Annotated in this window: 37 protein-coding genes, 2 tRNA genes and 3 pseudogenes; 24 read left to right on the top strand and 18 right to left on the bottom strand. The window is 66.4% G+C overall.

Annotated elements, in window-relative coordinates:
* On the bottom strand, nucleotides 1–1,681 hold a 1,681-nt coding region (locus tag QZ609_RS06480), incomplete at its 3' end, for a mechanosensitive ion channel (protein ID WP_295492385.1).
* 95 nt (nucleotides 1,682–1,776) lie between these two features.
* A pseudogene (locus QZ609_RS06475) lies at nucleotides 1,777–2,999 on the bottom strand (MFS transporter).
* Nucleotides 3,000–3,169: 170 nt separating this feature from the next.
* Here QZ609_RS06475 and QZ609_RS06470 point away from each other — a divergent pair.
* Entirely contained in the window at nucleotides 3,170–3,886 is a 717-nt protein-coding gene (locus QZ609_RS06470; RefSeq protein WP_295492383.1) for a glutathione S-transferase, read from the top strand.
* 70 nt (nucleotides 3,887–3,956) lie between these two features.
* Here the strand turns inward: QZ609_RS06470 and QZ609_RS06465 are convergent, their stop codons facing one another.
* From QZ609_RS06465 to QZ609_RS06455, 3 genes are all read right to left on the bottom strand, one after another.
* Complete coding sequence (locus QZ609_RS06465; protein WP_295492381.1) at nucleotides 3,957–4,184, bottom strand: hypothetical protein; 228 nt, start codon at nucleotides 4,182–4,184, stop codon at nucleotides 3,957–3,959.
* A gap of 56 nt (nucleotides 4,185–4,240) precedes the next feature.
* On the bottom strand, nucleotides 4,241–4,465 hold the full coding sequence (locus tag QZ609_RS06460) for a hypothetical protein (protein ID WP_295492379.1): 225 nt from the start codon (nucleotides 4,463–4,465) through the stop codon (nucleotides 4,241–4,243).
* A 286-nt stretch (nucleotides 4,466–4,751) separates the two neighbouring features.
* Nucleotides 4,752–5,900, bottom strand: a complete 1,149-nt coding sequence (locus QZ609_RS06455) for a cation diffusion facilitator family transporter (RefSeq protein WP_295492377.1) — start codon at nucleotides 5,898–5,900, stop codon at nucleotides 4,752–4,754.
* Nucleotides 5,901–6,129: 229 nt separating this feature from the next.
* Here QZ609_RS06455 and QZ609_RS06450 point away from each other — a divergent pair, with 229 nt between their 5' ends.
* The 6 genes and pseudogenes from QZ609_RS06450 (at nucleotide 6,130) to QZ609_RS06425 (ending at nucleotide 15,922) form a co-directional block, all read left to right on the top strand.
* Complete coding sequence (locus QZ609_RS06450; protein WP_295492375.1) at nucleotides 6,130–6,798, top strand: response regulator transcription factor; 669 nt, start codon at nucleotides 6,130–6,132, stop codon at nucleotides 6,796–6,798.
* A 184-nt stretch (nucleotides 6,799–6,982) separates the two neighbouring features.
* Nucleotides 6,983–11,182, top strand: a pseudogene (locus QZ609_RS06445) (transporter substrate-binding domain-containing protein); the annotation flags it as partial.
* Between the two features lie 180 nt (nucleotides 11,183–11,362).
* Nucleotides 11,363–12,982, top strand: coding sequence for an NAD(P)/FAD-dependent oxidoreductase (locus QZ609_RS06440; RefSeq protein WP_295492373.1), 1,620 nt, complete (start codon nucleotides 11,363–11,365; stop codon nucleotides 12,980–12,982).
* A gap of 81 nt (nucleotides 12,983–13,063) precedes the next feature.
* Entirely contained in the window at nucleotides 13,064–13,954 is an 891-nt protein-coding gene (locus QZ609_RS06435) for an SDR family NAD(P)-dependent oxidoreductase (protein WP_295492371.1), read from the top strand.
* Between the two features lie 10 nt (nucleotides 13,955–13,964).
* The gene (locus QZ609_RS06430) at nucleotides 13,965–15,029 is read left to right on the top strand and encodes an alpha/beta hydrolase (protein ID WP_295492369.1); all 1,065 of its coding nucleotides are present in this window, start codon (nucleotides 13,965–13,967) and stop codon (nucleotides 15,027–15,029) included.
* On the top strand, nucleotides 15,026–15,922 hold the full coding sequence (locus QZ609_RS06425) for a metal-dependent hydrolase (protein ID WP_295492367.1): 897 nt from the start codon (nucleotides 15,026–15,028) through the stop codon (nucleotides 15,920–15,922). The genes QZ609_RS06430 and QZ609_RS06425 overlap by 4 nt, the downstream gene beginning before the upstream one ends.
* A gap of 67 nt (nucleotides 15,923–15,989) precedes the next feature.
* On the opposite strand, the gene QZ609_RS06420 is transcribed toward QZ609_RS06425, so the two are convergent.
* Complete coding sequence (locus QZ609_RS06420; RefSeq protein WP_295492365.1) at nucleotides 15,990–16,841, bottom strand: MerR family transcriptional regulator; 852 nt, start codon at nucleotides 16,839–16,841, stop codon at nucleotides 15,990–15,992.
* Between the two features lie 85 nt (nucleotides 16,842–16,926).
* On the opposite strand from QZ609_RS06420, the gene QZ609_RS06415 reads away from it, so the two are divergent.
* Nucleotides 16,927–18,057 (top strand): hypothetical protein, encoded by a 1,131-nt coding sequence (locus tag QZ609_RS06415; RefSeq protein WP_295492363.1) that lies wholly within the window; start codon nucleotides 16,927–16,929, stop codon nucleotides 18,055–18,057.
* On the top strand, nucleotides 18,054–19,133 hold the full coding sequence (locus QZ609_RS06410) for a DUF2993 domain-containing protein (protein ID WP_295492361.1): 1,080 nt from the start codon (nucleotides 18,054–18,056) through the stop codon (nucleotides 19,131–19,133). The genes QZ609_RS06415 and QZ609_RS06410 overlap by 4 nt, the downstream gene beginning before the upstream one ends.
* 13 nt (nucleotides 19,134–19,146) lie before the next feature.
* Here QZ609_RS06410 and QZ609_RS06405 read toward each other — a convergent pair whose 3' ends face one another.
* Together QZ609_RS06405 and QZ609_RS06400 are read right to left on the bottom strand one after the other, a co-directional pair.
* Complete coding sequence (locus tag QZ609_RS06405) at nucleotides 19,147–19,560, bottom strand: surface-adhesin E family protein (RefSeq protein ID WP_295492359.1); 414 nt, start codon at nucleotides 19,558–19,560, stop codon at nucleotides 19,147–19,149.
* Nucleotides 19,561–19,718: 158 nt separating this feature from the next.
* Nucleotides 19,719–20,594, bottom strand: coding sequence for a c-type cytochrome (locus tag QZ609_RS06400; protein ID WP_295492357.1), 876 nt, complete (start codon nucleotides 20,592–20,594; stop codon nucleotides 19,719–19,721).
* Nucleotides 20,595–20,938: 344 nt separating this feature from the next.
* On the opposite strand from QZ609_RS06400, the gene QZ609_RS06395 reads away from it, so the two are divergent.
* Nucleotides 20,939–21,014, top strand: a tRNA-Arg gene (locus QZ609_RS06395).
* Between the two features lie 489 nt (nucleotides 21,015–21,503).
* Nucleotides 21,504–21,842, top strand: a complete 339-nt coding sequence (locus QZ609_RS06390; RefSeq protein ID WP_295492355.1) for a hypothetical protein — start codon at nucleotides 21,504–21,506, stop codon at nucleotides 21,840–21,842.
* Between the two features lie 30 nt (nucleotides 21,843–21,872).
* On the opposite strand, the gene QZ609_RS06385 is transcribed toward QZ609_RS06390, so the two are convergent.
* The gene (locus tag QZ609_RS06385) at nucleotides 21,873–22,031 is read right to left on the bottom strand and encodes a hypothetical protein (protein ID WP_295492353.1); all 159 of its coding nucleotides are present in this window, start codon (nucleotides 22,029–22,031) and stop codon (nucleotides 21,873–21,875) included.
* A gap of 243 nt (nucleotides 22,032–22,274) precedes the next feature.
* On the opposite strand from QZ609_RS06385, the gene QZ609_RS06380 reads away from it, so the two are divergent.
* The 5 genes from QZ609_RS06380 (at nucleotide 22,275) to QZ609_RS06360 (ending at nucleotide 25,596) form a co-directional block, all read left to right on the top strand.
* Nucleotides 22,275–22,460, top strand: coding sequence for a major capsid protein (locus QZ609_RS06380; RefSeq protein WP_295492351.1), 186 nt, complete (start codon nucleotides 22,275–22,277; stop codon nucleotides 22,458–22,460).
* A gap of 92 nt (nucleotides 22,461–22,552) precedes the next feature.
* Entirely contained in the window at nucleotides 22,553–22,792 is a 240-nt protein-coding gene (locus QZ609_RS06375) for a hypothetical protein (RefSeq protein WP_295492349.1), read from the top strand.
* A 91-nt stretch (nucleotides 22,793–22,883) separates the two neighbouring features.
* A complete protein-coding gene (locus QZ609_RS06370) occupies nucleotides 22,884–24,146 on the top strand; it encodes a virulence factor TspB C-terminal domain-related protein (RefSeq protein WP_295492347.1) in 1,263 nt (420 codons plus the stop codon).
* Complete coding sequence (locus QZ609_RS06365) at nucleotides 24,146–24,421, top strand: DUF2523 family protein (RefSeq protein ID WP_295492345.1); 276 nt, start codon at nucleotides 24,146–24,148, stop codon at nucleotides 24,419–24,421. Before QZ609_RS06370 ends, QZ609_RS06365 begins: the two co-directional genes overlap by 1 nt.
* Nucleotides 24,418–25,596, top strand: a complete 1,179-nt coding sequence (locus QZ609_RS06360; protein WP_295492343.1) for a zonular occludens toxin domain-containing protein — start codon at nucleotides 24,418–24,420, stop codon at nucleotides 25,594–25,596. The genes QZ609_RS06365 and QZ609_RS06360 overlap by 4 nt, the downstream gene beginning before the upstream one ends.
* On the opposite strand, the gene QZ609_RS06355 is transcribed toward QZ609_RS06360, so the two are convergent.
* Nucleotides 25,593–25,889 carry a hypothetical protein gene (locus QZ609_RS06355; RefSeq protein WP_295492341.1) on the bottom strand — a complete coding sequence of 99 codons (297 nt, stop codon included), beginning with the start codon at nucleotides 25,887–25,889 and terminating at the stop codon, nucleotides 25,593–25,595. The genes QZ609_RS06360 and QZ609_RS06355 overlap by 4 nt on opposite strands.
* A 616-nt stretch (nucleotides 25,890–26,505) precedes the next feature.
* Between QZ609_RS06355 and QZ609_RS06350 the strand changes: the two genes are divergently transcribed.
* Nucleotides 26,506–27,531 carry a hypothetical protein gene (locus tag QZ609_RS06350; RefSeq protein ID WP_295492339.1) on the top strand — a complete coding sequence of 342 codons (1,026 nt, stop codon included), beginning with the start codon at nucleotides 26,506–26,508 and terminating at the stop codon, nucleotides 27,529–27,531.
* On the opposite strand, the gene QZ609_RS06345 is transcribed toward QZ609_RS06350, so the two are convergent.
* A complete protein-coding gene (locus tag QZ609_RS06345) occupies nucleotides 27,528–28,199 on the bottom strand; it encodes a DUF4124 domain-containing protein (protein ID WP_295492337.1) in 672 nt (223 codons plus the stop codon). The genes QZ609_RS06350 and QZ609_RS06345 overlap by 4 nt on opposite strands.
* 74 nt (nucleotides 28,200–28,273) lie before the next feature.
* Here QZ609_RS06345 and QZ609_RS06340 point away from each other — a divergent pair, with 74 nt between their 5' ends.
* Both QZ609_RS06340 and QZ609_RS06335 read left to right on the top strand, forming a co-directional pair.
* Nucleotides 28,274–29,128, top strand: coding sequence for a site-specific integrase (locus tag QZ609_RS06340; RefSeq protein WP_295492335.1), 855 nt, complete (start codon nucleotides 28,274–28,276; stop codon nucleotides 29,126–29,128).
* Nucleotides 29,097–29,200 (top strand) — tRNA-Arg (locus QZ609_RS06335). The genes QZ609_RS06340 and QZ609_RS06335 overlap by 32 nt, the downstream gene beginning before the upstream one ends.
* A gap of 11 nt (nucleotides 29,201–29,211) precedes the next feature.
* On the opposite strand, the gene QZ609_RS06330 is transcribed toward QZ609_RS06335, so the two are convergent.
* Both QZ609_RS06330 and QZ609_RS06325 read right to left on the bottom strand, forming a co-directional pair.
* Nucleotides 29,212–30,297 carry a VOC family protein gene (locus QZ609_RS06330; RefSeq protein ID WP_295492333.1) on the bottom strand — a complete coding sequence of 362 codons (1,086 nt, stop codon included), beginning with the start codon at nucleotides 30,295–30,297 and terminating at the stop codon, nucleotides 29,212–29,214.
* Between the two features lie 460 nt (nucleotides 30,298–30,757).
* The gene (locus tag QZ609_RS06325; protein ID WP_295492331.1) at nucleotides 30,758–31,345 is read right to left on the bottom strand and encodes a nuclear transport factor 2 family protein; all 588 of its coding nucleotides are present in this window, start codon (nucleotides 31,343–31,345) and stop codon (nucleotides 30,758–30,760) included.
* Between the two features lie 288 nt (nucleotides 31,346–31,633).
* On the opposite strand from QZ609_RS06325, the gene QZ609_RS06320 reads away from it, so the two are divergent.
* Both QZ609_RS06320 and kdpE read left to right on the top strand, forming a co-directional pair.
* Nucleotides 31,634–31,945 carry a high-potential iron-sulfur protein gene (locus QZ609_RS06320; RefSeq protein ID WP_295492329.1) on the top strand — a complete coding sequence of 104 codons (312 nt, stop codon included), beginning with the start codon at nucleotides 31,634–31,636 and terminating at the stop codon, nucleotides 31,943–31,945.
* Between the two features lie 94 nt (nucleotides 31,946–32,039).
* The gene (gene kdpE / locus QZ609_RS06315) at nucleotides 32,040–32,744 is read left to right on the top strand and encodes a two-component system response regulator KdpE (RefSeq protein ID WP_295492327.1); all 705 of its coding nucleotides are present in this window, start codon (nucleotides 32,040–32,042) and stop codon (nucleotides 32,742–32,744) included.
* 165 nt (nucleotides 32,745–32,909) lie between these two features.
* On the opposite strand, the gene QZ609_RS06310 is transcribed toward kdpE, so the two are convergent.
* Complete coding sequence (locus QZ609_RS06310; RefSeq protein ID WP_295492325.1) at nucleotides 32,910–34,073, bottom strand: porin; 1,164 nt, start codon at nucleotides 34,071–34,073, stop codon at nucleotides 32,910–32,912.
* A gap of 490 nt (nucleotides 34,074–34,563) precedes the next feature.
* On the opposite strand from QZ609_RS06310, the gene QZ609_RS06305 reads away from it, so the two are divergent.
* Nucleotides 34,564–34,848, top strand: a complete 285-nt coding sequence (locus tag QZ609_RS06305) for a hypothetical protein (RefSeq protein ID WP_295492323.1) — start codon at nucleotides 34,564–34,566, stop codon at nucleotides 34,846–34,848.
* A gap of 162 nt (nucleotides 34,849–35,010) precedes the next feature.
* On the opposite strand, the gene QZ609_RS06300 is transcribed toward QZ609_RS06305, so the two are convergent.
* The 3 genes and pseudogenes from QZ609_RS06300 to QZ609_RS06295 all read right to left on the bottom strand — a co-directional run bounded on the left by QZ609_RS06300 (nucleotide 35,011) and on the right by QZ609_RS06295 (nucleotide 37,498).
* Entirely contained in the window at nucleotides 35,011–35,895 is an 885-nt protein-coding gene (locus QZ609_RS06300; RefSeq protein WP_295492321.1) for a porin, read from the bottom strand.
* A 52-nt stretch (nucleotides 35,896–35,947) separates the two neighbouring features.
* Nucleotides 35,948–36,007: pseudogene (locus QZ609_RS26740) on the bottom strand (hypothetical protein); the annotation flags it as partial.
* A gap of 180 nt (nucleotides 36,008–36,187) precedes the next feature.
* Nucleotides 36,188–37,498 carry a M20/M25/M40 family metallo-hydrolase gene (locus QZ609_RS06295; protein ID WP_295492319.1) on the bottom strand — a complete coding sequence of 437 codons (1,311 nt, stop codon included), beginning with the start codon at nucleotides 37,496–37,498 and terminating at the stop codon, nucleotides 36,188–36,190.
* A 192-nt stretch (nucleotides 37,499–37,690) separates the two neighbouring features.
* Between QZ609_RS06295 and QZ609_RS06290 the strand changes: the two genes are divergently transcribed.
* Complete coding sequence (locus tag QZ609_RS06290; protein WP_295492317.1) at nucleotides 37,691–38,485, top strand: DUF1835 domain-containing protein; 795 nt, start codon at nucleotides 37,691–37,693, stop codon at nucleotides 38,483–38,485.
* A 158-nt stretch (nucleotides 38,486–38,643) separates the two neighbouring features.
* Nucleotides 38,644–39,435, top strand: coding sequence for a cellulose 1,4-beta-cellobiosidase (locus QZ609_RS06285; protein ID WP_295492315.1), 792 nt, complete (start codon nucleotides 38,644–38,646; stop codon nucleotides 39,433–39,435).
* 21 nt (nucleotides 39,436–39,456) lie between these two features.
* Here the strand turns inward: QZ609_RS06285 and QZ609_RS06280 are convergent.
* Nucleotides 39,457–40,735 (bottom strand): NAD-binding protein (locus tag QZ609_RS06280; RefSeq protein WP_295492313.1); only part of this gene is annotated, 1,279 nt, incomplete at its 5' end.

Raw genomic sequence — 40,735 nt, 5'->3', positions numbered from 1 at the left:
ACTGCGCGCCAAAGCCCACCGCCAGGCCGATCACCCCGGCGCCGGCCACCAGCGGTGTCACGTTCACGCCCAGGTTGGCCAGCACGCCAATGCCGGCGGTCACCACCAGCGTCACCTTCAAGCCGTTGCGCAGCAGCGGCAGGATGGTGCGCGCGCGCGTGCTGGGCGCCTGCCGCGCCGTGGCGGGCGAAAGCGCCTGCAGGATGGCCGTATCGAGCAGGATCCACACCAGCCAGGTGGAGAACACCGTGCCGACCAGCCCGGCCATGGCATCGGCGATGCGCCGGCCGTTGACCGAGTGGTGCAGCAGCTCCGCCAGGGTGTGGCCCCACACGCGTGTCACCAGTTCCAGGAAGGCGATCCAGATCGCCAGCTGCACCAGCGCCGTCAGGAAATGCTTGAGCCGCTCCAGATACGGCGAGGTGCGGCCGAGTTGGACACGCACATGCACGCGCAGGTGCCCGCGCCAGTGCGCGCGCGGCCCCACCACGGCGGCGAGGAAGAACGCCGCCACCAGCAGCAGCGAGGTCATCACCGCGCGCCGCGACACGGCGTCGACGTTGTCGGGCATGGCCAGCGTCGCCAGCACGGTGGCGCCGGCCAGCACCACCACCGGCACCGGCCACAGCACGGCAACGGCCCGGCGCAGCTGGTTGCCGGCATGCTGGCCGCTGCGCACCTCATACGGGCGGTTGGCGATCAGCTGGCCGATCGGGCGGCGGAACCACAGCGCGCCCACCGCCAGCATCAGCGACGACACCGCGTTGCACAGCGTGGCCACCAGCAGGCTCAGCGCGCCACCCAGCACCAGCGCCACGCGCGGATCGATCAGCGCGTCGCCGCAGGCGCCCACAGCGGCGGTGATGAAGATCGGTAGCGTGGCGCGACGCAGCAGGATGCCCACCGCCACTCGCCGGTGTGCACTGCCGGCGAACAGCGAGAACAGCATCGCCGTGGCCGCCGCCACGATCGCGCCCCACACCATGGCATAGGCCAGCACCGCCGCCAGCACGAAGCCCGGCGTGGCGTCGTGCGGCAGGCGCAACAGCACCGCAAACGACACCGCCCACGGGCCGATCTTGCGCAGCGCATCGACAAACAACGCGCGCGTGGTCGGATGCGGCCCGAGACCCGCCTGCACGCCGACCACGCGGCGGATCAGCCAGCCCAGCCCCAGCAGGCTGCCCGCGATGGCCGCCCAGATGCCGACGGTGCCGGCAAAGTCGCCCAGCAGGTGCAGGCGCTTGCCGGGCGCGGCCAGCAGGTTGGCATCGCCGTCGGCGGCGTCGAGGCGGCGCAGCCAGTAGCGCGGTGCGCCGGCTTCCATGTCGGGCTCGAGCGAACCGTTCTCGATCAGCGAGGCGACGGCGCCCAGCAGGCCGGGCGCCTGCTGGGCCTGCGCCGTCTGCTGCGCGGTCATGCCCGCGCGCAGCTGCTTGAGCTGGCTGACGAGCGCGGCACGCTGCTGGTCGTTGTCGAGCAGCGTGATGACGGCATCGAGTGATTCGCGCGTCTGCGCCGGCGTGGCGGCAGGCGCGGATGCGCTGTTGGTGGAAGACGTGAGCGCCGACAGCTTGGCGAACGACACCGGTGCGGCCTGGGCACCGCCGGCCAGGGCCAGCAGCGCCAGCAACCACGCGAGCCAGCCGCGTCGCGTCAACAACAGAGAGAGTGTGTGCATGGTGAGGAACGGGATCGTGCAGACACGGACCACGGCACGATACGCGAATTCCCCGTGTGGTCGTCAATCTCGGTGACGCACGAGCCACGCAGCGCTCAGCGCTTCGCCCCGGGCGGCAGCGGCGCGCGCCGCCACAGCCACGTGGCATTGAGCACGGCGCAGGCCAGCATCGCCCCGACCATCGCCACCACGCCCGGCCAGCCCCACCGTGCATAGAGCTTGCCGCCCGCCGTGCCGGCGATGCTGGAGCCGAGGTAGTACGCCAGCAGGTACAGCGCGGCGGCCTGCCCCTTGGCGCGCTTGGCACGGCGCCCGACCCAGCCGCTGGCCACCGCGTGCGCGCCAAAGAAGCCGAACGTGAGCAGCGCGATGCCACCGATCACCCACGCCAGCGGCGCGGCCAGCGTCATCAGCACGCCCGCCGACATCAGCGCCGTGCCGGTCAGCAGCATGCGGCCGCGGCCGTGGCGATCGGCCAGCCGCCCGAACCAGGTGGAGGCGCCGATGCCGAGCAGGTCACCATGAAGATCGCCCCGACCGCCGTGTGGCTGAGCGCATACGGCGCGCCCAGCAGCCGGAAGCTGGCGTAGTTGTAGATCGTGACGAAGCCGCCCATCAGCAGGAAGGCCATGGCGAACAGCGCGCGCAGGCCGGGCTCGCGCAGGTGTTCGCCCAGGGAGTCGAACAGATCGCCCAGCGCCACGCCCCGGCGCGGCACGAAACGGCGCGACGGCGGCAGCAGCCACAGGAAGGCCAGCGCCACCAGCAAACCCAGTGCGCCGGTGAAACCCATTGCGACGCGCCAACCGGCATGATCGGCCACCGCGCCGGTCAGCACCCGCCCGGCCATGCCGCCGAAGGCGGTGCCGCCCACGTACAGGCCCATCGCCATGCCCAGGCCTTGCGGGTGGACTTCCTCGGCGAGGTAGGCCATCGCCACCGCGGGCACGCCGCCGAGCAGCACGCCAAGCACCGCGCGCGAGGCCAGCAGGCCATCCCAGCCCGGCAGTACGGCCGCTGCCAGCGTAAGCGCGGACGACAGCACCAGCGACACCCCCATCAGCGTCTTGCGGTGGACCGACTCCGACAGCAGCCCCGCAAACAGGATGGCGAAGGCCAGCAGCAGGGTGGAAATCGACAACACCAGGCTGGTCTGCGCAGGCGTAAGGCCGAAGTCATGCCCCAGCAGCGGCATCAGCGGCTGCACGCAGTACAGCAGGGAGAAGGTGGAGAACCCAGCCGCGAACAGCGCCAGGTTGGCGCGGCGGTAGCCCGGTGTGCCGCGCACCAGCCAGCGCGACGGGTCGGCGGGTTCGATGACGGGCGCTGCGGTGGCGGCAGCGGGATTGGCGGGCGCAGCGGGGGCAGCTGGCGGTCTGGTGGCGGAAGTGTGCACGGCTAGCGATTCCAGGAGGACCGCCTATTATCGATCGCAGGCGCCGTCTCTACTGCGGTGCATCGAATCCGTTGACCGCATCGGCCCCGACCATGCCGACCACGCTCTACTACTGGCCCGAGATCCAGGGCCGCGGCGAGTTCATCCGCCTGGCGCTGGAGCAGGCCGGCGTCGATTACGTCGATCTCGCCCGCGAGGACGCGGCCGCCCTGGAAGCCGTGCTCGACGACCCGAAGCTGGCCACGCCGCCGTTTGCGCCGCCCGTCCTCATCGCCGGCGACCTGGTGATCGCGCAGACGGCCAACATCCTGCTCTACCTCGGCCAGCACTACGGCCTGGCACCGCAGGACGAGGCCGGCGGCCTGTGGACGCACCAGCTGCAGCTGACCGTTGCCGACTTCGTGGTGGAGATCCACGACACGCACCACCCGATCGCGTCCCGCCTGTACTACGAAGAGCAGCACGACGAGGCGCGCCGCCGCACGGCCGATTTCCTCGCCAACCGGGCGCCCAAGTTCCTGTGGTATTTCGAGGGCGTGCTGGCGCGCAATCCGGCCGGGCCTACCTGGACCGTGCGCGATGCGCTCACCTACGTCGACCTCTCGCTGTTCCAGATCATGGCCGGGCTGCGCTACGCGTTCCCGCGCCACATGCTGCGCCTGGAGGGGCGCCTGCCACATCTGGTCGCGCTGCACGACCGGGTAGCGGCGCTGCCGCGCATCGCGGCCTATCTGCAATCGCCGCGGCGCATTCCGTTCAACACCATGGGCATCTTCCGCCACTACCCCGAACTGGACGCGCTCAAATGAAGAACCCGGCCAAGGGCCGGGTCTGTCGTGAAACCGCGCGAAACCGCGCCGCACCCGCAAGTTGCAGCGCCTACATGCCGATGGTCTGTTCCGGGTGGCCGAGGCAAAAGCCGCGCCGGTCATGATGCGCACACATCGGCATCACCTCATAGCCGGCCGCACGCAGCAGCACGGCGCGCGCCGCCACGTCCACCGACGGCTGGGGCAGGCCCGTTGCCGGGTCCCGCACCAGCACACCCAGTAGCCCAAACGGCTGGCGCAACAGATGTTCCAGATCCAACGAACCGCAGTACCGCATACCTCACCTGCCTCATCTACCGCATTGACCCCAATGCCCTCCGGCCGCCTGGGCGATCACAGGGTCGATTCATCCGCCGTTTCGGGCGAGACCGCCAGCGTCCCGCGCAGGCGGGCGTAGGCCGCACGCTGCGACCAGATCGCATCCGTCAGGGCGGTGATCAGCGCGTCGCGCGACAGGCGCTGGGTCAAGTCGGCCTGCGATATTCCAAACCGCCGTTGCACAGTGCGCATCGCTTCCTGCACTTCGCTGCGCCATCGGGCGTCGAGTTGCTGGTCCATGGTGTTCTCGCAGATCGGTCTGGCACGCCGCAATGCAGGCTGCTGGGGCATTGGCCGCGCCGGGGAAGGGGATGGCGGAATGTGTTCCGCTCTTGTGTCCATGAAATCGGCAGGCAGGGCGGAAACTTGATTGCCCAGGCGGTAGGTGGGCGCCTCCAAACCGCAAGTGCCGACGACGCGGCAACGTGCTGGCCAACCCGGTTACCCGGGGGATTGCGCAGCCAGGGCCGGCTGCGGCACGCGCCCCCGGGCGGGAATGGGTAGTGTCAGCGGTCGTGTCAGCGGCTTAGCTGCGCACCAGCACGCGCACATGGACTTCGCGGCCCCAGCGCGCGGCCACTGCGGCGGTCAGGCGTGCGGCGTCTTCCACCGAGAGTGCGGCCGGCAGGATCAGGTCCAGCTCGACCGCGCCATCGACGTAATGCAGCACGCAATCGCGCGCGTCGAGCGCGCCTGCGTGCGGCAGCACCTCGGCCAGCAGGGCCGCCACCGCGTCGCGATCGGGCAGGTGCAACGGATCGGTATACGCCCGCTCGCGCGGGTCGACGTGGATCTGCACGTCGAGCACCGGCATGTCGGACTGCACCGCCAGCACGCTCGCGCGTGCGCGCACGGCCACGGCGTGCCCTTCGCTCACCGACACGCGCGGGTCCACCTCGATATGCGCGTCGACCAGCGCCTGATCGCCCGTCACGCGCGTGCGCAGGTCGTGCACGGACAGCACCCCCGGCGTGGCCGCCAAGCTGGCGCGGATGGCCTGCACGTGCGACGGCGGCAGCGCACGGTCCATCAGATCGTTGAGCGCCTCCCAGCCGAACTTCAGGCCAACGCGGGCGATCATCAGCCCCACCACGCAGGCCGCGATCGGATCGAGCCAACGCAAGCCCATCAGGTTGCCCGCCACGCCAATGGCCGCCACCAGCGACGAGATCGCATCCGAGCGCGCATGCCACGCATTGGCGATCAGCATGCGCGAGCCGATGCGCTTGGCCACCGCCAGCATGTAGCGGAACAGCCCTTCCTTGGATGCCAGCGCCAGCAACGCCACCCACAGCGCCAGGCCATGCACCGCCTCCGGGCCGTGCGGCGAGCGCAGGCTCTCCACCGCCGTCCAGATCATGCCGCCGCCGGCCGCCAGCAGCAGCAGGCCCAGCCCCAGCGATGCGGCGTTCTCGTAGCGCGCGTGGCCGTATTGGTGGTCTTCGTCCGGCCCCTTGTGGCTGTTGCGGTTGGCAATGAAGACGATGCCATCCGCGATCAGGTCCGACAGCGTATGCAGCCCGTCGGCCACCAGCCCCTGCGAATGCGACCACATCCCCGCCACGATCTGGCAGACAGAAAGCACGCAATTGACCCCGGCGCTGACGATGGTCGAGCGTTCGGCGCTTTGCTGGCGGTCGGCGGCGGAGGCGATGGTGGGTGGAGTCGAAGACATGAGCGGCAACCTTTGAAAAATCGCGAGCATTTTGCCACGCGGCAGATGTGTCTTGCAGTTGCGACAGAGGCGCATTCTCAACACGTTGCAACCCTTTTGCACCAGACCGATGCGGGCATCCGCCTATGAATAAGATTTTTCCGATTTTCCCGTCAAGCCGCATGGGCGATTCTTCATAGCGCGGCAAATAGGTTGCCGCACGTCACCTTCCTCACGGAGAAGCATCGACATGCAGGCGCCCGTCCGACTCGTGATTGCCGACGACCATCCTGGCGTGGTGGCCGCCGTGCGACACCTCGTCACCAACACCGCGGGCTTTGAAGTGACGGGCGAAGCCACCAACGTCGACGAGCTGCTGTCCCTGCTCGAGCAGGTGCACTGCGACATCATCATCACCGACTACGCGATGCCTGGCAGCCGCTACGGCGATGGCATCGTCCTGATCGAATTCCTGCAGCGCCGCCATCCGGACCTGCGCATCATGGTGCTGACCATGCTCGAGACGCGCGTGCTGATGGGCAACATCCTGCGCGCCGGCATCAAGGTCATCGTCAGCAAGTCCGACGAGCTGCGCCACATCGTGGAAGGCCTCTGCGCGCTGCTGGAGGACCGCATCTACCTCTCGCCGCAGTTAGACGCCAAGCTGATCCGGCGCTCCACCGAGACCGAACCGCCCGAGAACGATCCGATCAACCTGCTCGGCAAGCGCGAGCTGGAAGTGCTGCGCCTGTACGTGACCGGCCTGTCGGTCAGCGAGATTGCCATGCGCCTGAACCGCAGCGTGAAAACCATCAGCGCGCAAAAGCAGAAAGGCATGCGCAAGCTGCAGCTCAGCACCGAAGCCGCGCTGTTCGACTTTGCCGTGCGCCACGGCCTGCTCGGCAGCGCAGAAGGCTGAAGCGAGGCGCACCATGGCGTTCCTCCGAACCCTCTCGGCATGCACGCGCCTGCGCTGCGGTGTGGGCGCAGGCCTGCTGGTCTGCGTGGCGGCGCTGGCGCTGCTCGGTGCGCCCGGGCATGCGCGCGCCGACGACGCAGCCCTGGCCGTCCAGCGTCTGGACCAGGTGCCCGCCGCGCTCACCGTGGGCGTGATCGGCGATTCGCTGATGCCGCTCGAAGGCCTCTCGGGCGACAAGCTCGCGGGCTTTTCCGGCGACCTGCTCATGCAACTGATCCCACAGGACCGCGTGCACGTGATCCCGCGCGTGTTCAGCCGCCGCGACGAACTCCTCAAGGCGGCCTGCGCCGGCGAAGTCGACATCGTGATGAGCGTCGTGCCGCGCGCGCAATACGACCATTGCCTGAGCTATTCCGCCCCCTACCTGGAACGCCCGACCGCCGTGGTGGCACGCACCGACAACGCCGCCGTCGCGCAGAACCCGTTCTTCGACGGCGCGCGCATCGCCGTCGAGCAAGGCTCGCCACTGGAAGACGAGCTGCCGCGCCAGTACCCCCGCATCCACCTGATCGGCACGCCCACCCCCACCGAGGCACTCGACGCAGTGATGCGCGGTGCGGCCGATGCCTATGTCGGCATCACCTATCCGACGCGCGAGCTGATGACGCTGCCGCGCTACCGTCCCCTGTCCATCGTGCAGCTGATCAACCAGCAGGTGGACGCACTGCACTTTGCCGCGCCGCGCAACCGCAGCGCACTGATCCGCTATCTCGACCGCCATCTCGCCCAGTTGCCCGAATCGACCATGCGCGACCTGCGCGCGCGCTGGATTACGCAGGGTGGCGCCGCTGCGGTGGCGCTGCCGCTGTCGCCGCACGAGCGCATGGTGCTGGCGGCGCTGCCGCCGCTGCGCTATGCAGCCGATTCGGCCTACATGCCCTACACCTTCGACGAAGAGCGCGGCGAGCTGCGTGGCATCCTGCCGGAATACCTGAGCTACCTGTCGCGCACGCTCGGCCTGCGCTTCGAGCGCGTGCCGGTGCGCGACTGGACTGACGCGCTGGTCCGCGCGCGCGCCGGCGAGATCGACATCCTGCTCGGCATGTCCAACCAGGACTACCACCCGCCCGGCTTCACCCTCAGCCACGCCATTGACGCCACGCCGATGGTGATCGTCGGTCGCAACGACGCGCTGGCGGTGGTCACGCTGGCCGAGCTCTCCGGCAAGACGGTTGCGCTGCCGCTGAGCGAGACGCTGGGCGACACGCTGCGCCAGACCGTGCCCAAGATCCGCATCGAGACCGCCAATTCCGTCAACGACGCGCTGCGCATGGTCGCCACCGGCCGGGCCGACTTCACCATCGCCAACCTGCCGGTGGTCGACGCGCTGATCCGCCATCACTACCCCGGCGAGCTGAAGGTGACGGGGCCGGCCGGCACCATCGAACGCATCGGCGTGGGCGTGTCGGCACATTATGCGACGCTGGTACCGCTGATCAACCGCGCGCTGTTCGCCATGCCCGAGGGCGAGCAGATCAGCATCCGCAACAAGTGGCTGTCGGTCAGCTATCAGCTGGGCCCAACGGCGTCGGTGCTGCTGGCGAAGTTCGGCCCGGCGGCGGCGATCGTGCTGGCCGCGCTGATGCTGCTGCTCATCAAGCACCTGCAGTTGCGCCGCGAGAACCACCAACGCCGCCGCGCCGAGACCACGCTCGCCCAGCAGCTGAGTTTCCAGCGGGCGCTGATGGAGTCGGTGCCGTTTCCGCTGGTCGCCAAGGACGCCAATCACCGCTATGTGGCGGTCAACGCCGCGTTCTGCAGCCTGTTCGACCGCCCGCGCGAGGCCGTGCTGGGGCGCACGCCCACGCAGTTGGGGCTGTACTCGGCGCACAACACGAACCACCTGATGGAGATCAACCGCCGCGCGGTGGAGATGGACGAGAGCACACGCGAAGAGATCACCATCGCCACCCCCGACGGCCAGCACCGCAACGTCCTCTACTGGGTGGAGCCGTTCCACCAGCCCGACGGCCAGCCGGGCGGCACGGTGGCGTCGCTGGTCGACATCAGCGAGATCCGCGAAGCGCAGGCGCGCGCTGAACGCCTGGAGCACCGCCTGCGCGAGGTCACGGAATCGCTGCCTGCGCTGGTGTATCAGTTCGAGATGCGCCCGGGCGCGCAGCTTGGCCGCATGACCTACGTGGCCGGTGAAGCCACGGAGACACTCGGCGTGGAGGTCGACGACGTCCTCACCTATCTGTCGACCCCGACGGTATTGATCCACGACGACGACCGCCAGCGCGTGCTCGACGCAACGCTCGACTCCGCGCGCGACCTCACACCGTTCGACGAGCGCTTCCGCCACGTCAACGACGACGGCTCGATCCGCTGGCTGCACGCTCACTCGATCCCGCACCGGGAGGCCGACGGCCGCGTGGTCTGGAACGGCTACCTGAGCGACGTGACCGCCGAGCGCGAGCAGGCCGACGCGCTGGAGGCCGCCAAGAACGCCGCCGAATCCGCCCTGCTCGCCAAGGACCGCTTCCTGGCGATGATGAGCCACGAGATCCGCACGCCCATGAACGGCGTGCTCGGCCTGGTCGAGCTGCTGCAGCAGACGCCGCTGGAGGGCGAGCAGAAGTAGATGGTGTCGCTGGTGCAGGAATCCGGCCGCGCGCTGCTGCACATCCTCGACGACATCCTCGACTACGCCAAGATCGAAGCCGGCCACCTGGCCATCACGCCCGTGCCCACCGATCTGCGCGAGCTGTTCGACGGTACGGTCGGCCTGCTGGCCAGCCGCGCGCACGAGAAGGCGCTTGCGGTGCAGGTGGACGTGGCGGCGGAGGTGCCGGCCACGGTGGCGGTGGACGGCGTGCGCGTGCGCCAGATCCTGTTCAACCTGGTGTCGAACGCGATCAAGTTCACCGACCGCGGCGGCGTGCGCCTGAAGGCTGAGTGCGTGCAGACCGGGGCGAGCACCGCCAGCCTCGCTATCCACGTGACCGACAGCGGCATCGGCATTGCGCCGGAGGTGCAGGCCACGCTGTTCGCACCGTTCGTGCAGGCCGAACGCTCGACCACGCGCCGCTACGGCGGCACCGGCCTGGGCCTGGCAATCTCGCGCCAGCTCGCCCGGCTGATGGGCGGCACGCTGGAGATGGAAAGCGCGCCGGGGGTCGGCACGACCATCACGTTGCGCCTGGAGGTGCCCGTCATCGGCGCGGCCTATCGCCTGCCGCATTTCGAGGGCGTCACCCTGCGCGTTGACGTGGCCGACAATGCTGCCCGCCACGGCTTGGAGCAGTTCGCCAACGCGGCGGGCCTGCGTGTGGTGCATGGCGGTGCGGCAACGCTCACCTTGGTGGACGAAGCGCGTGTGGCCGCGGACGATCGCCGCACCATCCGCGTGACCGGCGAGGCGATCTACCTCGGCCGCAATGCCACGCCCCCCTACCCGCGGCTGAGCACCAACCCGCTGAACTGGCGCGCATTCCTGCAGACCTGCGATGCCGCGCTCACGTCTCCGGCTCCCGTGCGCGAGACCGCGGCGACGCCGGTGCAGGCCAGCCCGCCGGCAGCGGGATCGCCCGGCGCAGCCCTCGGTGCGCACATCCTGGTGGCGGAAGATCACCCGATCAACCGCGAGCTGATCGCCAAGCAACTGCGGCTGCTGGGGTACCGCGTGACGCTGGCCGAAGATGGCGTCGCGGCGCTCGAACGCCTGCGCGAAACGGACTTCGACGCCCTGCTGACCGACTGCCACATGCCGCACATGGATGGCTTCGACCTGGCCACGCACGTTCGCAAGCACGAGACCCCCGACGGCCCACGCCTGCCCATCGTCGCGATCACGGCGACCACGCTGGCCGAGGAGCACGCCCGCTGCCGCGCGGTCGGCATGGATGCCTGCCTGCTCAAGCCGACCACGCTGGCAAGCCTGCAGGAAACCTTGTCCCGCCTGCTGCTCGCAACCACGCCGCACCCGCAAGCGGCCGCCAGCGTGGGGGCGGTCCCGCCCCCGTCCCCAATCCCCACCGACGATGGCCCCAGCTTGCGCGCCGACGACCTGCGCCGAACCTTGGGCAACGGCCCGGGGGCCAGCAACCTGATCCGCGTCTTCCTGTCTGCGCTCAACGAGGACGCCGCCCGGTTGCGCACCCTGCTTGACCCTGTGGACCGCCAAGCCCTGCGTCAATGGGCACACCGCACCGGCGGCGCCCTGGCCCTGCTGCGCAACCCCGACGTCGATGCCGAAATGACGGCCTTCAGACACACGGTGCATGACAACGCCGATGCCGACATCCGCCGGGCGGGCCAACGTGTGATGCGCCTGATCACGCGCCTGCAAGACACACTGAGTGCAGCAAAAGCCGCATCCTGACCCTACCCAATCGCGCGCAAGTCCCGGATTTGTAAGCGCATTCCGTTTCAAACGCCTGCCGCGCCGCTTTTAGAGCCGCGTCTCCAATCGACCGATTGACGCACCCAGCAGCGCCCCCTACGATGACATCGACCAATGTCACATTAAGAGGCGCTGAAACGGCGCCCACGGAGACGCCACGTGAACGCCCGGACCGACTTTCCGCGCGCCGACGCCTTTGGTTCGGCCGCACGCAGCAGCGACACCCCTGAGCTGGTCGAGATCGCCATCATCGGCACCGGCTTTGCCGGGCTAGGCATGGCGATCCAGCTCAAGCAGCACGGCATCGACGATTTCGTGGTCTTCGAGAAGGCCGACTCGGTGGGCGGCACCTGGCGCGACAACCACTACCCGGGCTGCGCGTGCGATGTGCAGTCGCATCTGTATTCGTTCTCGTTCGCGCCCAATCCGGACTGGTCGCGCATGTTCTCGCCGCAGCCGGAAATCCGCGCCTACCTGGAGCGCTGCACCGACCAGTTTGGCGTGCGCAGGCATATCCGCTTCAACCATGCGCTGGCACGCGCGGCCTTCGACGATGTCGCCGGCGTGTGGAATCTCGACATGGCCGACGGCCGCCGCTACCGGGCCCGTGCGCTGATCTCCGGCATGGGCGGCCTGAGCCGCCCGGCGTGGCCGAACATCCCCGGCATCGACACCTTCCAGGGCAAGGCCTTCCACTCGCAGCTGTGGGAGCACGACTACGACCTGCGCGGCAAGCGCGTGGCCGTGATCGGCACCGGTGCCTCGGCCATCCAGTTCGTGCCGCAGATCGCGCCCAAGGCGGGCCGGCTCGACCTGTACCAGCGCACCCCGCCGTGGATCCTGCCCAAGCCCGACCGCGAAGTGTCGCGCGCCGAGCACTGGCTGTTCCGCCACCTGCCCTTCACGCAAAAGCTGATGCGCACCGGCATCTACTGGATGCTCGAATCGCGCGTGCTGGGCTTCGTGGTCAACCCCAAGCTGATGAAGGCGGTGGAGCTGATGGCGCGCCGTCATATCAAGCGCCGCATCGCTGATCCGATCCTGCGCGACAAGGTCACGCCCGACTACACCATCGGCTGCAAGCGCGTGCTGGTCTCCAACGACTACTACCCGTCGCTCACGCGGCAGAACGTCGACGTCATCACCACCGGCGTCGCGCGCATCGAGCCGAATGCCGTGGTCACCACCGATGGCACGCGGCGCGAGGTCGATTGCCTGATCTTCGGCACCGGCTTCCACGCCACCGATCCATTCCCGCGCGGCGCCGTCCTGGGCACGGGCGGCGTCGACCTGGTCGATGCCTGGGGCGGCGGGGCCGAAGCCTACCTGGGCACCACGGTGGCGGGCTTTCCGAATTTCTTCATGGTGGTGGGCCCGAACACGGGGCTTGGCCACTCGTCGATGGTGTTCATGATCGAGTCGCAGGTGGCGTATGTGGTGGACGCGCTCAAGTCGATGCGCGCGCATCGCGTGGCGGCCATCGACGTGCGCCCGGATGTGCAGCGCCGCTTCAACGATGGCCTGCAGAAACGGCTGGCCCACGCGATCTGGTCCGAAGGCGGCTGCGTGAGCTGGTACCTCGATCCGAAGACCGGCAAGAACACCACGCTGTGGCCGGGCTTCACTTGGCAGTTCCGGCGCGCCACCGCGCATTTCCGGTTGGCCGACTATCGCACCCGTGCGCTGCCCGCGCCCAAAGGCACGCCGCGGCGCGTGCCAGCGCGCACCGTGCCCGCCACACAGAACACCACCGCCGAAGAAGCGCTCGACCGCGTCTGACGCATACCCAACCCAGAACGGGGCCGTGCCGGCGCGACCTGCCCCCTTTCCACCACGCGCCGGCCCACAGGAGACCACGTCATGAAGTCGTTCAACAACCAGGTTGCCGCCATCACCGGTGCCGCGTCGGGCATCGGCCGCGCGCTGGCGCTGGCCCTGGCACGCGAGGGCTGCCACCTGACGCTGGCGGATCGCAACGAGGCCGCGCTTGCGCAGACCGTGCAGCTCGTCCGCGCGCATGAAGGCGAGCGCATCCGCATCACCACCCACGCCGTGGACGTGGCCGACCGCGCGGCCGTCTACCGCTGGGCCGAAGAAGCCGCCACCGCGCACGGCAAGGTCAACCTGATCTTCAACAACGCCGGCGTGGCGCTATCTAGCACGATCGAAGGCATGGACGACGACGAGCTGGCCTGGATCATGAACATCAACTTCTGGGGCGTCGTGCACGGCACCAAGGCTTTCCTGCCGCTGCTCAAAGCCACCGGCGAGGGGCACGTGGTCAACACGTCGAGCATCTTCGGCGTCTTCGCGCAGCCCGGCATGGCCGCCTACAACGCCAGCAAATACGCGGTGCGCGGCTACACCGACGCGCTGCGCCAGGAGCTGGACCTGATGGACTGCGGCGTGTCGGCCACCTGCGTACACCCGGGCGGCATCAAGACCAACATCGCCAAGTCCAGCCGCATGTCGCCGAGCATGAACGGCTTCCTGGTCCGCGACGAGCAGCAAGGCAAGGACGAGTTCGAGAAGTTTTTCATCACCCGCCCCGAGAAGGCGGCAAGCGTGATCCTGGACGGCGTACGCAAGAACAAGCGCCGCGTGCTGATCGGCCCGGATGCCTATGCCGCCGACGCGATGGCGCGCATCCTGCCTGCCGCCTACCAGGCGCTGGTCGTGTTCAAGGCGCGCCGCACACGCAAGAAGAACCTGCGCGACGAGGCCGCGCCGGCTACCGCCCGCGCCAAGTAGAGACCGGCCGATGAAGACCACCGCATCGACTCCGCCGCTCGGCAACGCCTCGGGCGAGGTCTACGCCAGCCCCCGGCGCGCCACGCTGCTCGACGCCGCGCGTGCCATGCTCAGCCCCGGCCGCCTCGGCCTGCGCAGCATCCCGCGCGACGTGCTGATCGCGCGCTACGCCAAGCCGCAGTCGCGCTACCTGCCGCTGATGGGTACGCGCGTGCACTACACCGATGAAGGTCCCGCCAACGCGGAAGGCACGCTGCTGCTGATCCACGGTGTCTGCGCGTCGCTGCACACGTGGGACGGCGTGCTGCCGCAGCTCACGCGGCGTTGGCGCGTGATCCGGCTGGACCTGCCGCCGTTCGGGATCACCGGGCCACTGCGCGACGCGCACGGCCGCCCGCGCACCGCAGAGCTGCCGCTGTACCGCGACTTCATCGACGCCTTTATCGATTCGCTCGGCCTGACCCAGCTCTCGCTCGTCGGCAACTCGCTGGGCGGCATGGTGGCGTGGGACTACGCCGCACGCCACCCGGAGCGCATCGAGAAACTCGTGCTGATCGACTCCGCCGGCTTCCCGATGAAGCTGCCGGTCTACCTCGACCTGTTCAATCACCTGCCGGTGCGACTGACCACGCCGTGGCTGCTGCCCGAAGGCATTGTGCGCGCCGCCACGCGCGACGTGTACGGCGACCCGGCCCGCGTGTCGGCGCCGACCCTGCGTCGCTATACCGAGTTCTTCTACGCCGACGGCGCCCGCTCCGCCTTCGGCAAGATGGTGTCGAAGTTCGATTTCGACAGCGTCGATACCAGCGTGCTGGCCGCCATCCGCGTGCCGACGCTGATCCTGTGGGGACAGCGCGACCGGTGGATCCCGCCCGCGCACGCCGGCGAATTCGCCCGCCGCATCCCTCACGCGACGCTACGCATGTATCCGGCGCTCGGCCATATCCCGATGGAGGAGGACCCCGTGCGCGTGGGCACCGACCTCTGCGCCTTCCTTGAACAAGCGCAGGGACAAGGACAAGGCCGCACCCCCGCCACTCACCCCGAGACCGCTCTCCAGGAGACCCGCCCATGATGCCAGTCCGCCGCGACGTGCATCCTCACCTGCCAGCCGACCGCATCAGCAACTGGCACGAACGAGGCAACCACGTCACCCACTTCCTCAACGCGCTGTCGATCTTCTTCCCGACAGGCGAGCGCTTCTTCATGGACAGCGTGCGCAACTACCGCCACCTGGTGACCGACCCGGAACTGAAGCAGGCCGTGGCCGGCTTCATCGGCCAGGAAGCCATGCACACGCGCGAGCACGTGCTGTACAACGACCTGCTCGACCGCGCCGGCCTGCCCGCCAACCGGATCGACCGCTTCGTCGGCAAGTTCCTGAACGTGCTGCGCAAATACACGCCCAAGTCGCACCAGCTGGCGGTGACGGTGGCGCTGGAGCACTACACGGCCATGCTGGCCAACCAGGTGCTGGCGCATGACGACGGCCTCGGGCGCAACTCCCAGCACGGTTACCGTCAGGTCTGGATGTGGCACGCCATGGAAGAGACCGAGCACAAGGCGGTCAGCTACGACGTGTGGAACCTCGCCATCAAGCCGGGCCTGCGCCGCTACATCCTGCGCACGTCGGTCATGCTGCTGACCACGGTCTCGTTCTGGGCGATGGTGTTCTACGTGCACCTGCGGCTGATCTTTGCCGACCGCACCTGCGAACACAAATTCCTCGGGCTGGGCAAAGCGTTCCACTTCCTGTGGATCCACCCGGCGCCGCTGCGCAAGATCATTCCGGAGTTCCTGGATTACTTCCGGCCGTCGTTCCACCCGTGGGACGAGGACAACCGCGCGGCGCTGGAGCGCCTGCCCAAGCTGATCTCGGAAATCGAGGCCTATGCCGCTGCCAACGGCGAGGCACCGTCACCGTCGATCCGCCGCAAGCTGTCATCGGCTGGCGCGGCTGGATCGTAGTCCGGTCGCAGGCAACGTAGAAATAGATGAGGCGCGCCCCACGCAGGGCGCGCCAGGAGACAACGTCTTAAGACTTCGACGCGGGCGGCTCGCGTGACCCGTTCGGCGCCGGCGGTTCGTGCAGATGCTCAAGGACCTGTGCCACGCGGTCGCCGAGGTACTTGTTGGCGGCAATCTCGAGCGCGCGCATCAGTTCGGCCTCGACCGCCACCAGCGCCAGCGGCCGGATGCGCCAGATCACGTCGACCAGGCGCGGCACGTCCTCGACCGGCGGCAGCTGGCCTTCGCCATATCTGTCGAGCTCGCGCACGACCATGGCGACGAGGTCATCGGCCACCGCCTGGGCATGCGGCCGCGCACGCTCGATGATGTCGAGCACGTCGACCAGCGGGAAACCGGCGCGCGCCATCTGCGAGCCCGCCATCAGCGCCTTCGGGTTGCGGGCCAGGTAGCCGAGGCCGTCGGGCTCCAGCAGGCCGAGTGCGATGGCGCGGGCCAGCGCCTGGCGAGACATGGATCGCCCGAATAGCTTGGCGAGCGCGAGCAGCGAAAAATGCTTGGGCGCCTCTTCCGACCATGGGCTGCTGATGGCGGATTCGAGCCCGAGGATGGAGCGCAGATCGTGGCCCTCGACGATGGCCTTGAGCAGTTCCTGGATGTTGGCGAGCGTGTAGCCGCGCGCCAGCAGGTGGTTGATCAGCTTGAGCCGCCCCAGGTGCGCCTGCGTGTAGATGCCCACGCGGCCGCGCCGCTCGGGCGGGTCGAGCAGGCCGCGGTCCTGGTACGAGCGGACGTTGCGGACGGTGGTCTCAGCCGCACGCGCGAGCTCATCGATGGTGAACTCGCGCACGGGCATACCGGGCGCACTGGGCGGTTGGGCTGGCGGACCGGCATCGCCGGTTGGTTTGCGGGCAGGCATGCAAAAAATTCTACACGAGCGCGGCAACACGACCGCGCCAAGTCGCCGGGTGGTTTCCGGCCCTCTCACGACGAGGAGACCGTCGATGTGGGACTTGAGGTTGCATCAACGTGGGTGGGCCGTCCGCGCAGCGGGCATCCTGTGTGCGGCGCTGTCGCTGCAGAGCTGCGCGAGCGCCGGTGATGGCGCCTCCGGCGGCATCGAGGCGGCCAAGGCCAGGCAGCTCGAGGAGGCCCGCCATCAGGCGCGCGCGCCATTCTCGGTGGGCGGCATCGGCACGCGCGAGGTGCGCCCCACCACGCTGCGCGACTCCGGCCAGCCGGATGCCATCTCCTACCTGCGCCACGTCGATTTCCGCTTCGACGGCGGCGTCGGCTTCCTGGTCGACCAGCTCGCGCTGCGCATGGTGCCGCGCCAGCCCGGCGACCCGATCTGGCTTGACGACGTGTCCTCCTACGCGCTGCAGCCCGTGTCCGGCACCGTGCGCGTGAGCGCCGACAGCATGGCAGCGCTGTTCAACACCGTCGTCTTCGCGCGCGGGCCGGGCAGCGAGCCGCCCTTGCGGCGCTTCACCTTCGCGCTCGACGACGGCACGCTGACCATGCGCGCCGAGATGCGCCGCCGCGGCGCCTGGGTGCCGATCGAGCTACGCGGCCCGCTCGTCTTGCGTGACCCGCAGACCATCGTTTTCCGCCCCAACGTGGTCAAGGTGCGCAACCAGGATGCCGGCGCGCTGATGGGCGCGGCGCATATCGAACTGGCCGACCTGCTGCCGGTGTCCACGCCAGCGGTGCAGCTCGCCGGCAGCGAGATCGTCATGCAGGTGCCCAAGCTGTTCCCACCGCCGGCGCTCGACCTGAAGCTGTCCGCCATCCGCGTCGCGCGCGACGGGCTGGTCATGCAGATCGGCGACGGCGCTCCGCAGATGCCGCCGCTGGCCAATGCAGCTGACGCACAGCGCCCGTACATCCTCTTTCGCGGCGGCGACATCCGCTTCATGCGCTCGATGCCGATGAATGCGCGCATCGACATCGTCGTTGCCGATCCGTCGCAGCCGTTCATGTTCAACCTGTACCGCTATCGCGAACAGTTGAGCGCCGGCTCGCTGCGCTTCTCGACCGACGGCGGCATCCGCGTGCTGATGCCCTCGTTCGACACGCTTGCCGCGCGCCCTGCCAAGACCACCGTGCAACTCGCCAAGAGGACCGCGCCATGATCGCCCCCGCCCTTGCCCTCGCCGCTTTCTCGTTGCGCCTCGCGCTGCTGACGCTCGGCCTGGCCGGCCTGCTGGCCAGCGCCTTGTGCCGCGCCGCCGAACCGCCCATGGCCGCCGTGCAACGCAAAGACCTGGCCAGCGTACGCCAACAATGGAGCCAGCGCTGCGAGCCGACCGCTGGCGGCACGCGCGTCGCAGGCGACCAGCATGCCGCCGTACGCGACTCCCGCAGCGCGCCGCCCGTGGTGCAGATGCGCAACGTCGATTTCCGCATCACCGGCGACATCGGCTTCCACGTGCATCAGCTCACCGCGCAACTGGTGCCCCACACGCCCGGCCAGCCCGTCGACATGGACGACCCGAGCCAGTTCGACATCCGCATCCTGGGTGGCGAGGTGACGGTGCCCAAGGCCTCGCTCGATGCGCTATTCAACACCTACCTGCTGGACTACGCACCGCGCTCGCTCAATGCGCTGTCGCTCACGCCCGGTGACGGGGTGCTCGACGTGGCGGGCGGGCTCAAACTGCGCAACCACTTCCCGGGCGTGTGGCTGCCCTTCGGCATGCGCGGCACGCTGGCGCTCAAGGAGTCGCGCTACCTCGTCTACACGCCCACCGACCTGGGCGTAATGGGGGTCCAGACGCTGGGGCTGCTCAAATCGATGGGGCTGCAGCTGGCGGGGCTGGCCCCGCTCGATCGCAGCGGCGCCAAGCTCGACGGCGACACCATGGTGCTGGACCAGACCACCGTGTTTCCGCCGCCACGGCTCACGGGCGAGATGAAGACGGCCCGCGTGACGCCGGACGGGCTGGTGCTCGGCTTCGGCCCAGCCGCGCCGATGTGCGCCCCGGCGCCGACCACCGCCGCCAGCCGCATCTGGATCCAGTCGGGCGACCTGAAGATGTACAACGTGCTGGTGACCAACAGCCGCGTGCTGGTCACCGACTCGTCCACGCGCGAGCCGCTACGTTTCGACCTCTACCACTACCGCGAAGCGGCCGCGCGCGGCACCACGCGCATGGACATGGACGGCACCCTGCGCGTCGATCTGGCCCCTGCGCCGGCGGTGCAATAGCCGATACGGCGCCTTATTTCCTGCAGACCGCGCGCAGGATCGCCTCGCCCTCGGAATTGGGCACGACCGCCTCCCAGCGCGGCCCGTCGATGGTCTTGGCCAGCACGGTGCCATGCTGGCTGTCCTCGATCCGCGCGCTGACGGGCAGGATGCGCGCGTTCTTGCAGTCGTACACCGAGGTGCGCGCGTCGTACTGGTACGCCTTGCCGTTCGACAGCTGGCGCGGCGCATCGTAGGCATCGCGCGAGGTGGCGCGCACAGTGCCGTCGGCGCTGCGTTCGAGAGAGTCCTGATCCAGATAGAGCGTGCCGCCGCTGTTGGCCAGCGGGGCGAGCTTTACCCAGTTGTCGGCGGCTTGCGCCGTGGGCGCTGCAACCAGCAGCATTGCGGCCAGGCAGCTGGCCGCCGTGAGTCGTTCATGTCGCATGGGCAACCTCCGTTTGCGTCATCTGGCGCGCGGCGGCTGCGCCGCGCGTCGCACCTCATCCATGGCATAGCAAGCCACGTACCGCACCGTCGTCGCGCGCGAGCGCCAGCAACAAAAAAGCCCGCACACGGCGGGCTTTCCTGGGAGGCGAAGACGACTTACTTGGCGGCAGCGGCCATGTAGTCGACAGCGGCCTTCACGTCGTCGTCGGAGCCGGCATAGGTGCCCTTGGGCGGCATGGCGTTCTTGCCGTGCAGCGCGCTGTTGTACAGCGCAGTCTTGCCGGTTGCGATGCGCGGGGCCCAGGCAGCCTTGTCGCCAAACTTGGGCGCGCCGGCCACACCGGCGCCATGGCACATCTGGCAGGTCGAGTCGTAGACCTTCTTGCCGACGTCGCCGGTGGAGGCCTGCGGCGCGGCGGCTGCGGCCGGAGCAGCGGCGGCAGGTGCGGCCGCTGCCGGAGCGGCCGGCGCTGCGGCTTCCGTTGCCGATGCCGCCGGGGCGGCCGCACCACCCGCCGGCGCAGCCGGTTCCTGGAACTTGGCGCCGCCCGAGTTGGCCATGTAGACGATGGCGCGTTCGAGTTCGTAGTCGCTTACGTCGTCGGGCGAGGTGCCGCCGCGTGCGGGCATGCCGCCCTTGCCGGCCAGTGCCACCTTGGTCAGGCCATCCAGCCCCTGCGGCAGACGCGGGCCCCAGCTGGCGGCATCGCCAAACTTGGGCGCACCGGCAATGCCGGCGGCGTGGCAGGTCGCGCAAACTTCCTTGTAGAGCTGCTCGCCGGTCTTGAAGACGCGCGGCGCATTCGCGTCCTTCAGTTCGAGATGCGCGACCGGCTTGATGCGATCGTTGACGGCCTCTTCCGACATGCCGGAGCTACCCGCGCCTTCCTTGACGCCCAGCCCGACATAGTTGGCCAGCAGGATGATGATGAGAATGGGAACGGCAAAGGCAAAGGCAGCGACCACCGCGATGATCAGCTGCTTGGGGGTCTTGATCAGGGGCTCGTGTTCGTCGTGTTGCGCGTCGCTCATGCTCAACTCTCAGGAGGGTGGAATCGCTCAGGGCGGCCGCCTGAGCGCCACCGGCTGCAATCACGAGCATCGCCGGCAGTGCGTGGGGGCCGCAACGAGGGCAGGATGACCGTGCGATGCCGCCACATGGGCCCGAACAGACCTGTCCCCGTATTTTCTTGACAAATGACGGGCGATTATAGCCGTAATGCCCTGCCGTTTGACACGCGGGTCTGCCCGTAGCGTCACTTTTCGACGCAGGTCAAAAGCATGTCAGAACGGCCGCTGTCTTGGGACGCGATGGACGGTTGCGGGCAAACACGCTATCCTATGCGACTTCTTTTCGGCACGTCCTGTGCCGACGTGCGCCCGTAGCTCAATGGATAGAGTACTGCCCTCCGAAGGCAGGGGTTGCTGGTTCGATCCCAGCCGGGCGCGCCACTTGGGCTTGAGCATTGTTGCCGATGCCTGAGACCACCAATCCCACGGTACCGAGTACTGCCATCGTTGCGATGGATGCTGCGGCGTGCGCCATCGTCGTAAGGAACTTGCGACCCGTCTCACTGCGCTCTGCTTCGATGGCGGCGATTCGGTAGCATAGGTCGCTCGGGTACCCGAGGGCCATTCCAACCTTGACCGTTGCGGCCGGCGTCATTCCGCCTCGCTTCTTCCAGTGGCTTACGGTCGTCTGGTCAACGTCGCATAGCTCTTGGATGCGCTTCTGGCCAGCCGGCTTATTGGCTTCAACAAATTCATTGAAGAAATCAATCGATGTTTTCATGGTCGGCCTTAGTGATTGCCTTGACATGACATATCGCCATGCATACTATCTTTCACATGACATATCGCCATGTTGGCAAGTTGTCATGTAGCTGAACTCTACACCATCCCGGCATCCGCAAGGACCGGCAAATTGATAGGAGCAGTGCCATGCAGAAGAACCGCGTTGTTGTCGACATCCACGCCATCACCGTCCGTGAAGGCACATCGAAGAAGAACGGGCAGCCGTACCACATGGAAGAGTGCGCGTGCATGACGACCACTGAGTACACGACATCTGATGGTCAGGTCATGAGCGAGACGATGCCCGGCATGGTGATGCTGCCGAAGCATCTGAACGGCAAGGTTCGCCCGGGTAAGTTCGAAGCGACGATTGGCCTTGGTCAGTTCGAAGGCAAGTTGACGTTGCGCGTGGTCGATCTGGTTCCCGTTGAGCAGCAGGTTCGTCCGCCCGCGAACGCACCGAAGGCGCAGGCTGCTGCGCTGTAATCGAGAGTCCGCTGCGGCGGGCTTTTTCAGTTAACGGGGGATGCGATGCGCGATCACAGGCAGCTTGACCTTTTCGGCGGTGCTGGCCATCGGCACGGTGCGCAGATTCGTCGCGTGGTGCTTGCGCTGGTCGCTTCGATCGAAGCGTGTTGGAACAAGCCTGCGGCGCAGCGCCTTCGCGTTCTTCACTGCAACGCAGTGGGCATCAAGCGTATTCGGAGGTCGTGATGCTGCTCCCCTTTCTCTCCTACATCGGCTGCCGTTGGGCAGCGCGCCGTTTGGATCGCAAGCGCTTCGCTGGCCCGTATATGACCGCCGCCAAGCGTTCGCGACGCCTGCGTGCTCTTGCCGATTGGCTTCGTCTCTAAGTTCCCTGGTCGTCGCGGTGAGCAACGCGGCGGCTTTTCTCAACCTCTCGATATGGAGGAAACCATGCTCAAGAAAATCGCTGTTGGTCTGGCTTCGCTGGGCGGTGCTGTTGCCGCGAATGCTGCCGTCGATCCGTCCGTTACCACGGCCCTGACCGGCGCTGGTACGGATGCCGCAACCGTGGGCGCTGCGGTGCTCGTGGTGATCGTCGGCATCTTCGCGTTCAAGATGTTGCGCAAGGCGCTGTAATGGCCTCGGGGGCGCTGGTTGGCGCTCGTTGCTTCTCCTCCAACGCGGAAGCGACGGACGCGGTGTATAGCGCGGCCCCGATCGGTCAAAGCGTGGGACAGACGACCTACGTATCGGAGTTTGTGCAGTCCTCCGGTGCGTGGGTCGTTCGTCGTTCTGTTATCGCGCAAGACGGCGCTGTGACGCAGTTGGCGGATGCTGCCGCGCCTTCGCTGTCGTTCCCGGTGTGCGACACGACTGCGCAGTTCACGGACGGCATGACCGTTGGCTGGGGCGTTGTGGCGGCGATGGTGGCCGCGTGGGCGGTGGTGGCGTTGCGTAGGGGGCTGTGATGCTCGCAACTGATTTCTGGACCTGGGCAGGGTTCTTGGCGGTGGTCCTTCCGGCCGCCGTTATTTTTTTCTCGAGCGGTGGGGGTGAGTGATGCGGTTGATGCTCGCTGTATTTGCGTTAGTGGTGACGTTTAATAGCGCGTTTGCTTCGACGATTCCGGTCTACCCGGTGCCGCCGATCGGCACGGTTTCGGGCGGTTGGGCTACGGTTGGTGCGACCACGATCAACGGTGGGGCGGCAGCTGTGGAGATGGAGGCTCGCGTCGCTGGTGTTGTTGCGAAGATTCCGGCGACTGCGCGGCTCGGTTCGACTGCGGCGAGCGTTGGGCTGGCGGCGATCCGCTTGAATCCCGTTGGCCTTGCGACCAGCGCCATCCTGCAATACCTGTTGCAGGCTGGGATTCAGCAGTGCTTGCAGCCTGGTGGGTGGTGTGCTCCTGCTACCAGTCCGCATGCGAGTGATCCGGGCTTTGACGGTTTTCAGTACTTGGTCGACAACGGGAATGGGGTTGGAGATAGTCCCGGTGCTGCTGTGACCTCGGCGGGCTATACGTTCGTTGGTATCGTTGGCCCGTGTTCTGGTGGTGGCTGTGTGTATGTCTCGGTGAAGAATCCAGCCGCGCCTCAATACGGCACCTATACGGTGACGGTGTTTCAGGGTGGCTGTGTGGCTGGCTACGTGTATTCCTCTGGTACGGGTACGTGCGGGCCTAACCCTAATGCACCCGCGACGCAGGCCGCGAATGACGCCAATTGGAACAAGGCGTTGATCTATCCGATGCCCGACCAGGTGGCGACTGATCTGTCGGCGGCGAAGGTGCCGTTGCCTGTCACGTTAGCGCCCTCTCCTACGCCGATCACGATCAACTTGAGTGACCCATATGTGGACCCTATCACGGGGAAGCGCTATCGCGATGTGGCTGTCGTCACGCCTAATGCAGATGGCAAGACGGCGACGCTCAACGTGGTTAAACAGGAGGTCGATGCCAACGGCAATACCGCCACGCAGACCAACGCGAGCGGGGTGGTGGTCAATACGGCCCCTGAGAAGCAGGACGACCCGTGTACAGGGCACGAAACGCGCATGGGCTGTGCCGAGGAGGGGCAGATTCCCGATGCGCCCGACCTGAAGGAACAGCAGATCAATGTTGCGATTACGCCTGATGGTGGTTGGGGGCCGGATAACGCGTCCTGTCCAGCTGATGTTCCGTTTACGGTGATGGGCCGTAGCTTCGCGATCAGTTGGGCGCCGGTGTGTAGCTTCGGTTCGATGATTCGCCCCTTGGTGATCGCTATGGGGTGGCTGGCGGCTGCGTTCATCGTGGTCGGCGCAAAGCAAGGCGGGGGTGAGTGATGCCGATTGCTGCTTTTCTGATGGCCCTGATTGGGCCGCTTGCCCGCCAGTTGCTGGTCTCTATCGGTATCGGGTTGGTTACGTTTGTCGGGCTCGATGCGGCGGTCGGTGCCGCGTTTTCCGCCGCTAAGGGCTCGCTCGGTGGGCTGACTGGCTCGGTTGCTTCGGTGTTGGCGATCTCGGGATTTTTCACGGCGCTGAGCGTGATTGCGGGCGGTATCGTCGCGCGCATTTCGCTGATGACGTTGAAGCGGTTCGGGAGGGTCACGGGATGAGTGCGACGCAACCTATCACGCTGATTACCGCTACGCCTGGCGGTGGCAAGACCGCGTTGGCGGTACAGATGATGGCTGAGGCGGTGAAGCAAGGCCGACCGCTGTTCATGCAGGGCATTCCGGAGTTGCGTTTGCCCTATATCCCGCTTCCGCCGGTTGCGGAATGGACGGAGATGCGTGTCGATCCTGAGGACCCCGATCAGCGTTCGCTGCCCTACTTCACGTTTCCTGAGAAGTCGCTCATCGTCATCGATGAGGCGCAGCGCATCTTTCGTGTGCGGTCGGCGGCTAGCAACGTGCCGAATCACGTCGCCGCGTTTGAGACGGTGCGGCATACGGGTGTCACGTTTCTGCTGATCACGCAGTCACCGGGCTTTCTCGATTCGCACATTCGCAAGCTGGTGGGTCAGCATGTTCACTTGCGCGATGTCGGTTTGCTCGGGCGCTGGTGGTACGAATGGCCAGAGGTCGGCAATCCCGAGGCCTTCAAGTCCGCGCCGATCAAAAAGAAGTGGTCGCTGCCGAAATCGTCATTCGGGCTGTACAAGTCCGCCAGCCTGCATATCAAGCGCAAGTACAGCATCCCGCCTGCGATGGTTGTGATGATTGGCGCGATCATGCTTGCGGTGCTGGCGATCTGGCGCGTCTATCACCAGGTCGAAAAGAAGGTGCATCCCGATGCTGACGTTTCTGCAAAGGCTGGCGCGCCGGGCGCGGCCAGCGCTCCTGTGGCTTCTTCTGCTGCTACCGGTGTTCGCTCTGCTGATCCAGCGGAGCAGCTTGCGGCCTTTTTTCCAGTGGTGCCGGGTCATCCTGAGAGTGCTCCTGCATATAGCGCGCTGAGAGAGGTCAAGGCGATGCCGCGTGTTGTTGGCGCGGTGTGCATGGGCGATAGGTGCCGTGCGTATACGCAACAGGGCACCGATTCGGGCCTCGATCAAATGCAGTCGCGTCAGTGGCTTGCGAATCGGCCGTTCGATCCGTATCAGGAAGTCGCGCCGGTGGCGTCTGCGGATGCGGCGCGCGATCAAGTTCTAGCGTCTGGAGTCGATTCGTCGCGTGAGCCGGTGCCAGCAGCGGCGGTTGTGCGTGATGGTGCTGCGGAGTGGTCCGGTTATGGTGGTGACGGGTTGATTCGTCATCCGAAGCCGGTGCAGTCCATCGCGCGTAATTAGCGCTTTCGTAGTGCTGTTGATCGCAGCAGGCCTTGCATTAGATGCCCGTCGTAGTCCATCACGCGGGCAACTAGAGCGCGGAACGTGCGGCAGACGAATTGCTTGCCATCGGGGCGAGTCCAGATGAAGTGCGAGGCGGCGCGGATGAGGCGGCGGATCGGCAGGCGTAGCGTGAGTTGCTGCCACGGGCGGAACGGAAGCTTGCCGCGCTTGATGGTGCGACGGCGCGGCAGTGCAAACCACAGAGGCATGGTGCAGAGGCCGCCGATCAGGGTGAAGGAAAGCTGTTCCATGGTTTTGCCTTTCAAAGTTACCGGGCCGCTAGATTCTGAGTCCCGGCGTCTTTCTCTCGGTGAGCCTGCGAGGGCTGCTGTTGTCACCGTTCCGCTGAGTTCGTCGTCCCGCGAACATGAGAGCGGCGGCTCTGTGGGACGTGGAATAAATGGAGGGGACCCGCCTCCGTTTGTTTGGAGGTGGGGAGGTAGCCGTTTATGCCGCGAAAGCCCACAGAGCCGACGCTATGTTCGCGAAAGGGACGACGAACTTAGCGGAACGGTGACAACCCTGCTGGGCGAGCTGAGAGGCCGCGCGGCGAGCGCCTCTAGGCCGAAGGCCTCAATCTGGTCTTTGGATGCGTCGGGCGGGCCGTTAGCGCGTTTTGTAGAGGTGGGTGGTAGGTGGGGATGGGCAGACGCTTCGCGCGACACGCGTGACGGAGCGCAGCGACGGCAGGCGGGGCGCGCGAAGCGCGCCCCTAGACTTGAATCACTAACACTTGAGAACCGAGCCAGCAAATACAAGGCTCTGCGGGTAGTGGACCAACATTGAAGGGTCCAAAAAAGAAAGCCCCGGCGAGGTCTGCAAACCTCCCAGGGCGTGTGCACAACCGGAAACGTTCAGGCATCGGTCATGCTGCAAACCACAATAGCACAAAGCTATGACAATCGTCAGTTCCATTTGTCGGCAGAGCAACTGCAACAAATGGGCGTCAAGGATTCCGACCTTTCGGCCCTCGCGTATCAACAACGCAAGCGTGATTTGCGTGAACAGGCGGGCTTTGGCGAAGAGTCCATCCGTGATGACATCATCGTCCGTGTGCGGCGCTGGCCGGATGGGCAACGCGAGGTAGTCGGCTATCCGGTTCGTCGTCACTACGGCAACCCGTTTGAAGGGAAATTCGGCATCGTCGTGCCGAAGCCGAAATCGGAGCGTGGCAAGTCAGAGGATCAGGAAAAGTCGATGGCGAGCGCTATGCAGCGTGCGCGGCGCAAGGTGCGCGAGTTGGCTAAAACCGCTCGTCTCGATCATCTGCTGACGTTGACGTATCGCGGCCTCATGGCTGATCGTGAGCGCGCTGCGAGGGACTGGAAAGCCTTCGTGCGTCGCGTTCGCAAAGACTCCCGGCTGGTGCGCGAGGGCGATGCGTTTCACTTCGTTGCCGTGATCGAACACCACAAGAGCGGAGGCATCCATATCCATGTCGGCGTGCGCGGTTGGCGTGATGCGATTGCGCTACGCGACGCATGGCATGCGGTGGTCGGCAAGGGTAACGGCAACGTCGATATTCAGGGGCCGAAGAGCAAGGGCCGTAGGCGCATTGTGGGTGTCCATCGCGTTGCTGCGTACCTGAGCAAGTACATCACCAAAGGAACGCAGCACAAGCTCAATGAGCGGCGTTACTGGTCATCCAAGGGTATCGAGATTCCGGAGCGGGAGACCATTGGGCAGTTTCGCTCTGAGGATGATGAAGGCTCGTTTCGCGCTGGCATGGATGCGACGATGCGCTATCTGGTGGAGAGCGGCGCGAATTGGCAGGGGATGAGCACCTACGTGTCGCATGGTCGTAAGTGCTTCTGGTTCTCGCTGGCGGAGGATGGCTTTGAGCTTGACCCTCCGGAGGTGATTGACGACGATGATCCGCCGTCTTTGCATTAGCAGTGCAGTTGGTTCATCTGGCTGCGGATGCCGTTCATCTGTTCTCGCCACGGACTAGTTTGTTGATACGTCAGCGGCATTCGCTGGATGCTGAGCAGGTTGCTGCGTAGCTGATTGCACTGTGTGTTTGTCGCATTGGTCTGCGCCTGTAGTGCGCTTTGTTCAGCGGCAATGTCGCGGTCACGCTGGGCCATACGTGCATCCCACTGACGTGCTAGCTCTGCGTTCGGGTCAACGTGCTGCGATGGTGGTTGTGTTTGCGCTGGCGGTTCTGGTTGGGTGGTGATGATGCGGACAGGCTCGGGGCACGGCGTTTTGGAGTACGTTGTTTGGCCGTGGTCCTCGCACTTGTAAAGCACGATTTCTGGTTGCGGTTGTCGAACCGGTTGTGCCGGTCGCTGCGGGGTGTTTTCGACGATAGGCGGCGCGGGCTGAATTGGTGCGCTCGGGGCCGGTACCTTGAAGCTCATGATGTATCTGACGCCGATGTACACCGCAAGAAAGAACGTGGCCCAGCACGCCAGCGTTAGCGTCCAGTGCATGCCGGGTTTCTTGGGTGTGGGCGTGTTCGGCTTGCCGTACCAGCGGTTGTATTCCCTTTGCCAGTCAGGATTGATTGGCTTCTGTTTTTTACGGTCGTGGTACCAATTGCGATCTTCTACCCCCATGTTTCTCCCCTGCCGTGGCGGCCTGTTAATTGCAGCGGTAAACTACACCAAAGATAATGCAGCAGGCGGGGAGTATGACGTTTGAGGATGTCATTGGCATCTATATGTCGTCGGTCGTGCATCGTAGTAGACAACGCGATTATTATTCGCTTCAGCGATTACAACCCCACTTTGGTGGGATGCTGATAGTTGATCTAAAGCGGGCGCACGTGCGCGCTTACGTCGAGCGTCGTGTTGTGGATGGCGTCAAGCCTGCCACCGTGAATCGTGAGCTGAAGCTGTTGTCGGCGGCGATCAACTACGTGCGTATCGAGCATGATCGCCCTGATCTCGCCAATCCCGCGCTACGCCTTGGTATTGGCGAATCAGAGGGTCGTGTACGCTGGATTTCTACGGTAGAGGCGTCGGCATTATGTGAGGCTGCTGAACGTTACGCACGTCGCCCTCACCTTCCCGCGTTCATTCGACTAGCACTGAATACAGGATGCCGGAAATCAGAGTTAATTAAACTGGAATGGGCGCGAGTCAGCCTGGATCGACGGCTGTTGACGCTACACGCGGAGCACACAAAGTCCGGGCGGCGGCGGTCGGTTCCGCTCAATGATGCTGCCGTCGATGCATTGCGGGATCTGTTGGCGTGGCGTGGCAGCCATGCGCCGGGCAGTCCGTGGGTTTTCGCCACCCAGGATGGGCGGCGGATCACAACGTTTCAGACGGGGTTTTCGGCGGCGTGCCGGAGGGCGGGGATCGTGGATTTCCGTATCCACGATATGCGGCATACCTGCGCTAGTTGGCTTGTGATGGCAGGTACGCCGTTGCAGACGGTTAGAGATTTGCTAGGGCACTCGTCGGTGACGGTAACAGAGCGCTATGCGCATCTTGCACCAGAGCAGTTACGCGGCGCAGTGCAGCGGATACTGCCATTCTGAGTCGTCGTCGGCGCAGAGAGTACTGCCCTCCGAAGGCAGGGGTTGCTGGTTCGATCCCAGCCGGGCGCGCCACCCTCACATGGCTAGGCCGTAGCGTTGCCTGCGGCCGTCAGCACCGCCAGATTCCCTTCCCCAAACCCGTGGTGCCCGCGCCGCTGGACGATCTCAAAAAAGATCTCGCCCGGATGCCGCCTGACGAAGGTCTGCAGGAACAGCTTGGGCACGCCGTCCAGGATCTCCCCGTCGACGAGGATGCCGTAGCGCTGCAGCGCGTCGAGGTCCAGCCCGTGGCCGGGCAGGCGCGCGTCGACGGTGTCGTAATAGCGCGGCGGCGGCTCGACGAAGATGAGGCCGTTGGCGGCCAGCGCGGCGGCCGTGCGCAGGATGTCGTCGGTGGCCAGCGCGATGTGCTGCACGCCCTCGCCGGGGTGGTCGGGCAGGTAGGCATGCATCAGGTGGGCGCGGTGCGTGCCCTCTTCATAAAGGGGGATGCGGATGGTGCCGCACGACGACACCATCACCCGCGAATCCGCCGCCACGTGCCAGTTGGTGTGCAGCTCGTGAATCTCGCGAAAGCCGAGCTGGTTTCGGTAGAAATCGATCCAGTCCTGCAGCCGGCCGGCGCCAACGGTCTGCGTGAGGTGGTCGACCCGCGCCAGGCCGGCGCCGGCGTGGTGCCAGTCTTCGTGTGCGGTGGCCGGGTCGAGCGGGCGGAAGTCGATGTCGTAGATCGAGATATCGCCCAGGCCGCCACGGGCGCCGTGCTTGCCGCGCCAGCGGTCGACGAAGTACAGGTGCGTGTCGCCCACGCCCTGGATGGCGGGGATCACCAACTCAGCCGGGCCGATCGGCTCGCCCTCGGCCGGCCACGCGCCCAGCTCGACGGCGCGGTCGTAGGCGCGTTGCGCATCGCCCACGCGGATGCCGATCGCGCAGATACCCACGCCGTATTCCTCGGCCCAGCGATGCGCGAACGAATCGGCTTCCGTGTTGACGAGGAAGTTCATATCGCCCTGCCGGTACAGCGTGACCTCCTTGCTGACATGCCGCGCAATGGCCTTGAAGCCGAGCGCCGTGAGCATCCGCGCAAGCCCGGCCGGGTCTTGCGTGGCGAACTCGACGAACTCCAGGCCGGCGGTCTTGAACGGCAGGTCGGCATCGCGGCCCATGCGTGAACTCCTGTGGCGGTGACTCGGGACTAGGACACCACGCTTTGTACCACGGGCACGTGCGCGCGCGTGTCGCGACCTGTGACCAAGATCGCGAGCGCGCCGAGCCCAGGCTGGCCTTGCGGATGCCTCACCCACGCGGCATCTCCGCCGCGATGAAGCCATGATGGCGGTGTCGAGGCCGCCCCCGCGCGATCACGCAAAAGCCGAGCGCACCCGCGGTGCGAAGCGGCCGAACGGCCGCGCATCGGCGCGCGCACGAACGTCGATCGAGGGCGCGCCGGTCATGCGCAGGTGTCCTGTCGTTGTGACCGGGAGCTTAGAGGCCGTGACGCACCGGAACAATCGCAGCCGTGCGTGCGTCGCGCGATGATCGTTCGATCTTGAGCGTCAATCGCACGAAATCAGGGTTATCACGATGGTCAGGCCGACGCTGCCACCGGCACGGCAACGGCCGCACTCAGTCCCGCGCCGGCTCGCCGAAGGGAGCGAGCCAGCGTAGGCCGGCATCCTCCGCCGCCAGCCGCGCCACCGTCGTGCGCAGCACCGCGGCATCCACCCACGGATACGGCAACGCCTGCTGGATGGCCGCGCATCCGGCATCGGCACGCGCGTTGTCGATGACGTCCATGCGCGCGATATGGATGTGCAGCGCGCTCACGCGCCAATCCTTGCCCGCGCGAGCGAACGTCCAGCGGTAGACGCCATGGCCAACGCGCAGCGCCCCCGTGCTCCGCTCCTGCATCACCACCAGCCACGGCATCGGCGCCAGGGCGACCGGCATGTCGCCCCGTTCTGGCGCGTCGGGCAAGTCGCCACGCCGCGTGACGTAGTACGTCCGGCAACGGCGGTACTGCTGGCCGAAGTCGGTCACCAGCGTCTTGGCGATGGCGGCGGCGCCGTCGGTCTGCGGCGGGAAGGCGATGTTCTGCGTGGCGAGCGAAAAGGTCAGCCGTGCATCGGGCGCGAAGACGCCGTCGATCACGTGCGGCAAATTGTCATCCTTGGCGTGCAGATAGCCTTCCAGCAGGCGGGCAAAGTCGGTCATGGCGGGGTTGGGGGGCGGTCTCGATTGGCGCGTAATCTATCAGCCACGCAGGCTCCATTCACCCATGCCCCTACCAGGGCTACGGCCAGCCGAAGTGAGCAATTGCTGCACCCAGGTATGGAGAACATTGACGCTGCGCAGATGCCGCAGGGCCGCCGGTGTGCCAGAATGCACCTGCGGAAAAGCGGCGCGCCGACGCCGTCCGCTGTCCCCTAGGGCGCACCCGATTCTCTGGAACGGGCAACGCAGAGGACGCCACACAACACACTCCCACAAAAGGAATCAGCAATGTCCAATCGTCGTCAATTCCTGAAGAGCATTCCGATCGTGGCCGCTGCGGGCGCCGTCGGCATGTCGGGCCTGGCACGCGCGGCCAACCCGATGGTCTCGGAAAAGGACCCGCAAGCCGTCGCCCTCGGCTACGTGGCCGATACCACCAAGGCAGACAAGGCCAAGTATCCGAAGCACGCAGCCGACCAGCACTGCGGCAACTGCGCGCTCTACCAGGGTGGCGCGGCGGCCCAGGGCGGCTGCCCGCTGTTTGCCGGCAAGGACGTCGCCAACAAGGGCTGGTGCAGCGCCTGGGCCAAGAAGGCCTAAGCGCCCCCTAGCCTCACCATGACAAACGGACCCTTCGGGGTCCGTTGTCTTTTGGGGCGTCAGCAATCGGCAATCGGCGGTCGGCAGGTTTACAATGCGCGCCATGGCATTCACCTTCACCCCTACCGTCCTGGTCATCGACGACGAACCGCACATCCGGCGCTTCGTGCGTGCCGCACTGGAAGCGGAGGGCTGCGAAGTGTTCGAGGCCGACCGCGTGGATCGGGGCCTGATCGAGGCCGGCACCCGTCAGCCCGATGCCGTGATCCTCGACCTCGGCCTGCCCGACGGCGACGGCATGTCGCTGATCCGCGACCTGCGCACCTGGACGGAAGTGCCGGTGCTGGTGCTCTCGGCCCGCGTGGACGAGCAGGACAAGATCGCCGCGCTCGATGCCGGCGCCGATGACTACCTGACCAAACCCTTCGGCGTGGGCGAACTGATCGCGCGCCTGCGCGTGCTGCTGCGCCGCCATGCCAAACGCGGCGAAGACGGCGGCAGCGTCATCAGCTTCGGTGATGTACAGGTCGACCTGGCGCGCCGCCTGGTCAGCCGCAATGGCGAACCGGTACACCTCACCCCCATCGAATACCGTCTGCTGGCCGTGCTGCTCGGCCGGCGCGGCACGGTCATGACGCACCGCGAGCTGCTGCGCGAAGTCTGGGGGCCGGCGCATTCGGACAGCAGCCACTACCTGCGCATCTACATGGGCCACCTGCGCCACAAGCTCGAGCGCGATCCCGCGCGACCCGAGCATCTGCTCACCGAAGTCGGCGTCGGCTACCGCTTCGCGGCGTAAGCCCCTCGCATTGTTCCTGGATGCCGGCCGCGCGCGACGCGGCCGTTGCAGTCATATTCCGCGCGGATTACAGATCCGACGCCCAGCTGCGGCGACTGCTGGCACCCACAAAGAAAAAGGCGCCCGAAGGCGCCTTTTCCATTCCCAATCGAGTGACAGCGTCGATTAGAAGATGTGGCGGATACCCACGCCAGCGCCAACTTGGTTGGTCTTGGCGTTCTGGCCGTTGGCCGTGCCGCCCGCCATTTCGGGGACAGCAGCATCCTTGGCCTTGTCGTAGGCAACCGTGCCATACACTTGGGTGCGCTTGGACAGCGCGTACTCAGCCAGCAGCACGCCGGTGTAGCGCTTGCCGGTGTCGCCTGCGATCAGCGCAGCGTTGCTGATGCTGTCGTAGTAGAACGCGCCCGTCAGTGCCAGCGCCGGGGTGACTTGGTACGTCACGCCGCCCAGGCCAACGTGGTCACGACGCTTGGTTGCGCCCGGCACTGCGCCCGCGCCCAGTGCTGCAGCGGTGAACGGCGCCTGCGCGTCGTTCGTATTCAAACCAAGGGTAGCGCGGTCGCCAGCGCAACCGCCATAGCCGAAGCCCGCGTTCGTGCAGCCGGTGCCGTCGCTGCTGTCGATATAGCCGGCGAACAGCTTGACCGGGCCGACGGTGTAGTTACCGCCCAGACCCCACACCTTCTGCTTGTTGCCGGCAGTGGTGGAATCTTGCTGTTGCTGGTAGAAGGCGCCGATCATGGCCGGGCCGAATTCGTACGACACGGCACCGCCCAGGTAGCGGTTGTCGGCCGTGCTGCCGGCGGCTTGGCCGAAGCCGTAGCCCAGGCCAACGTACAGGCCGTTCCACTTGCCTTCGTACTTCAGCATGTTCGACACGCGCAGGCCGGTGATGCCGTAGTACACCCACGAGTTCTCGAGGTAGTTACCCACGCCCAGCGGGTCGAAGTTGCCGCCCATCGAGAAGCCGAAGTTGTACTGGCGGCCAGCCGTCAGCGTGCCATAGTCCTTGTTGGACAGGCCCACGAACGATTGACGGTTGAACAGGCCACCGCCGTTAGCGCGACCGGTTTGCGGGTCAAAACCGCTTTCCAGCACGAACAGAGCCTTGTTGCCGCCGCCCAGGTCTTCCGAGCCCTTCAGGCCCCAACGGCTGTTGGACACCGCACCGTTGTCCATCTGCAGCAGGCTGTTGCCGTTGGCATTGGCGTTGGTGGTGTAGTGAATGGTGGTATCGACAATACCGTACAGCGTCACGCTCGATTGGGCGTAGGCCGAACCTGCGAACAGGGCGCCGACTGCAACCAGAATGGCAGACTTTTTCATGTGGGCTCGTAATAAAAAGAGTTGTCTCAACACCCGCCCCCGTGTGCATGAGGGTGGGCTCCTCCAGATTTCCTTACTTCCGTGTCGGAAGTGCCGCGCAAATTTAACAAAAGCCCTTAGCCCGGGCAAAGCAATTCACAGAATCCACCGCCCAAGTGTGGTACGCACGCATCGCTCTTGATGCGACGCACCAAAGCGGCCTCCGGCAAGGCTTGCCGGCTCGTCGTGCCCTGCTGTGGTGCATCAATATTGACGGCGCTGTTTGAAACAGGATCTTGATTAGGCAAAAAGGCGTAGCGATTGCCTAAGCACCAACTTGCCGGATGGGTCACCCACGCCGGCTTGCATCATTTCGGCGCCCACAACAAACCGTTCGTCGCACCGCCGTGGATACCGTGGGGCAGCTCGCCTACGCTTCAGGCCGTGGCAGGACATGACAAGACCACGCACCCAAAACAGCACCGAAAATCAGTTGAAGAAGGAGTTCGCCATGCGACTCAAGCACATTGGTATTGCCGCGCTGGTGGCAGCAGGCGCCCTTGCGGCGGGCAGCGCATGGGCGCAGGCCAGCCGTATCGAAGTGTTCGGCCAGGCCGCGCGGGACTCGCGTTTTGATGTCTACAGCGATGGCGCCCGCTCCGGACGCTTCGACACCTACACCGAAGGCGCGCGCAGCAGCCGGTTCGATCCGTACACCGAAGGCATGCGCAGCGACCCGGCCGGCCGCGCCCGCGAAGGCGGCGGCACGGTCTACGGCTATCCGGTGCCGAACTGATCGGTTGATCGGCACCCTGGTTCCGGGCCGGTCTCCAGGCATCCTCCATTTCCCGCCTTTGGCCCTCTCGAGCCCCGCTGGCATCGCGCCGCGCGGGGCTTTTTCATGCCCGCCGCAAGCGCGCGACGGTGTCTTATATAGAGGGCTGGCGCGCCGACGGTCTCAGAACGTATGCGACATACCGGCGCCGATGCGGCGGATATCGGACACACGCGCCCCTTTCTGCACCCCACCACTGACATAGAGCGTGCTGCGTTTGGAGAGCGCGTAGTCCGCGCCAAGGCTGGCGTAGTCGGTCAGGCCGTCGGCGCCATAGCCCTGGAAGTCGCGGCCGATGCCGGCCTTGAGCGTGACCGCACCGCTGAGGTTCCATGCTGCGCCCAGCGTGGCCGCCGTGCGGCGGGCAGTGGCGTCGCCCAGGAATGTCTGGCTGGCGGCGGACAAGCGTGTCTGACTGTACGAGCCCATCACCTTGACGGCGCCAACGTCATAGGTGACGCCGGCAAACCAGGTGTTGTCGCGTGCGGAATTGCGCTCGGCGGTAAGCATGCCGGACCATGGGCCCGCGTCGTAATTGAGCGAGGCGGCAACGGGGCGGACCTGGTCAACGTTGCCGAACACGTCTGGCGCAGTGTGCTTGTCCACACCCACGCTGGCGTGGGCATGCCAGCCCTGCCATGTAGGCGAGTCATAGAACAGGCCATTGTTCAGGCGTGAGACGTCACCGAAGGCGCCGTTGTTGTAAGGATCGGTGCGATAGGACGGGTGGAACACATACCACGCAATCGAGCTGACGATCTGGTAGTTGGCCCACGGATCGTAGCGCTCGTCGAACACCCACATGGGCGTCATGCCGCGGCCGGCGCGCAGCGACCCGAATGGGCCAGCGATGCCGACGGTCGATTCGCCGTAGAACAAGGGCGACGCGCCGTTCGGACTCTGGCGGCCATCCCCCAGGTTGAACCGGTTGGTGAGATTGAAGACGGCAGCCCAGCCCAGCCCAGCCCAGCCCAGCCCAGCCCTGGCCAAGGCCAAGGCCAAGGCCATCAAGATCCTCGCGCCCCTTGAGCGTGATGGAGCTGGGCTGGATGGAGCCGACCGCGGTCGGCCGGTCGCTCATGTGGTACACGCCGGCATCGATGAAACCGGATACCGACACGCCGGACTCGGCCAGCGCGGGAGACGACAACAGGGCGAACAGCGCCCCCGCGCGTACGGCGGGGTAACGAAAGAGATAACGCGACACGGGACGGAGCGGATCGGTGGAAAACCGATCAAGCTACCGTCCCGTGTCGCCGCGATGGGTGGAATGTTGTCACCCCACCCGCACGCCGAGGTGTTACTTGGTCACGCCCACGCGGTCGCGTGACACATCCATCACCATGCGCGTGAGCAGGTACAGACGCGGCACGATGGAGTTCAGGTCGACGTATTCCGCATCGTTCGAGTGCGCGCCAAAGCTCGCCAGGCCGAAGCGTTCGATGACCGGCGCCTGGGTCTTGGACGCTGCAAATGCGGCGTCCGTCCCACCGCCTTCGGCCTTGTCGTCGATCTCAAGCGTCTTGCCGAGTTCGCCATAGATCTTCTGGGCGTGCTCGGCCAGCGCGCGCGACGCGGGCGTCGCTTCCAGCGGCGGGCGGCGGCGCTCGAACTTGGCCGTCACCTGCGCATCCGGGATCAGCTTGTTCTTGATGCGCTCGCCCACCATCTGCTCCAGCTTGTCGGCGTCGGCCGCGCGCAGCAGGCGCACGTCGGCCTGGGCGCTGGCCACGGCCGGGATCACGTTGCGGTTGGTACCCGCCTGGGCGACCGTCCAGTTGACCTTCAGGCCGGTCTGCGGGTTGGACAGGTCGCGCATCTGCAGCACCTGGTGCGACAGTTCATACAGCGCGTTGCGGCCCTGCTCCGGGGCGCCGCCGGCGTGCGAGGCCTTGCCCTTCACATCCAGCAGGATGGCGCCGATGCCGCTGGTGGCCAGCGACAGCTTGTCGGCGTTCACGCGGGTGCCTTCGCAGGAGAACACGGCGTCCTGCTCGGCGCCCAGCTTGGCCTGCATGGCGCGCGCGCCCGGCGAGCTGATCTCCTCATCGCCGTTGATCAGCACGGTGAGCGTGCCATATTGCTTAAAACCCACCGCCTGCAGGATCGCCACGGTGTGCAGGATGACCGCCACGCCATTCTTGTCGTCGGCGATGCCCAGACCGTAGGCGCGCTCACCGTCGATGCGGAACGGCTGCTGCGCGAGCATGCCCTTCAGGTACACCGTGTCCATGTGCGCGATCAGCATGATGTTGCGCTTGCCGTCGCCCTTGAAGCGCGCCAGCACCATCTTGCCGATCTTCTCGGGCGTGTCGGCCATGCGGTAGGCGTGCTCGCTCGGGTCGACCAGCTTGACGTCGCCGCCGAGCAGGCGCAGGCGATCGGCAATCACGCCGGCGATCTTGTCCAGGCCCTCGATGTCCTTGCTGCCGGATTCGATCGAGACCAGCGTCTTCATGGTGTCGATCAGCGCCGGCTTCTCCTGCTGGGCGCGCTTGTAGATCTCGGCGGGCGGCACGGCGGCCGCCTGCCCCGAGGCCAGCGCGCCCGCGGCCAGCAGCAGCGCCAACATGGCCGGGCGCATGCCCCGCGCGATCGACATGGTCTTCATGAATGGTTCCTCACCGACTCGTTCCGGTTCGTTATGGTTTGCAACAAAGGCGCGATTTTCGCACGGGTGCCTGAGCGTTGCCTGGGGCGCCATTCCCCCTACGGATGGGACCTCTGACGCCGCGCAAAGGAATATCGGCAGACCTGCGCAAAACGAGAGCACGCCGATGACACTGTCGCTACAATTGCCGCCATGCAATACATCCATGTCGTCAACGGCGATGTTGCCGGCGCCACGCTCAAGCAGGCGCTCGCACAGGCTGGCCGCCCCGATTCCGTTGTGGTCTTGCGCGACGATCTCGCCGTCGGGCCGCTGGCCGACGTCGACGGCGCCGCCATGGCGCGTTCGGGCTTCTGGCAGCGCGTCGCCCCCAACAGCAAGATCGACTTTGCCGCCGAGATGCACGACGCGCTGGCGTCGCTTGCCGATCTGCGCGATCAGACCACGGAGGTCGCGCTCTGGCATGGGCAGAGCGCGTCGGACCAGCTGATGCTGCGCCGGGTGGCCTTCCACCTGTGCCAGTCGCCGCAGCGGATCAACGAAATCGGCATGGACATGCGCGAGCTGGAGATGCCCGGCAGCCAGGGGGCGCTCACCACCATCGGCATGTATCCGGGGGCGCGGCTGGCGCGGCGCTTCTCCACCATCGCCCCGGTCTCGGTGCTGCGCATCGGGCGCCTGGCCTACGAGTGGCAGCAGACCGTGCGCGAGAACGCCGACGTGCGGCTGTGGAAAGGCAATACGCTGGTGCCGGTGTCGTACGCCACCGTCGACGAGGTGATCCTCGAACACGTGCCGACCGACTGGGCCAGCGCCCGTGACGTGGTCGCCAGCATCATGGGCGCCATCGACGGGCTGCTCGCCAGCGATTGGTTCGTCTTCTGGCGCTGCCGTGAACTGGTCGGCAACGGCCAGTTGCTGCTGCGCGGCGAGTCCGATTCGCTGGCCACCTGCGAGCTGCGCCGCAATGTGAGCGTGGCGGTTTAAGAACGGCGGCATCCTGCCGTTGTGCCAGTCAGTCGGGGAGCGCCAGGTGCGCTCCTTTTTTCTTCACACCGTCTTCGCAGTGTGTGCCTTCAGGCCGCCCCCGCCGCGGCCGTCAATCCGGGAGCAGGACCAACCACGCCAATTCCCGGGGGCACACCGTGACGATCTCTTCCATCAGCAGCAGCGCGCTCTATACGACGAGCGCAGTCTCGTCGACCAGTACGAGCGCGACCAGCTCCACCGACGACGCCACCAGCACCACGCCGGTGCGCCGCCATCGGCACGGCGGCGGTGGCGACTTCATGCAGGCGATCGAGCAGGCCCTCAGCCAGCTCGGCCTGTCGGGCACCTCGTCCACCAGTGGCAGCAGTTCCACCTCGTCAACCGACTCGACCGGCGCAGCGAGCGCAACAAGCGCAACGGGCAGCACCACCTCCACCAGCGCCGCCAACGGATCGATGCCGCCGCCCGATGGCGATATGCCGCCGCCCCCGCCGCCCGATGACAGCGGCAACTCGACCGTCGGCCAGGACATGCGCAAGCTCACGCACGACCTGTTCTCGGCACTGAAGAGCGCCAGCAGCAGTGACAGCACCTCGAGCGCCAGCACCAGCAGCACGTCCAGCTCGAGCAACACGTCCGGCTACGGCTCGGACCTGGCATCGGGCCTGCAGAGCCTGATCTCGCAACTGAACAGCGGGAACACGTCGTCCAACAGCGCGCTGTCGACGCTGCAGTCGGACTTCCAGAAGCTGGTGAGCGACGCGCAAGGCACTTCGAGCGGTAGCACGAGCACGACCAGCACGACCGCCAGCGCTTCGTCGACCAGCGCTTCGTCGAGCACCAGTTCGGTGACGCTGCAGGATTTCCTGCAAAAGCTGTCGCAAAGCCTGGGCGGCCAGTCGGCGGCTTCGGTCGCGGTCGGCAGCAACGTCAGCGTCTACAGCTGACGCGGCACGCAGCCGCAGTCATCAATCTTCGCGGCGGATGCCGGCGCGCTCCGGGCAGTCGATGGGCTGGCCGGGGTCGATCTCGTCGGTGGGCTCGGGCTCGGCGGGCGCTTGCAGCGTGGCGCTGTGCGCATCGCCCTCGCCCCATGGCATGCCGGATTCGCGCAGGCGCTTGCGCTGGGTGCGGTCGCGCTGGAACATCTCGGCCAGCTCGTCGCGCCCTTGCTGGGCGAGCGAGACCAGCTTCTTCTGGTCGCGGTAGACCGGGTAGACCTGGTCCATCGAATTGAGCGTGTGGCGGCGGAAGGTCTGGGCGATGCGGTGCGCCTCGTAGGGCTCCTTGCCCAGCCCTTCCAGCACGCGCCGACCAAGCAACAGCGAGCCCTCGAACATCTCGCGCTCGATCACCTCGACACCGCGATCGCGCAGCTGGTAGACGTGCGACACGTTGCGCGCCCGCACGTACAGCTTCAGGTGCGGGAAGCGCTCGCGCACGCGGTCGACGATCTCCAGGCTGGTCTCCATGTCGTCGATGGCGACCACCATCATGCGGGCGGTATCGGCGCCGGCGGTCTCGAGCAGGTCCATGCGAGTGGCGTCGCCATAGAAGACCTTGAAGCCGAAGCGGCGCAGCATGTCGACCTGGTCGGGATCATGGTCGAGCACGGTGGCGCTATAGCCCTGGCTGTACAGCATGCGGCCGACGATCTGCCCGAAGCGGCCGAAGCCGGCGATGATGACAGCGTTGTCCTGCGGCGCGATGGCATCGGGCGCGCGCCGCTTGCCCACCGTCAGGCGCGACACCAGGATCTTGTCGTGGAACAGCAGCAATAGCGGCGTCGCCGCCATCGACAAGGCCACCACCAGGTTGAGCGTGGCGGCCGTCTCGGCGCCCAGCACCTCGCCCGCCACGCTGGGCCCGAACACCACGAAGGCGAACTCGCCGCCCTGCGACAGCAGGAAGGCAAACAGCCAGGCCTGCCCACGGGCGATGCCGAAGCGCGTCGCCAGCAGGCGCAGCGCGCCGATCTTCACCACCAGAAACACCACCACCAGCACCGCCACCGCCAGCGGCTGGCGCATCAGCACGCCAAAGTCGATCGACATGCCGACGGCCAGGAAGAACAGCCCGAGCAGCAGGCCCTTGAACGGCTCGATGTCGGTTTCCAGCGCGTGGCGGTATTCGGAGTCGGCCAGCAGCACGCCGGCAATGAAGGCACCGAGCGCCATCGACAGGCCCACGCTGTGCATCAGCAGCGCAATGCCCACCACCAGCAGCAGCGAGAACGAGGTGAACATC

The sequence above is a fragment of the uncultured Ralstonia sp. genome (genome assembly GCA_913056305.1).
GTDB lineage: Bacteria > Pseudomonadota > Gammaproteobacteria > Burkholderiales > Burkholderiaceae > Ralstonia.
Note: the sequence above shows the minus strand (reverse complement) of the source record. Positions and strands in the feature narration are given on the sequence as shown.

What these genes read in the sequence shown, in the direction of transcription:
- QZ609_RS06415 (WP_295492363.1), top strand. Translation starts at nt 16,927, where the DNA reads ATGTGGGACTTGAGGTTGCATCAACGTGGGTGGGCCGTCCGCGCAGCG.
- QZ609_RS06320 (WP_295492329.1), top strand. Translation starts at nt 31,634, where the DNA reads ATGTCCAATCGTCGTCAATTCCTGAAGAGCATTCCGATCGTGGCCGCT.
- QZ609_RS06290 (WP_295492317.1), top strand. Translation starts at nt 37,691, where the DNA reads ATGCAATACATCCATGTCGTCAACGGCGATGTTGCCGGCGCCACGCTC.
- QZ609_RS06470 (WP_295492383.1), top strand. Translation starts at nt 3,170, where the DNA reads ATGCCGACCACGCTCTACTACTGGCCCGAGATCCAGGGCCGCGGCGAG.
- QZ609_RS06370 (WP_295492347.1), top strand. Translation starts at nt 22,884, where the DNA reads ATGCGGTTGATGCTCGCTGTATTTGCGTTAGTGGTGACGTTTAATAGC.
- QZ609_RS06325 (WP_295492331.1), bottom strand. Translation starts at nt 31,345, where the DNA reads ATGACCGACTTTGCCCGCCTGCTGGAAGGCTATCTGCACGCCAAGGAT.
- QZ609_RS06300 (WP_295492321.1), bottom strand. Translation starts at nt 35,895, where the DNA reads ATGGCCTTGGCCTTGGCCTTGGCCAGGGCTGGGCTGGGCTGGGCTGGG.
- QZ609_RS06465 (WP_295492381.1), bottom strand. Translation starts at nt 4,184, where the DNA reads ATGCGGTACTGCGGTTCGTTGGATCTGGAACATCTGTTGCGCCAGCCG.
- QZ609_RS06405 (WP_295492359.1), bottom strand. Translation starts at nt 19,560, where the DNA reads ATGCGACATGAACGACTCACGGCGGCCAGCTGCCTGGCCGCAATGCTG.
- QZ609_RS06330 (WP_295492333.1), bottom strand. Translation starts at nt 30,297, where the DNA reads ATGGGCCGCGATGCCGACCTGCCGTTCAAGACCGCCGGCCTGGAGTTC.
- QZ609_RS06365 (WP_295492345.1), top strand. Translation starts at nt 24,146, where the DNA reads ATGCCGATTGCTGCTTTTCTGATGGCCCTGATTGGGCCGCTTGCCCGC.
- QZ609_RS06340 (WP_295492335.1), top strand. Translation starts at nt 28,274, where the DNA reads ATGACGTTTGAGGATGTCATTGGCATCTATATGTCGTCGGTCGTGCAT.
- QZ609_RS06355 (WP_295492341.1), bottom strand. Translation starts at nt 25,889, where the DNA reads ATGGAACAGCTTTCCTTCACCCTGATCGGCGGCCTCTGCACCATGCCT.
- QZ609_RS06345 (WP_295492337.1), bottom strand. Translation starts at nt 28,199, where the DNA reads ATGGGGGTAGAAGATCGCAATTGGTACCACGACCGTAAAAAACAGAAG.
- QZ609_RS06430 (WP_295492369.1), top strand. Translation starts at nt 13,965, where the DNA reads ATGAAGACCACCGCATCGACTCCGCCGCTCGGCAACGCCTCGGGCGAG.
- QZ609_RS06460 (WP_295492379.1), bottom strand. Translation starts at nt 4,465, where the DNA reads ATGGACCAGCAACTCGACGCCCGATGGCGCAGCGAAGTGCAGGAAGCG.
- QZ609_RS06350 (WP_295492339.1), top strand. Translation starts at nt 26,506, where the DNA reads ATGCTGCAAACCACAATAGCACAAAGCTATGACAATCGTCAGTTCCAT.
- QZ609_RS06380 (WP_295492351.1), top strand. Translation starts at nt 22,275, where the DNA reads ATGCTCAAGAAAATCGCTGTTGGTCTGGCTTCGCTGGGCGGTGCTGTT.
- QZ609_RS06435 (WP_295492371.1), top strand. Translation starts at nt 13,064, where the DNA reads ATGAAGTCGTTCAACAACCAGGTTGCCGCCATCACCGGTGCCGCGTCG.
- kdpE (WP_295492327.1), top strand. Translation starts at nt 32,040, where the DNA reads ATGCGCGCCATGGCATTCACCTTCACCCCTACCGTCCTGGTCATCGAC.
- QZ609_RS06420 (WP_295492365.1), bottom strand. Translation starts at nt 16,841, where the DNA reads ATGCCTGCCCGCAAACCAACCGGCGATGCCGGTCCGCCAGCCCAACCG.
- QZ609_RS06400 (WP_295492357.1), bottom strand. Translation starts at nt 20,594, where the DNA reads ATGAGCGACGCGCAACACGACGAACACGAGCCCCTGATCAAGACCCCC.
- QZ609_RS06425 (WP_295492367.1), top strand. Translation starts at nt 15,026, where the DNA reads ATGATGCCAGTCCGCCGCGACGTGCATCCTCACCTGCCAGCCGACCGC.
- QZ609_RS06450 (WP_295492375.1), top strand. Translation starts at nt 6,130, where the DNA reads ATGCAGGCGCCCGTCCGACTCGTGATTGCCGACGACCATCCTGGCGTG.
- QZ609_RS06305 (WP_295492323.1), top strand. Translation starts at nt 34,564, where the DNA reads ATGCGACTCAAGCACATTGGTATTGCCGCGCTGGTGGCAGCAGGCGCC.
- QZ609_RS06410 (WP_295492361.1), top strand. Translation starts at nt 18,054, where the DNA reads ATGATCGCCCCCGCCCTTGCCCTCGCCGCTTTCTCGTTGCGCCTCGCG.
- QZ609_RS06310 (WP_295492325.1), bottom strand. Translation starts at nt 34,073, where the DNA reads ATGAAAAAGTCTGCCATTCTGGTTGCAGTCGGCGCCCTGTTCGCAGGT.
- QZ609_RS06295 (WP_295492319.1), bottom strand. Translation starts at nt 37,498, where the DNA reads ATGAAGACCATGTCGATCGCGCGGGGCATGCGCCCGGCCATGTTGGCG.
- QZ609_RS06455 (WP_295492377.1), bottom strand. Translation starts at nt 5,900, where the DNA reads ATGTCTTCGACTCCACCCACCATCGCCTCCGCCGCCGACCGCCAGCAA.
- QZ609_RS06390 (WP_295492355.1), top strand. Translation starts at nt 21,504, where the DNA reads ATGCAGAAGAACCGCGTTGTTGTCGACATCCACGCCATCACCGTCCGT.
- QZ609_RS06360 (WP_295492343.1), top strand. Translation starts at nt 24,418, where the DNA reads ATGAGTGCGACGCAACCTATCACGCTGATTACCGCTACGCCTGGCGGT.